Annotated in this window: 47 protein-coding genes, 7 pseudogenes and 1 riboswitch; of the genes and pseudogenes, 24 read left to right on the top strand and 30 right to left on the bottom strand. The window is 57.9% G+C overall.

The window, feature by feature from the left end; genetic code table 11:
• Positions 1-166: 166 nt before the first annotated feature.
• Positions 167-760 (bottom strand): redoxin domain-containing protein, encoded by a 594-nt coding sequence (locus AF71_RS15550; protein WP_169681995.1) that lies wholly within the window; start codon positions 758-760, stop codon positions 167-169.
• A 33-nt stretch (positions 761-793) separates the two neighbouring features.
• Positions 794-2554 (bottom strand): MOSC and FAD-binding oxidoreductase domain-containing protein, encoded by a 1761-nt coding sequence (locus AF71_RS15545; RefSeq protein ID WP_169681994.1) that lies wholly within the window; start codon positions 2552-2554, stop codon positions 794-796.
• A gap of 1115 nt (positions 2555-3669) precedes the next feature.
• Here AF71_RS15545 and AF71_RS15540 point away from each other — a divergent pair.
• From AF71_RS15540 to AF71_RS15515, 6 genes are all read left to right on the top strand, one after another.
• Complete coding sequence (locus AF71_RS15540; RefSeq protein ID WP_112648199.1) at positions 3670-4002, top strand: hypothetical protein; 333 nt, start codon at positions 3670-3672, stop codon at positions 4000-4002.
• 628 nt (positions 4003-4630) lie between these two features.
• Positions 4631-6532 (top strand): potassium transporter Kup, encoded by a 1902-nt coding sequence (locus tag AF71_RS15535; protein WP_169681993.1) that lies wholly within the window; start codon positions 4631-4633, stop codon positions 6530-6532.
• Between the two features lie 85 nt (positions 6533-6617).
• On the top strand, positions 6618-7088 hold the full coding sequence (locus AF71_RS15530; RefSeq protein WP_169681992.1) for a hypothetical protein: 471 nt from the start codon (positions 6618-6620) through the stop codon (positions 7086-7088).
• Positions 7089-7282: 194 nt separating this feature from the next.
• Entirely contained in the window at positions 7283-7597 is a 315-nt protein-coding gene (locus AF71_RS15525; protein WP_018859114.1) for a metalloregulator ArsR/SmtB family transcription factor, read from the top strand.
• Complete coding sequence (locus AF71_RS15520) at positions 7594-7965, top strand: hypothetical protein (RefSeq protein WP_169681991.1); 372 nt, start codon at positions 7594-7596, stop codon at positions 7963-7965. Before AF71_RS15525 ends, AF71_RS15520 begins: the two co-directional genes overlap by 4 nt.
• A gap of 43 nt (positions 7966-8008) precedes the next feature.
• Positions 8009-8632, top strand: coding sequence for an ATP-dependent Clp protease proteolytic subunit (locus AF71_RS15515; protein WP_169681990.1), 624 nt, complete (start codon positions 8009-8011; stop codon positions 8630-8632).
• A 402-nt stretch (positions 8633-9034) separates the two neighbouring features.
• Here AF71_RS15515 and AF71_RS15510 read toward each other — a convergent pair whose 3' ends face one another.
• From AF71_RS15510 to AF71_RS15475, 8 genes are all read right to left on the bottom strand, one after another.
• Positions 9035-9265 carry a transcriptional regulator gene (locus AF71_RS15510; protein WP_169681989.1) on the bottom strand — a complete coding sequence of 77 codons (231 nt, stop codon included), beginning with the start codon at positions 9263-9265 and terminating at the stop codon, positions 9035-9037.
• Between the two features lie 90 nt (positions 9266-9355).
• Complete coding sequence (locus AF71_RS15505; RefSeq protein ID WP_169681988.1) at positions 9356-9991, bottom strand: dual specificity protein phosphatase; 636 nt, start codon at positions 9989-9991, stop codon at positions 9356-9358.
• Between the two features lie 77 nt (positions 9992-10068).
• Entirely contained in the window at positions 10069-10953 is an 885-nt protein-coding gene (locus AF71_RS15500; RefSeq protein ID WP_169681987.1) for an inositol monophosphatase, read from the bottom strand.
• 67 nt (positions 10954-11020) lie between these two features.
• Complete coding sequence (locus AF71_RS15495; RefSeq protein ID WP_246733682.1) at positions 11021-12130, bottom strand: ABC transporter substrate-binding protein; 1110 nt, start codon at positions 12128-12130, stop codon at positions 11021-11023.
• 41 nt (positions 12131-12171) lie between these two features.
• Entirely contained in the window at positions 12172-13236 is a 1065-nt protein-coding gene (locus AF71_RS15490; RefSeq protein ID WP_246733681.1) for an ABC transporter substrate-binding protein, read from the bottom strand.
• A gap of 87 nt (positions 13237-13323) precedes the next feature.
• A complete protein-coding gene (locus AF71_RS15485) occupies positions 13324-14451 on the bottom strand; it encodes an ABC transporter substrate-binding protein (RefSeq protein WP_169681984.1) in 1128 nt (375 codons plus the stop codon).
• 32 nt (positions 14452-14483) lie between these two features.
• Positions 14484-15617: an ABC transporter ATP-binding protein gene (locus AF71_RS15480; protein WP_169681983.1), complete on the bottom strand. Its 1134-nt coding sequence runs from the start codon at positions 15615-15617 to the stop codon at positions 14484-14486.
• The gene (locus AF71_RS15475; protein ID WP_169682073.1) at positions 15617-17449 is read right to left on the bottom strand and encodes an iron ABC transporter permease; all 1833 of its coding nucleotides are present in this window, start codon (positions 17447-17449) and stop codon (positions 15617-15619) included. The genes AF71_RS15480 and AF71_RS15475 overlap by 1 nt, the downstream gene beginning before the upstream one ends.
• A 552-nt stretch (positions 17450-18001) precedes the next feature.
• On the opposite strand from AF71_RS15475, the gene AF71_RS15470 reads away from it, so the two are divergent.
• Positions 18002-18988, top strand: a complete 987-nt coding sequence (locus tag AF71_RS15470) for a LacI family DNA-binding transcriptional regulator (protein ID WP_169681982.1) — start codon at positions 18002-18004, stop codon at positions 18986-18988.
• Here AF71_RS15470 and AF71_RS15465 read toward each other — a convergent pair.
• The 4 genes from AF71_RS15465 to AF71_RS15450 all read right to left on the bottom strand — a co-directional run bounded on the left by AF71_RS15465 (position 18985) and on the right by AF71_RS15450 (position 23869).
• Positions 18985-20628 carry a Na/Pi cotransporter family protein gene (locus tag AF71_RS15465; RefSeq protein WP_169682071.1) on the bottom strand — a complete coding sequence of 548 codons (1644 nt, stop codon included), beginning with the start codon at positions 20626-20628 and terminating at the stop codon, positions 18985-18987. The genes AF71_RS15470 and AF71_RS15465 overlap by 4 nt on opposite strands.
• Before the next feature lie 67 nt (positions 20629-20695).
• Entirely contained in the window at positions 20696-22384 is a 1689-nt protein-coding gene (locus AF71_RS15460) for a metallophosphoesterase (protein ID WP_169681980.1), read from the bottom strand.
• Positions 22381-22983: a dual specificity protein phosphatase gene (locus AF71_RS15455; protein WP_169681978.1), complete on the bottom strand. Its 603-nt coding sequence runs from the start codon at positions 22981-22983 to the stop codon at positions 22381-22383. The genes AF71_RS15460 and AF71_RS15455 overlap by 4 nt, the downstream gene beginning before the upstream one ends.
• Before the next feature lie 55 nt (positions 22984-23038).
• The gene (locus AF71_RS15450; RefSeq protein ID WP_169681977.1) at positions 23039-23869 is read right to left on the bottom strand and encodes an inositol monophosphatase; all 831 of its coding nucleotides are present in this window, start codon (positions 23867-23869) and stop codon (positions 23039-23041) included.
• Between the two features lie 252 nt (positions 23870-24121).
• On the opposite strand from AF71_RS15450, the gene AF71_RS15445 reads away from it, so the two are divergent.
• Complete coding sequence (locus AF71_RS15445) at positions 24122-24712, top strand: NUDIX hydrolase (protein WP_246733667.1); 591 nt, start codon at positions 24122-24124, stop codon at positions 24710-24712.
• An 81-nt stretch (positions 24713-24793) separates the two neighbouring features.
• Here the strand turns inward: AF71_RS15445 and nrdF are convergent, their stop codons facing one another.
• The 5 genes and pseudogenes from nrdF to AF71_RS15420 all read right to left on the bottom strand — a co-directional run.
• A complete protein-coding gene (gene nrdF / locus AF71_RS15440) occupies positions 24794-25783 on the bottom strand; it encodes a class 1b ribonucleoside-diphosphate reductase subunit beta (protein WP_169681976.1) in 990 nt (329 codons plus the stop codon).
• A 15-nt stretch (positions 25784-25798) separates the two neighbouring features.
• A complete protein-coding gene (gene nrdE / locus AF71_RS15435) occupies positions 25799-27967 on the bottom strand; it encodes a class 1b ribonucleoside-diphosphate reductase subunit alpha (protein ID WP_169681975.1) in 2169 nt (722 codons plus the stop codon).
• On the bottom strand, positions 27937-28350 hold the full coding sequence (gene nrdI, locus AF71_RS15430; protein WP_169681973.1) for a class Ib ribonucleoside-diphosphate reductase assembly flavoprotein NrdI: 414 nt from the start codon (positions 28348-28350) through the stop codon (positions 27937-27939). The genes nrdE and nrdI overlap by 31 nt, the downstream gene beginning before the upstream one ends.
• A 10-nt stretch (positions 28351-28360) precedes the next feature.
• The gene (gene nrdH / locus AF71_RS15425; protein WP_169681970.1) at positions 28361-28582 is read right to left on the bottom strand and encodes a glutaredoxin-like protein NrdH; all 222 of its coding nucleotides are present in this window, start codon (positions 28580-28582) and stop codon (positions 28361-28363) included.
• Between the two features lie 248 nt (positions 28583-28830).
• Positions 28831-29054, bottom strand: a riboswitch (cobalamin riboswitch).
• Positions 29055-29175: 121 nt separating this feature from the next.
• Positions 29176-29811: pseudogene (locus AF71_RS15420) on the bottom strand (5-methyltetrahydropteroyltriglutamate--homocysteine S-methyltransferase); the annotation flags it as partial.
• 313 nt (positions 29812-30124) lie between these two features.
• On the opposite strand from AF71_RS15420, the gene AF71_RS15410 reads away from it, so the two are divergent.
• The 5 genes from AF71_RS15410 to AF71_RS15390 all read left to right on the top strand — a co-directional run bounded on the left by AF71_RS15410 (position 30125) and on the right by AF71_RS15390 (position 38672).
• Positions 30125-31444 carry a DUF1214 domain-containing protein gene (locus AF71_RS15410; protein ID WP_169681968.1) on the top strand — a complete coding sequence of 440 codons (1320 nt, stop codon included), beginning with the start codon at positions 30125-30127 and terminating at the stop codon, positions 31442-31444.
• Between the two features lie 98 nt (positions 31445-31542).
• Positions 31543-32577, top strand: coding sequence for a DUF1254 domain-containing protein (locus AF71_RS15405; protein ID WP_169681966.1), 1035 nt, complete (start codon positions 31543-31545; stop codon positions 32575-32577).
• Between the two features lie 925 nt (positions 32578-33502).
• Positions 33503-35359 carry a mechanosensitive ion channel family protein gene (locus AF71_RS15400; RefSeq protein WP_169681964.1) on the top strand — a complete coding sequence of 619 codons (1857 nt, stop codon included), beginning with the start codon at positions 33503-33505 and terminating at the stop codon, positions 35357-35359.
• Positions 35360-36241: 882 nt separating this feature from the next.
• Positions 36242-37948 (top strand): adenylate/guanylate cyclase domain-containing protein, encoded by a 1707-nt coding sequence (locus tag AF71_RS15395; protein ID WP_018859106.1) that lies wholly within the window; start codon positions 36242-36244, stop codon positions 37946-37948.
• Positions 37949-38042: 94 nt separating this feature from the next.
• Positions 38043-38672 carry a hypothetical protein gene (locus AF71_RS15390; RefSeq protein WP_169682068.1) on the top strand — a complete coding sequence of 210 codons (630 nt, stop codon included), beginning with the start codon at positions 38043-38045 and terminating at the stop codon, positions 38670-38672.
• Here the strand turns inward: AF71_RS15390 and AF71_RS31715 are convergent.
• The 3 genes and pseudogenes from AF71_RS31715 to AF71_RS15375 all read right to left on the bottom strand — a co-directional run.
• Positions 38558-39074 (bottom strand): annotated as a pseudogene (locus AF71_RS31715) (hypothetical protein); the annotation flags it as partial. The gene AF71_RS15390 and the pseudogene AF71_RS31715 sit on opposite strands and share 115 nt — an antisense overlap.
• A gap of 318 nt (positions 39075-39392) precedes the next feature.
• A complete protein-coding gene (locus tag AF71_RS15380; RefSeq protein ID WP_018859103.1) occupies positions 39393-40016 on the bottom strand; it encodes a response regulator in 624 nt (207 codons plus the stop codon).
• Positions 40013-41914 (bottom strand): PAS domain S-box protein, encoded by a 1902-nt coding sequence (locus AF71_RS15375; protein WP_018859102.1) that lies wholly within the window; start codon positions 41912-41914, stop codon positions 40013-40015. The genes AF71_RS15380 and AF71_RS15375 overlap by 4 nt, the downstream gene beginning before the upstream one ends.
• Positions 41915-42324: 410 nt before the next feature.
• Here AF71_RS15375 and AF71_RS15370 point away from each other — a divergent pair, with 410 nt between their 5' ends.
• The 9 genes and pseudogenes from AF71_RS15370 to AF71_RS31710 all read left to right on the top strand — a co-directional run.
• Positions 42325-43299 carry an alpha/beta hydrolase gene (locus tag AF71_RS15370; RefSeq protein ID WP_169682067.1) on the top strand — a complete coding sequence of 325 codons (975 nt, stop codon included), beginning with the start codon at positions 42325-42327 and terminating at the stop codon, positions 43297-43299.
• 94 nt (positions 43300-43393) lie between these two features.
• Positions 43394-44023 carry a pyridoxamine 5'-phosphate oxidase family protein gene (locus AF71_RS15365; RefSeq protein WP_169681962.1) on the top strand — a complete coding sequence of 210 codons (630 nt, stop codon included), beginning with the start codon at positions 43394-43396 and terminating at the stop codon, positions 44021-44023.
• Positions 44023-44493 (top strand): nuclear transport factor 2 family protein, encoded by a 471-nt coding sequence (locus AF71_RS15360; protein ID WP_169681960.1) that lies wholly within the window; start codon positions 44023-44025, stop codon positions 44491-44493. Before AF71_RS15365 ends, AF71_RS15360 begins: the two co-directional genes overlap by 1 nt.
• Before the next feature lie 12 nt (positions 44494-44505).
• The gene (locus AF71_RS15355) at positions 44506-45357 is read left to right on the top strand and encodes an alpha/beta hydrolase (RefSeq protein ID WP_169681958.1); all 852 of its coding nucleotides are present in this window, start codon (positions 44506-44508) and stop codon (positions 45355-45357) included.
• Between the two features lie 89 nt (positions 45358-45446).
• On the top strand, positions 45447-46265 hold the full coding sequence (locus tag AF71_RS15350; protein WP_169681957.1) for a GNAT family N-acetyltransferase: 819 nt from the start codon (positions 45447-45449) through the stop codon (positions 46263-46265).
• Positions 46266-46773: 508 nt separating this feature from the next.
• Positions 46774-47346: pseudogene (locus tag AF71_RS15345) on the top strand (DUF2332 family protein).
• A gap of 180 nt (positions 47347-47526) precedes the next feature.
• On the top strand, positions 47527-48378 hold the full coding sequence (locus tag AF71_RS15340) for a type IV toxin-antitoxin system AbiEi family antitoxin domain-containing protein (protein WP_169681956.1): 852 nt from the start codon (positions 47527-47529) through the stop codon (positions 48376-48378).
• Positions 48365-49291 carry a nucleotidyl transferase AbiEii/AbiGii toxin family protein gene (locus AF71_RS15335; protein ID WP_169681954.1) on the top strand — a complete coding sequence of 309 codons (927 nt, stop codon included), beginning with the start codon at positions 48365-48367 and terminating at the stop codon, positions 49289-49291. Before AF71_RS15340 ends, AF71_RS15335 begins: the two co-directional genes overlap by 14 nt.
• A 35-nt stretch (positions 49292-49326) precedes the next feature.
• Positions 49327-49434: pseudogene (locus tag AF71_RS31710) on the top strand (hypothetical protein); the annotation flags it as partial.
• Positions 49435-49480: 46 nt separating this feature from the next.
• On the opposite strand, the pseudogene AF71_RS31705 reads toward AF71_RS31710, so the two are convergent.
• Positions 49481-49744 (bottom strand): annotated as a pseudogene (locus AF71_RS31705) (transposase); the annotation flags it as partial.
• 321 nt (positions 49745-50065) lie between these two features.
• Between AF71_RS31705 and AF71_RS15325 the strand changes: the two are divergent.
• Positions 50066-51070 (top strand): DUF2332 domain-containing protein, encoded by a 1005-nt coding sequence (locus AF71_RS15325; protein ID WP_246733663.1) that lies wholly within the window; start codon positions 50066-50068, stop codon positions 51068-51070.
• Between the two features lie 121 nt (positions 51071-51191).
• Here the strand turns inward: AF71_RS15325 and AF71_RS15320 are convergent, their stop codons facing one another.
• Positions 51192-52115 (bottom strand): LysR family transcriptional regulator, encoded by a 924-nt coding sequence (locus AF71_RS15320; RefSeq protein WP_169681949.1) that lies wholly within the window; start codon positions 52113-52115, stop codon positions 51192-51194.
• A gap of 177 nt (positions 52116-52292) precedes the next feature.
• On the opposite strand from AF71_RS15320, the gene AF71_RS15315 reads away from it, so the two are divergent.
• Positions 52293-53111 carry an alpha/beta hydrolase gene (locus AF71_RS15315; protein WP_169681947.1) on the top strand — a complete coding sequence of 273 codons (819 nt, stop codon included), beginning with the start codon at positions 52293-52295 and terminating at the stop codon, positions 53109-53111.
• A gap of 266 nt (positions 53112-53377) precedes the next feature.
• Here AF71_RS15315 and AF71_RS31700 read toward each other — a convergent pair.
• From AF71_RS31700 to AF71_RS15285, 6 genes and pseudogenes are all read right to left on the bottom strand, one after another.
• A pseudogene (locus AF71_RS31700) lies at positions 53378-53738 on the bottom strand (PIN domain-containing protein).
• Positions 53735-53987, bottom strand: a pseudogene (locus AF71_RS31695) (plasmid stabilization protein). Before AF71_RS31695 ends, AF71_RS31700 begins: the two co-directional pseudogenes overlap by 4 nt.
• Before the next feature lie 225 nt (positions 53988-54212).
• Positions 54213-55661, bottom strand: a complete 1449-nt coding sequence (locus tag AF71_RS15300; protein WP_169681945.1) for an EAL domain-containing protein — start codon at positions 55659-55661, stop codon at positions 54213-54215.
• A gap of 418 nt (positions 55662-56079) precedes the next feature.
• On the bottom strand, positions 56080-56832 hold the full coding sequence (gene kduD / locus AF71_RS15295; RefSeq protein ID WP_169681943.1) for a 2-dehydro-3-deoxy-D-gluconate 5-dehydrogenase KduD: 753 nt from the start codon (positions 56830-56832) through the stop codon (positions 56080-56082).
• A 7-nt stretch (positions 56833-56839) separates the two neighbouring features.
• Positions 56840-57178, bottom strand: a complete 339-nt coding sequence (locus tag AF71_RS15290; RefSeq protein ID WP_169681941.1) for a cupin domain-containing protein — start codon at positions 57176-57178, stop codon at positions 56840-56842.
• Positions 57179-57189: 11 nt separating this feature from the next.
• Positions 57190-57425: 5-deoxy-glucuronate isomerase (locus AF71_RS15285; protein WP_210258280.1), on the bottom strand; the 236-nt coding region annotated here is incomplete at its 5' end.

The following is a 57425-nucleotide window of genomic DNA, read 5'->3' as shown; positions in this document are numbered from 1 at the left end:
CAGCCGCGGTCAACTGCGGCTGAAGGTGTGATCGCCGCGATGCCCCGGCAGGCGAGCGGTGATCTCCTCGTCGGTCCAGCCGTTGTCACGAAGCACGACGACGCCTTCACCGTCGCCTTGCTAACCGCACTGGTTGCACTCTGTCGGGTCGCCGAAAACCGGTGAGCTAATCGTCGGCCAGAGTTTGTGCGATGGATCTGCCATAGGGAAAGAACATATCCTTACGCCCTTCCTGCCAAGCGGACCGCAACTCCGGTTGCGTGATGTCCCAGTCGGGCCAGGATTTCTTGCAGACCTCGCGCAGATCCTGGCGAAGTTCCTCAACTGTCGGGCGGCCAAAGAACCAATAGCCATTGTAGAGTTTGTAGACGACCAGACCGGGTTCGAGGACAATGACATGGGGGATCATCGGATTATGAACCGGGTCCGTGTATTCCGCGATTTCAAGATCCTGCTGGATCGTCCGTCTCGGATCCGACAGAAATGGCCAATGCGCCCCGACGCCGCTGCGGAACTCGTGTGTTTCGGCAATGGTGTCGGTGCTGATCGTCACCAGCCTGCAATACCCGACCTCCATTTCTCGATAGAGCTGCAGCAACCCCTCATGCTGACGTCGATCCTTGGGACAGAAGCTGCCTCGGCTGAGAACCAGCACCATGGGATAGATGGCCTGCAACTCCGAGAGTTTTCGACGCTTGCCGGTGTGATCGCTGAGTTCGTAGTCTGGAAAAACCGCTCCCGAAACGATGTCTGATCTCATGTCCAATTCCTTCGTTTGTGCGACCCCTGGCCGCTATAGGTCTATGACGAGGTCACCTGCCGGTTGCGAGCAGCAAAGCAGCAGATTGCCATCCGCAGCTCCATCGATCGGGTTCGGTTGATAGGTAACCAAGCCCGAGATCAATCCGGTCTCGCAGGTGTGGCAGACGCCGGTTCGGCAGGACCAGCGAGCCGGCACATCGCATGCCTCAGCCAAGTCGAGCAGGCTGTGCATGCTCGGGTTCCAACGCACGGCCAATCCGCTGCGAGCGAACGAGACCAATCCTCCGGAGCCGGGCTCGCCAGCCGGCTGATGCGGTGGCTGTCGCGGCGAAGTTGCGATTCCTGGCGTTATGGATGAACCGGAGCCAAACATCTCGGTGTGGATGCGATGGCGCGCAACTCCGACGCCAGCAAGTCCTTCCGTGAGGTCGCTCATGAACTTCGCAGGTCCGCAGAGGTAGAAATCGCTCTCGATCGGAAGGCCAAGCGTCTTGAGGATTGCCGTGTCCAGGTGGCCTGTCGAGTCATAGTCAGTGCCCTGTCGGTCGCCTGGCGCGGGCGCGCTGTAGCAGGTGTGGCCATGGGCATTCGGGAGCGATCGAAGGAGCTCGCGTACTTCCTGTGCAAATGGATGCTCCAGGCTGCTGCGCGTTCCATAGAGCCACCAGATCTCCCGCGAAGAATTCTCAGCCGCGAGAGCATGAAGCATGCCGAGAACTGGCGTCATCCCTATCCCCGCGCTCAGGAATGCCACAGGTCCGTCGCCGCGGATCAATGTGAAGCTGCCGCGCGGCGCGCTCACCTCCACGAGATCACCCTCGTTCAGTTCTTCGCTTACGAATCTGCCGGCAGCACCGTGCGGCTCCCGCTTGATGGTTACCCTGAAACACTGGCCGTCCGCGCGGCCTGACAGTGAATAGCTTCGAAGTAGGAGCGGAGCCGAGCGTGGCTGCAGCCGGAGCACGATGAATTGCCCTGGCAGGTAGTTCTCCAGCAACCTCCCGTCCAACGGCTGGAGTTCAAGCGAGGTGACGTGATTAACCACCGGCGTCTTGCGAGCAACGCGGAACTCGCGGAAGCCACCCCACGCCGGGCGCGTCTCGATCACGCCCGTCAGGCCAGCATTTCCCGTCACCTTCGCGCCCTCGGCCGATTGTGTGAGCAAAGCCTGGAACGAATGGCGCCAACCATCGCTCAACGCCGGATTGCGCAGCGCCCGTTCCAATCGGTCGCGGCGATGGCCAGGCTTGTAGAGCAGCGCGTTGATCTCCGAGACGCTCATGCCGCCCTCTCCGGATGCGGTCTTGATGATAGCGTCGTCCGCTTGGACATACCCCTCCTCAAGAACGCGAAAATAGAAGCCCGGTCTGTCATGCAACACCAACAGAGCCGCCATTTCGGGCACGTCCATGCGAATGCCGAGCCGATAACACGTGACACGGGGCTGCGTCACCTCGAACAGCGCCCCACCGATGCGATAGCGGTCACCGATGCAGACCTCGGCGTCGGCAAGCCCGTCCACCGTAAAGTTTTCTCCGAACTGCCCATAGACAAAGTCGCTTCGGCCCAAGTGCCTTTCCCAGTACCGGTAGGAGTCTATCTGGTAGACGAACACCGCGCGTTGCTTGCCACCATGTCCGGCCCGGTCCGCCTGCCGATCGCCGTCGATGTTCAATGTCCGCGCCATGCGTGGACCCTCGACCGAGCTCTTCCAAATCGCCGTCTTGACGATCCTGTTTTGCCATTCGACGTCGCGGGGCAACCCGACGTTGACGGAAAGAAGGCGAGCCATAAGACATACTCCCCATGCCAATGCCGCTTGGTCGAGGATCCAAGGCTTCTGATCCGCAAGCGGACATGTTGCCCGGTCCCGTGACAAGAAAACATCCGAACGGACACGCATTCCATTATACGAAGGTGTGGCCGATACCTTGGTTGAATGGCGGGTCGATGACGGGCCTGCTTTCATGGCGGGTCGGCGCCGCCCGGTCATCAATAGACGAATACCTGGGCAAGCGTATTTTCATAGGGCTAAAGCAATGTCCGATACTTGAAGCAGTATGCAAAAACGGACAAACTGGACCCATACGCTGCCAGACGCACCCTTCGGACTTGAGCTCAATCAAAATCGCGGGTGTGCTGCCGCGGCGGCTACCGACACCATGATCGCCGAACCCCCAATACATTACAATCATACGGAAGTATCGAAGCAGACCCCTCCGCTTGGGTGTCGAGTGCTCCCAAACCCATGTGGATCCCGCATCTAGTGCAGTTTAGGAATGTCGAGAGTGGACTGATCCCCGACAGCCGTTGGCTACCTGGGACAACGCGACCCGCAGCCGCTCGGTGTGTCTATTGGATACTTGCCTCCGACCACCTCGCGCGGGCGCGTTCCACGATTTCACCTTCGGAACGTGCCCCTTCCTGAAACAAGGCGATCACCATAGCAGCGACCTCGACCCTTGCCCTGCGGTCGCGCTCAATTCCGTTCTCGCGACAGATGCTCTTGAGAGCATGCTTGATGAATGAGAAGTCCAGGTAATATGGAGGAATATTGCGGGCGTCGAATGGCGCACCTCGCAGAAGGATGCTGCTCTGAACCGGAGCGCCTGCCCCGAGGTATTCTTTGTTCACAGCCGTCTTTCGCAAATCAGCCTCCGTGTCATTCGATAGAGCCGTTAACTGCTAGGATCGAATAAGCGTAGCAGATTTAGTCTTTGCTAATAAATCGCGTGACCGACGTTATCTACAGTTTTTTGGGAGGGGCCGGCTGATTGGCAGTGGGCGGTGCTTGGGGACGTCAAGCCCGCGGGTCTTCGGCAGCAAGCGGTCGTCTAAGCACAGCCTTGCTCAACGATACTGGGTTCTACTAACGTTGCGCGGTATGTATGCCAGGGAGAAATCATCATGCGCCTGACAATAGCAATCAGCCTCGTAGTCCTGGTGCCCTTGGCCGCGTTCGCCAAATCGCCATCCGATATCGCCGACCTCGTGGGCTCGCGAGCCGCTGGCGCCGAGAGCGAAATGCAGGCGCGGGGCTATGTTGACGTGGGCGGCAACAATACCTGGTGGAACGCCGACAAGAAGCAGTGCGTCAAGGTTCGCGTCTCTCAGGGGCGTTATGCATCGATATCGCAGATTAAGGCATCGTCATGCGGCCAGAAGGCCACAGGCGCCGTGAAATGCCCGCCCGATCTGTCCCAAGCCGACCTCTACAAATATCCCGGTTGCAGCCTGTAGCGCGTGGCGGACTCTAGGAGTCTGGAGTTCAGGTCATGCGCAAATGGGAGTGGGACTCTGAACAACGTTGGGACGCTGATTGCGGGACGCGATATACGATGGTTAACACTCCCTGCGAGCTCGCATCGACCGAGTGGCGATGCCGCGAACCGGAATGGCTTTGCAGCGCACGCGAATGAGAGCTGCGCACTGGTGCATTCCAAGGACCAGTGAAACCCGGAGGTCCTGCCCGATTTCGGTTGAGTGTAGCGTCGGAATTGAACCGGCGTCACGCGATCAACCCAACTTAAGTCCCTGAAAATCAAACATTCTGGCGTAGGTTCTGTGCAATATCGCGAACCTCTGTGGTAAGGTATCGCGCAATCCTGGCAGGCGCAGCGTCAGGAGAACGAGTTTATTGGTACCATGGCGACCGGGCTTTGACGTTCTCGCGCGTGCCGCGAGCTAACGCTCCGAGCATTTGGTAGGGCTTGGACCGCAAGACAAGCACGATTCTGCGCCGGTCGGAGAAAATGACGGATCAAACAGCGGTGTGGTTCACCCCTTCGAACCAATCGAACTGTCGGACGTTCAACGAGATCATTAGTCGTAACCTCGAAAAGATACTCACTCCCATCAGGACTGCCCGGTGACCTATCCGCAACTCCGATCCGAAGACCCGGAACTGGCGATTGAGACACGAAGCGGGTTACCCGCTTTGGTTTTGGCAGCGCTTGGTGTCGTTTACGGCGATATCGGGACCAGTCCGCTCTATGCGTTTCGCGAGGCTCTGCATGCGACAGCAGGATCGGGATCGCACCGGGAGAACGTGCTCGGCATTCTTTCGCTGATTGTATGGGCTCTGACGATCGTCGTCACGGTGAAGTACGTAACGTTCGTTCTGAGGGCCGACAATCGAGGCGAAGGCGGGACGCTCTCCTTAATGACGCTTGCACGCCAGAGTTTCGCTGGGAAGCCAGCATGGATCCTCGTTCTGGGCGTCGCAGGCGCTTCCCTGTTTCTCGGCGACGCGATCATAACGCCTGCAATCTCCGTGTTGTCCGCCGTCGAAGGAATCCAGGTCGTGGCCCCCGGGCTCTCCGGATGGATCGTGCCGATCACCGTCACCATCATTGCCGTGCTGTTCTTCGTACAGCGCTTCGGGACAGGCGGAGTTGCATCGGTGTTCGGCCCCATCATGGCAGTCTGGTTTCTGATTCTAGGAATAAGCGGCGGCATCCATATTCTCGACGACTTAGAAATCTTCAGCGCCATCAACCCGCTTCATGGCATTCTATATGCCTCGAGCAATGTCGGGCACGCGATCGCTGTCCTAGGAGCAGTGTTTCTTGCGGTCACAGGGGCGGAGGCGCTCTATGTGGACCTGGGCCATTTCGGCCGACGGCCGATCGTGACGGCATGGTTTTTTCTCGTCTTCCCCAGCCTGCTTCTGAACTACTTCGGACAGGGCGCGTTCGTGCTTGCAAACCCGGATATGACGAAACATCCCTTTTTTGACATGCATCCGGAATGGGCGCGGGTGCCGATCGTGTGTATGGCAACCGCGGCCACGGTCATTGCGAGCCAAGCAGTTATCTCGGGGGCATATTCCCTTGTTCGTCAGGCAATGCACCTCAATGTGCTACCGCGTCTCCAGATCCTGCACACCTCGGAAACACACTCCGGTCAGATCTTCATGCCGCAAGTGAACGCGTTCCTTTTCGTATTCGTCGTAGCACTCGTTCTGTATTTCAGGAGTTCGAGCGGACTTTCCGCCGCATACGGTATCGCGGTTACCGGCGAGATGCTCATCACCAGCGTGCTGCTCTTCGTCGTGATGAAGCACATCTGGAGATGGACGACCGCGACCACTGCAGCCGTCATCGTCCCGCTCTTTCTCATTGACGCCGGGTTCTTCGTCGCAAATATCGCCAAGTTTCCTGAGGGAGGATGGGTTCCGGTCACTGTGGCATGCACCATGGGCCTTATCATGCAGACGTGGATGGCGGGACGCCGACTGTTGGCCGCCCGCACGCGTGCCGATGAAGTTCCGCTCGAGGGTATCATCCACAGGCTTGCCAAGCGGCCGCCTCCCACTGTGCACGGAACGGCCGTCTTTCTGACGAGCGACGTCGAAGGCGCGCCCACGGCGTTGCTGCACAGCCTGAAGCACTACAAGGTCCTCCATGAGCACAATGTCATCCTCAGCGTCGTCACCGCGACGGAGCCGTTCGTGCCTGACGAAGAGAAGATCTTTCTCGAGAGTTTCAGTCCTCTGTTCAGCCGACTGGTGATTACGTTCGGATACATGGAGACGCCTAACATTCCGCGCGCCTTGGTGCTTGTGCGTAAGCTCGGACTGAAGTTCGATATCATGTCGACGTCGTTCTTCCTGTCACGCCGGACCATCCTTCCTTCGAAGAAGGGCGGAATGCCCTTCTGGCAGGATCGGCTGTTCATCGTTCTCGCGCAGAACGCAGGCAACGCCACCGATTACTTCGGCCTTCCCAGTGGCAGAGTAGTGGAACTCGGGCTTCAAACTGTCATCTGACTGTTTGTTGACTGCGACGATGTCGGCGCCTGCTGGCGGAACCGCGAAGACAGCCGTTGCGTTTTCGCTGCGGAGGACGTGCTCGATGTCAAAACATGGCGAGATTTCAAAAGACGAGGTATCTGAACTCGAGTTGGCGCAACAGGTTTCGTCCGAAGCTCACGAGGGGCAGATGGACAAGACCGGCAATCCGTACATCAGCCACTGCGAGCGAGTGGCTGATCGCGTCGAAAGTGCAAAAGAAAAGACAGTCGCTTTCCTTCACGATATCGTGGAGAAGTGCGACGGGTGGAACCTCGAACGTGTTCAACAATTGGGCTTCAGCAATGGCGTCATTGATGCGGTGAACGCTCTGACCCGCCGCAAAGACGAAACCGACGATCAGTTTGTTATTCGAGCAGTCGAAAACAAGATCGCCTGCCCTGTAAAGATCGCCGATCTCCAAGACAATTTGCAGCAGGCCAACGTGGTAGGATCAGATCCCGTGAAATACAAACGAGGCTTGGAGCTTGTCGCAATGATACAGGCGGATCCAAATTTGACAGGTTTGACGTGAAGGAGTGTCCCTTCCTCCTGTCCATCATAACGAATCCCCCCGGCTACACAGTTGTTCATTTGGCCCGCCGCTCAGGAATCTCATGCGTTTGAGTATCGTCACTCGGCATGGACCAGACAGGCAAGCCTGCCATAAAACTGCAAACTGCTCCAGGCAGGCTTGCGAATCGCATAAGTGTGTGCTTATGTGTAATCATGATCGAACATGATATTTTCCGTGCTCTGGCGGATCCGACCCGCCGCACGATTTTCGAAAAGCTCGCGAACGGCAGCATGAACGCCACTACGCTGCGCCAGGGCATGGATATCAGCCAGCCGGCGATGTCCCAACATCTCGCGGTCTTGCGAGCGGCAAGGCTGGTGCGTGAACAAAAGGAGGGCCGCTTCGTGAACTATGAAGTCGATCCGGACGGGCTGGCCCTTATCGCGCAATGGCTGGCGAAATACCGCGCCTACTGGCCGGCGCGCATCGACGCTCTCAAGCTCTTGCTGAAGGATATGGATCAATGAACGACGTGAAGGCCAAAGTGCAGGCGAAAGTGCCGGAAAGCGGTTTCGAGCAGAGATACGAACTGGACGCGTCGCCGGAGAAAGTCTGGCGGGCGATCAGCATCGCGGAATTCCGGGAGAAGTGGCTGCCGAGGGAGGCGCTTGCCGAGCCACAGTCGCTCTCTGAAACGCCGGGCAAGGAAATCCGCTACAAATTGCGCGACGATACCCCGCCCCATCTCGAAAGCACCGTCACCTTCACGATTGCCCCGAATGGATCGGGCGGAACCAGCCTGCGGATCCTCCACGAGCTGACCGGCGCGACCTTCGAGCGGCTGGCGAAAACGGTCGCCAACGGCAACAGCCCGCCCCTCATGCTCGCCGCCTGACGCGGCAAGCCTCCGAAAAATCTCGAATGATTGGAGTTCGCCGATGCGCGAAGCAATGCAACTCGTCCCTATGGTCGTCGAACAATCCAGCAGAGGAGAGCGGTCTTTCGACATCTATTCCCGTCTGCTTCGTGAGCGGATCATCTTCCTCAACGGGGAGGTGAACGACACGGTCTCGGCGCTTGTCTGCGCACAATTGCTGTTTCTCGAAGCCGAAAGCCCCAAAAGGCCAATCCATCTCTACATCAATTCACCAGGTGGCGTCGTAACCAGCGGTCTCGCGATGTACGATACGATGCGTTACATTCACGCCCCAGTGCATACGCTGTGTATGGGAACCGCCCGCTCGATGGGCTCGTTCTTGTTGATGTCCGGCCAGCCGGGCGAACGCACTGCGCTTCCCAATGCCAGTATCCATATTCATCAGCCGCTAGGCGGATTCCAAGGACAGGCATCGGACATGCTGATCCATGCCGAGGAAATGCAGAAGACAAAGCATCGCATGACAAGGCTCTATGCCGAGCATTGCGGCCGCACCTACGAAGAATTCGAGCAAGCGATGGATCGCGACCGCTTCATGACGGCGGAAGAGGCATTGGAATGGGGCCTTATCGACCGCATCCTGCAGGTTCGGGCAGTTGCCCCCGATCACATCGACGCGACTTGAAACAAGCCCGGCGCAATCCGGGGGCACCGCTACTTCGCGAACACACCTCATGCGCAGGTTTCGATCGAGCCTTTTGCATTCACAGGTCATGAGATTCCACGTGACATGGCGTCAGCCTGGCCCAGTGAGAGCCTGCTATCCCTCCGGGCTCTGCGCAACTTGGTGATCCACGTATTGCGCTCATCAAGGGCGATGACACGATAAGATTTGCGTCCTGCATTCTCGAACCAACACTCCTGTTGCAATTTGGTTGTGGGATAGGAATTTTGAAGCTGGCTCTTGGAGTGTCCTTGAGTTTTCGGGACGCTGTGGAGTGCCGGTGTGACACCTGGATGGCTGGCCGTGGCGATGTGTCCAATCCTGGCACTCGTTGTGTGGGGCGTATCGCTCCGGACTAAAGCATTATTTTTCCTTATGCCTTGACCGGACATGTCGAATGAACATCATCCGGAAATCGGCAAATCCGTCAAAACCGGCGGCTTGAGCAGCTCGAAAGACGGTGGTGTTTGCGACTGCACATTCCCGTGCCACCGATTGCAGCGTTCCAAAGGCGATAGCCTCTGGCCTGTCGAGAGCAAGCCTTGCCACCCGTTCCGACCGGTCCGGAAAGACGATCAGGCGCGTAGCAATCATCTGCCTGAATGCCTCGAGATCTTTTGGGGCACAGAGCCGACTTTGTGCCCTAACCATATGCTGACAACATTTTTGGTTGCGATCGTTGTTTCAATTCGATGCCTGCGACGACGCCGTTTCGATCATCTTGATCCAGCCGGCTGCGCGCTCCGCTGCCTCGGCAAGCACCGGCTTCGGCGCCTTGTAGTATTCTTCGACGGGAAGCTCACGGCGCAACCGAACGAAGGCGATCGCGTCCTTTAGCGTCGGAAATTGCGACGGCAATGTCAGGTGCAGAAATAGCGAGACGACCGCGACCGAACGTGACCGGCCGCCACGGCAGTTGATGAGGACACTGCCTTTCTCTCGTCGCGGATAGGACGGCTTGTCAGGCAACACCTGCTCGAGTGCAGCACGCAAGATATAATGAGCGGCGACCATTTGCGTATCCGGATTCCCAGCCCCGTCGATCAACCCGATCTTGTAGTAGCGGATTTCGCCCGGCCCGTAGATGCTTCCCTGATGATCCGAAACAAGGTTGGACTTCTCGACAAAATTGAAGTCTAGATTAACGGCGCAATTGACGACGGTCGTGATCCCCCTGCTTCTCAAAAGTTCAAGATCGCTCGCTCCTTCTTTCCCGGAAATGAAAAGGTCTACGCCATAGAGTGGGTGGGCTTCGTATATTAGACTGAGCTTTGGAAGGGTATCCGCGGCTGCTTCACTGGTGCGTTCTGTTAGGGTCATTTTTTCTCCATTTGACCGCTGGATGTTTGAACCTGCGCCTGGAAAACGGGCAACCCCGATCTCGCGCACGGTGTTAGCTAGGCAGCGGCCCGGGCAATTCTTGTTTCGCTGATTTGACGCGCAACGCGCTCCAATGTCGGATATATCGCACCCTGCCCGGTCGCGACGTATCCTGGACATAGGAACTCCGTCGAACCGGCCGGAACTTTCCCGAGGGTCAGGGGATAGTATCGGCCTCCCGCGTTCCTGAGAACCAGCGTTGCTGCCGCCACGTCCCAAGCGTTGACGCCGAACCCCGCCGCAGCATCGGCCCAGCCGGCGGCGACATGGGCGATACTGAGCGCCGCGCTGCCGGGACGGCGCAATGTCGAAAATGTCTCGACCAGTTCCCCCAGATTGGCGAGGGCTGCATCCCGACCGTCAATCCGGAAGTCTCGTGAAACCGGATAGCCGGTTATCAAGGTCGCATGTGTCTCATCCGGGATGGAGCGAGACTGCAAGATTTTGCCATTGAGATAGGACCGGCTCAGATCCGCGGAAAACATGAACTCTGTCACGGGATCGTAGATAGCGCCGGCCACAACGCGGCCCTCGATGACTGCAGCGACCGAGACGCACCAGAATGCGAGCCCTCTTGCAAAGTTGGAGGTTCCATCGATCGGATCGACATACCATTGAATGTGGCCCGAACCGGTTTGTCCGCCCTCCTCGCCCATAATTGCGGAATCCGGTTCGTGCTCCAGGATAAAATTCCGGATCGTGTTTTCCGCCTGCTTGTCATGGACAGTAACGACGTCGTGGAGATCGACCTTGTAGTCGACAGCAACGTTTGAACGGAATGCCTTGATGAGGGGATCGTGAACGGCAAGTGCCGCGCCCTTGGCAATCTCGGTGAGCTTTTTTGATCGGGCAATTGTCTTTTCGTCCAAATGCGGCGGATCGCCATGGGCACGGTTTTTCATCTTCTGTAATCCACTTGATGTGCGAGGCTAATGTCGGCTGGCGCCGGCAAGACGGCGCCAATTCCAGCTATTTCGTGTAATTCACCCGCCAGAAATCCTGCCATTCCTCGCGCCGGTCGAAATCGTCGAGCCCTGTGGAGGAATCGTAGGCCTGCAGCTTGGTCGAGATCCTCATCAACCCGGATGGCTCATCGTCGGGCATCTTGATTGCCGTGCTTGTCGGGAGCTTGCCGTCCTTCATCTGCGGCGCGATGCCTTCTTCTGTCAGGATGTAGTGGATGAAGAGCTTGGCGGCGTTCGGACTCTGCGTCTTCGCCGCAATCAGCCCAAGCTTGACGTAGTTCCAACCCACCCAAGGCTCGAGTGTGGTGCAAATGCCGAGCTTGTATCCCTTGTCCTGGTTGTCGCGAAACTTCGCCGAACTCAAAAGCCCGAAGAACGGGTCCTTCTGACCCGGCGCGCCAACTGCTTCCGAGACCTTGTCATCGCTATCCGTTGCAAGTGGCCCGTTTTGAGCGAAAGCCTTGATCCAGGCCGCAGCGGCACTCTTCTCGCCAGTTTCCAGCTCCTTGCCGAATTGAGCCTTGTATGCTGCGGCCACGGCCTCGCTGCCGTGGGCCTGTAGTTGATTGAACCAGTCGGTATAGTTGCCTTTCGTCAACGGATCGATGACCGCAACCTTGCCCTTCCACTTGGGCTCCGTCAGTTCCCAGATGTTGGTGACCGGGCACTTTTCATAGGTCTCGGTATTGTAGGCCCAGACATTGGCATTGGTCGATATCGCCAATGGATTCTGGAACTGTGGAGGTATCGTCGATGCCTTGTCGGCCGGGACAAAGTTTTCGACGAATTTCTCGGGCAGAAGCTGCGCGAGCGCTGCCGGCGCATCGGTGATCAGGACGACATCGCCTTGCACATTGTTGGCTTGGCTCTCGCGAATGATCATCTCCAGCTGGCTATTTGCCGAGACCTTCATTCCTGTTGCCTTGATGCCGTACTTCCTCGTGAAGTTTTCCGCCATCTCGACGATCTTGCCGGTGCTGTCATAGACGTTGATTGGCTTTTCGGCTTTTGCCGCTTGAACCAGAGCTTCAAGGTCGAATTCGTCGGCCGCTGCGACCGGAATTGCTGAGGCGGCCGCGAGGGCGGCAATCACCACACACTTCAGATTTGACATGCTTCTCATTGCTTTCCTCCCCCGTTGACTCTGACCGGCGTTTACTTGCGGTAATTCGTCCGCCAGAAGTCTTGCCAGCTCTCGCGCTTGTCGAGATCGGCCGCCGCCGTGGATGAATCGAATGCCATGAGCTCGTCGATATGCCGTGAAACACCAGACGGCTCGTCGAGCGGCAGGTTGATCTTCGAATTGCCAGAGATTTTCCCGTCGACAGTCTGTGGTGCAATTCCCTCCTCGGTCATCAGATAGTGGACGAAGAGCCTGGCCGCATTCGGGCTTTTGGTCTGGGTGGCGATCAGACCGAAACCCGGATAGAGAAAGCCGGAAAATGGCTTGATCCCGGCGCACAGTCCGAGCTTCAGACCCTTGGCCTCGTTGTCCCGGTACTTCGCTGTCGAGGTAATGACGAAGAACGGATCGGCTTGCCCTGGCGCGCCGGCAGCATCGGCGACCGTCGTCGAATCCGAAAGAAGCGGCCCGTTTTCGGCGAAAGCTTTCACCCAGGCGGCAGTGGCGGTCGCACCGCCGGTATCCAGCTTCTTGCCGTAGAGGTCTTCGTATGCCTTGGCCACTTCGGCGTCGTGATGCATCTCGATCTGATTGAACCAGTCAGCGTAGAGCGGCTTGTCGAAAAGGTCGAGCATGGCGAGCTTTCCCTTCCATTGCGGTTCGGTCAGCTGCCAGATGTTGGTGACAGGGCACTTAGCGTATTTTTCTGTATTGTAGGTCCAAACATGTGCGTCGGACACGACCGTCAGCGGATTGCGAAGCTTTTCAGGGATATCTGCCTCGATGTCCGGAGGCGTCCAGCTCGTCACAATTCCTTCGGGCAACAGTTCGCCCATTGCAGAAGCGACATCCGTTGCAACACTGACATCACCGACGACATTGCCCGCCTGGCGCTCGCGGATCACCAGTTCGACCTGTGTCGCCTCATTGACCTTCTTGCCGCTCGCCTGAACCCCATATTTCTTGGTAAAGGCTTGCGCGGTATCAACAATCTTGCCGGTCACGGCGTAGACGGTGATCGGCGGCTCTTGTCTGGCGGCCTCGATCATTGCGCCGAGATCGAACGCGTCGGCGGCTCGGGCCGCTTCGCTGGCCATGGAAGCGACGGAGATTGCTGCAACATAGGCAAGTCCGGCAGCCCTGACCTTCTTCAAGTTCGTCATGTATTTCCTCCCGTACCCGTTTTATTTTTGGTAGTTCATTCGCCAGAAGTCCTGCCACGTCTCACGAGCATCCCAGTCGTCAAGGCTCGTCGCCATGGAATAGGGCAGGAGCTGGTTCAACGCGGCGCCAATTCCCGAAGGCTCGTCCGCCGGCAGCTTGACATCCTTGTTCGTCGACATTTTTCCGTCGATCGCCTGTGGGGTGATGCCTTCTTCTGTCATGATGAAGTGGACGAAGAGCTTGGCCGCGTTCGGGCTGTCAGTACCCTTGGTAATCAGACCGACGCCCGGGTAAAGCCAGCCGAGCCATGGCTTCAGGTCCTTGCAGAGACCGAGTTTCATGCCCTTGTCGGCATTGTCGCGAAACTTGGCAGAGCTGATCAACCCCATGAAAGGCTGCGACTGACCTGGAGCGCCTACCGCATCGGCAGCGGCGGCATCGGCATCAGTCAGAAGCGGCGCGTTTGCGGCGAGCGCCTTGACCCAGGCCGCAGTGGCGCTTGTCTCATTTGTTTGCAGATCCTTTCCGTAGCGCGCCTTGTAGGCCGCCCTGACCTCTTCGTCCCCGTGCTTTGCCATCTGGTTGAACCAGTCGACATAGGAGGCTTTTCCGAGCGGATCCTGCATCGCCACCTTAGCCTTCCACTTCGGCTCGGTGAGCTCCCAAATATTACTGACTGGACAACTGTCGAAAAGCGCCGTGTTGTAGGACCAAACATTGGCGCTTGTGACCACGGTCAAGGGATCCTGGTATTCGACGGGAATCTTGGCGGCAAGGTCGGGCGGCAGCCAGCTTTCCGCAAAACCCTGCGGGATAAGCTGGGCGACGGCGGCAGGCGCGTCGCTGATGATCGATACGTCACCTTGAATGTTGTTGGCACGTGCTTCACGGATAATCATCTCAAGCTGGGCCGACGCCTTCACCTTCGAACCTTCCGCCTCAAGACCGTATTTCTTGGCGAAGTTCTTCGCCATCTCCACGATCTTGCCGGTGCTGTCGTAAACCGTTATCGGCTTTTCCTTCTTTGCGGCTGCAACGAGCCCGTCGAGGTCAAAACCATCGCCCGCGCCTGCAGCTCCCGCCGTTGTCGCAACGATTGATGCCGCGCAAAGCAACCTGCGAGCACTGTCTTTCATCATGCGCCTCATACTGCTCCTCCTTCAGTAAGAACGTTATTCAGTCAGTTCAAAACGCCAACGCGCAGCAATATGTCTGCCTCGACGAGACGATCTCCCTGCGCGTCGAAGACATGGAGCGCTTCTGGCGGGGCGTGGAAAAACACGCGCTCGCCTCCTTCGAGACGCGGCAATGCGTGGGTGGTCAAAAAGAGCGTGTGGTTGTCGCTTCTCAGTTCAAGGATCCAGCTGCCCCCCGTCGGCAGGACGCCGGTAACCGTCATTTCTGCGGAAAATTCACCTTGAGGCACGTCCTCGATCCTGGTGACGTAGCCCATTGCCTCCGGCCTGACGCCAACCGAACCGATGCCCCGCAAAGCTGAGTAGCGTGCAGAAAAATAGGCTTCGGCCTTGTCGGCAATATCGGAGGCACCGGGTTTGCCGAAGGTCAGGATATTGATCGGAGGACTTCCGACAAACTCGGCAACGAAGCGGTTGGCCGGCTTGTCATAGATGTCGTTCGGGGTTCCCATCTGCTGAAGGGTGCCCTCGTTCATCACGGCGATCGTTGTCGCGAGCGTCATCGCTTCCCATTGATCATGAGTGACGAAGACGATGGTTGTCTTGAACTCCTTGTGCAGCCGCTTGAGCTCTGCGCGCATCTCGAGACGAAGCCTCGCATCAAGGTTCGACAAAGGTTCGTCAAGAAGCAGAACACCCGGGTTGACCGCAAGCATGCGGGCGAGCGCCACGCGCTGCTGCTGCCCTCCAGAAAGTTGCGAGGGGTAGCGGTCGCGGTACTTGGCAATGTCGAGAGCCTGCATCACCTTCTCGACACGCGCCTCACGCTCTGCCTTCGGCAGCTTTCGCAAGCGCAGGCCGAAATCGGTGTTGCGCTCTATTGTCAGGTGGGGCCAGAGTGCGTAGCTCTGAAAGACGAGGCCCATCTCCCGCTTTTCCGGCGGAACGAATATCCCCTCGGCCACGGAGTCGATCACGCGCTCGCCAACCATGATCTCGCCGCCGGAGAGGTTTTCCAGCCCCGCGATCATTCGCAATGTCGTGGTCTTGCCGCAGCCAGAAGGGCCAAGGAGACACATGAATTCGCCATCACGGATTTCCAGATCGAGATTGGAAACAGCATTTGCCGAGTTCATGCCGTAGTTCTTTTGCGCACCGCGCAGGTTGATAGTGGGCATCAGCTTCCAAGTCCTTCTGCAAGATTTGTGCGCGTGAGTTTCTGAGCGAGCAGCGTGCCGAAATAGGCGATGCCGGCGATGATGAGGACCACCGCATTGGCGGCCTGCGTGTAGTGGTAATCGACCAGTCGGAGCGAGTAGGTCGTAAGGACGTCAGTGCTTGGCACAGCGAGAATGACAAAGAGGCTGAGGCCCTTGATGCCTGATATGAACGGCAGGAGGACACCTGTTACCAGCGACCCCTTCTGGATCGGGATAACGATCGAAACCATGCGTCGCAGCCAACCGGCGCCGGCGATCTGCGCGGCCTCTTCGGGGTCCTTTCCAAGCTGCGTCATCGCCGAAATGCCAGCACGCGAGGCATAGGGCATCTGGTCGGCAATGAGGGCGAGCACAAGAATGGTCACTGTTCCATAAAGCGCCGGCATCGGGCCCCGAGGCACTGCGAAGAGCGAGAGATAAGCGGCTGCAAATGCGATGCCGGGAACAAGGTATGGGAGGAAAGTGACCTGGCGAAGGTACACGGAGAGTGCACGCACCGGTGTGCGGATCACGACATAGCCAACGAAGAGGCCAAGAATTCCCGATGTCAGCGAGGCAAGCCCGACAATCATCATGGTATTCTTGGCCGCCGCCCAAAGGTCTGGGCTTAGCAGGATGCCGCTCTGCAACGCCACGGTGTCAAGGTTCGTGCCGATCCAGTAGTCCAGCGTGAAATTATCGAAGGTGAACTGCGCGGGGATCTTCATGACTGTAGAGAGCGCAAGGGTCAGGATCGGCAAGCCGACGCTCAGAACGAAGATCGCCGCAGCAAATGCGGTTGCCGGGATGCGCATGTTGCCGAGCCGGCTTTGCCGGTTCATCGACCCTTTCGATCCGATGGTGACGAACCGCCGGGCTTCCCTCACCAGGCGCGCATCGATCATGAGCGTGATGATGCCGATGACCATAATCGAGGCAGCCACAACGCCGGCGACACCTGTCTGGCGTGACGCGATGCTGCGAAAAAGCGACGTCGAGAGCACCTCGAACTTCACGGGCAGGCCGAGCACATAGGGGACGCCGAATTCGCCCAGGCATTTCGCGAAGATCAGAACCATCGACGAGAGAAGTGCCGGGCGCATCAGCGGGAGGATGACCTGGATTGCGACCTGATACCGGCGGGCGCCAAGGATGCGGGCCGAGTCTTCAAGTTGTGAATCGAACCGACGCAGGGCCGAACCAAAAAGCAGGATGACGAACGGGGTATAGTGAAGGGCCAGGATGATCGTGATCGGGAAGCGTCCATAGGCGACCCAGTCGGGTGGGGTCATACCCATCGCTTCGAACCAGCCGGGCGTGCCGCCGATGGTGCGATTTTTGAACAAGGTCGTCCAGGCAAGCGCGAATGTCCAGGCGGGAAGCATGTAAGGCACGATGAGCGCGGTCGCAAACCATCGGCGGCCGAACATATCCGTCCTGCTGATCAGCCAGGCAAGCATCGTCCCGATCACAAGAGACAGGGCGATCGCGCCAAGCGCAACTGTCAGCGTATTGAAAAGCGGGTACCAGAAGAGGTCGGAGGCAACCGGCGAGAAGAATGCCCGGTCGAGATAGTAAAGGGTTAGGTCTCCAACCTCCTTGCCGAGGCGGCGCTCGTGACCAAACTGCACCCTAACCGCGTCGAGCACGATCGATATGATCGGCACGACTATGAGGTAGGTAAAGAGCAGAGCCACAAAAATGCCGACGAGGGTCGTTGGCTCGCGCAAGGCAATCTTCAGACGGTACCGCCACCGCTGCCAGTTGGACGGTGCTGCGAGTGCGTTCTTATGAGACGCTTCTGCTTTCATGGCTTCACTGTAAAAACTCAACCGTTCCTCCCATCGCGTCATGTTCGCAGCCCAAGCTGGTCGGCCAGCACTTCGGGCGCAACAAGCCGTCCGCGGTAACACCACGGTCTCGCCCAGCAAGGGTTACGAAAATGTCCTCCGAAGGTGGACCGTCGCGATCCGCCTCCCACCAAGCAGGCCAGCTCCTTCCGGCGTGCTTGTCACAGGAGAATACAGAATAAATATTCCATATTCTCCTGCTTATAGAATGCATGATCCACGTAATCGGCATATTTGTCAACAGAAAATTGCACACGTGCGCAACGTCTATGTCGTTGTTTTTTCATGCTTCTTTTTTGCTGTATATGATATTTTTCGAACGGGCTTGCAGTCAATCGATTGAGCGATGGAATAAACGCTCCGTTTCGACCGCATGCATCTTCTCCGCACCAAAGCTGGAGCCGCCTGCGAATCCCGACTTTTTGCAGCGCGAACCGGTCGAGAAATTTTCCGGTTGGAAAAGTCGAAGCTTTGTGGCCTGTGATAACCGCGCTGATTTGTTGAAAGTGGCATATGGCAACAACGTTTGTAACAGCTGAAGATGTAGCCAAGCGGGCGGGTGTTTCCCGCTCCGCCGTGTCGCGGACGTTCACTCCAGGTGGGAGCGTCTCGAAGCTTGTCAGGCGAAAGGTTCTGAAAGCCGCGCGGGAACTCGGCTATCGGGTCAATCGCCTGGCCCAGGGCCTTAACAGCGATCGGTCAAATCTGATCGGTGTTGTCGGTGCCAATCTCGGCTCTCCATTCATTTCGAAGCAGCTCGATCTTCTGAGTATCGGGCTTTTGCGCCGCGGGCTGCAATGCTTGCTTCTAAATGCTGCCGATGCTCGCAAGGACATCGCGCCGCTGATTGAGCTGTTGTTTGAGTTCAGGGTGCAGGCGATCGTGGTCCTGTCCGGCGAGCCGCCCGCATCGATTGTTGATGAGTGCATTGCCAATGGTGTCCGACTGATTCTCATCAATCAGAGGCTCGATCGCACGGACACCAACATGGTTCTCAGCGACGATTCACATGGGGCGGACCTCGCGGCCATGCGTCTGGTTGAGGCGGGATGCAAGAAGGTTGCCGTTGTCTCCGGCAGCAGCCAGACACCGGCACAGACACGGCGAGCCCATGCCTTTAGCCAGCGAATGGGTATTGAAGGCATCGAGGTCGTGGCCTGGTCCGATGGCCCGACGAGTTACGAGAGCGGATATAGGGCCGGTTGCGAACTACTCACCGATACGGCGATCGACGGTGCTTTCTGTGTTACCGACTTGCTTGCTCTGGGCTTTCTCGATGCTGCTCGCCTTGAGATGGGCCGCAGGGTTCCCGAGGAGGTCTCGATTATCGGCTTTGATGACATTCCACAAGCCGGCTGGAAGGGATACCAGCTCACAACTGTCGCCCAGTCGCTCGAGGAACTGACAGACAAAGTGCTTGGCGCCCTGGACAATGATGAGGCGGAAACGAGGCTACAAGTCGTTTCCGTAACAATGGTAGAACGCACGACGGCACGCTAGACTCCCTGGCGAATGCGGCTTTCGATCAAAAGGCCGCTATCGTCGAGAATGGGATGCGCAACCGATGCCAGATGCGCATGTATCCGCTTGAGGTCGCGCAACAGATCGAGATGCAGCGAGCTTGTCTGCACGCTATCGAGCCGGCCTTCACGAAGTCGTTGCAAATGGCGTTCAGCAGATTGCTTCTCCAGACGACGCACCTCTTCCTTGACCTCGACAAGGCGCCGGGCAAGATCCGGATCGCGCGTGGAAAAGACAGCCTGTGCCATGCGAAGACTGTCGAGTGTCAGGGCGAATAAAGCCGTTATCTCGCGGTGTCCCTCTTCAGAAAACTGCAGACCGCGGTCGATCTTCTTGGCGATTTCAGGAGCGATCCCCTTTTCGATGATGTCGCCGATATGCTCCAGATTGATTGCATATTCCACGATATCCATCGACTGCCGATGCTCGGCCGTACTCAGGCCATCGTGACCAAGCTTTGCGATGTAGACCTTGATGTCATGCTGTATGCGGTCGACCTGTCCTTCAAGCTTGATGATGCCTGCGAGCTCTGCCTGGTCATTGCGCGTATTTGCGCTGGCTGCCTGCGACAGCATTCGCTCGACAAGGTCTCCGACCGCCATCGCTTCACGGCTTGCGCCCGCCATGGCGGCGACTGGATGCGAGAGGTTGCTGCGATCTAGAAAACTGGTCTGGCTGTCATCCATCTTCGGGTCGGGCAATAGGGAGCTCGTCGCCTTGAGGAGTACCCTCGACAAGGGCCAGGCTACAAGCGCAAGGGCGAGATTGAAGGCAAGGTGCGCATCGACTGCAAAATTCGGATGTGGAAGCGGCGACGCCTCCAACAGCAACGCACCGTAGCCTGCCAATGGCAGAGCAAGGCAGACACCCGCAGCGCGCACGATCAGATTGCCAACCGCGACCCGCCTTGCGCTTGGAGGCGCTTTCAGCGTTGCTAGCACGGGGGGAACGGCGCCGCCAAGATTGGCTCCAAGGATCAGCACGATGACTAGACCGGTGTCGACCTGACCGCTTGCCGAGAGCGACAGGATGAGCACGACGACCGCAAGGCTCGATGATGCCAGGATGGCAAGGAATGCTGAAAACAGCAAAGCGACGGGCCACGCGTTTCCAAGCATCCTGATGAAGACGCTCAGCGCCGGCGATTGGCGCAAGGGTTCCGTCGCTGCTGAAAGCAAATGAAGCGACAAGAGCATCAGGCCGACGCCGATCAAAGCAACGCCGGTCCCCTGCACCGCCGTCGAGCGCCGGCGCATCAGGACAGCACCGACAAGAAGAAGGAGCGGTGACAGCCACTCAAGACCAAGCGCCACGATCCAGGCTGTGGCAGCCGTGCCGATATTGGCTCCGAGCAGAACGATCTGGGCCATTGCCGGGACAATCAGGTCACGCTCGACGAATGATGCTACCATGAGCGCGGTTGCGGTCGAACTCTGAAGGGCAATTGTCGCAATGAAGCCGGCGACCAACGAGCGAAAGCCGCTGCGCGTTCCCCTTGCCAGGCCAACCCTAAGCTTCGCGCCGAAGGCACGTGTCATCCCGTCCTTGACCTGGCTGAGGCCAAAGAGCAGGAGCGCAACTGCGCCAAAGAGATTGACGCTGACAATCGCCGATTCCATTAGCATCACTCACTATTTCCGCGGCGGCCACTTAACGCCGCCCACCCGCTTCGGACTTTTGCCTCGCTCAAGCGGGCATTCTGTCCATGACGTCGTCAAACTTTATCGTAACCGATTTACCGGCATTCTGAGCGCGATCGAGGAAGGATCCCAATGCACCGAAGAAGATCGCCAGGAAGCCCTCTGTCGTTTTGTCATGGGCTTGCGGTTGCTGCCCGCAGCACGCCGCAACGATGCGATAGAGTGCGAGCCTCTCGGCCTCGACATGACCGAAGGCCAGGCAAGAGCCCTGCCTGAGGCAGTACCAATCAGCGATGAGCTCGGTCATCGGAACACTTTTGGCGAGTTCGATCGTTGCAGGATCGAGAGCGGGCAGAGCGTCTGTCACGCATTTGGCCGCTTCCCAAATGTTCATGACGGCAATTGAAGCCGCAACCTGGGCCGGCCATTCCTTCGCAAGATAGCGATGGATGACAAGCGCCTGTTTGTGCGCGCGCAAAAATTCACCGTAGCTGCTGGAGGCGAACGATCGATCGACCTCTTCCCCGCGAAATGCCACTTCCCTTGCATATCCATCCAGGATTGCCGGATTGACGGGAATGGAAGCCAGCTCGATGGCCGCGACCGATATCTCGTCGCTGGAGAGCGTCACGACCTTGAAGGCAGGCGGAAAGGCAACAAGCGACGGAACCGCGACATTCGTCAAGTTTCGATTGGCGCGTGTCCTCCGGGTCAGCCCCTCGACATGGAGATGGCCACTGAAATGAACTTCTATGCCGACTGTGAAAAACGCGTCCTGGACCGGCTGGCGAGGTGTGCGCCGCACGACATTCGTCTCGCCGAACAGGAACCGCTCGGCCTCTGCCGCACCGTCGAACGGATCCAGCGCCGGATAATGCGAAAAGGTAAGGAGCGTCTTGCCCAGCATCCGCGCGCGTTGCGCGACGTCGTTCATCCAGGAAAGGATGAAGGGCTTGGCGCGGAGCATTGCGTTCCAGCCACCGACAGTGCTGTCGGTAAATGCCGCCTCTACTCCACGCCCGAACGCGCCATTCAGCGGCTCAAACACATTGGCGTCAATCATCATGAGCCAAAGCCCGTCTTCTGGTTCGACAAGATAGGAGGCATCCATCAGCCGGTATTGATTCCGCCCGTCAGGCGATGCAGCGTCATAGAGACGGTCACACGAGGCGTCGGAGCCCCCGAAGGGACTTTCCCAGTGGAGGTACTCCGCTCGCCTGAAGTAGCCGAACTCGGCCATCGGACCGAGACCTTCAGGATATCCGGCGCAATACATGGCTCGGTTGATCACGGTACCCGGTCCAGCCTGCGTCTCGTCGCTGGATATCAGGATGGTATTGCCGTTGTCCTTCAAGAATTCCTTCGTGTGGTGGCGTCCGCAAGGCCCGAAGATGTCGTGATTACCAGGCAACGCGTAGAATGCCGTTCCATGAGCATCGCGGTACCGTCTCAAGATGCTGGCCAAAGCTTCGGTGGTGCTTTTCTGCCCGTCGTCGGTGTAGTCGCCAAGGAGAACGACGTGGCGGACACGCCGCTTGGCGACCTCGTCAAGTGCCGCTGTTAAGGCGCCAGCACTTTCATTGAAGACACGCGTCGATTGACGCGTGTCGGCCCAGCTGCGCAGGGACATCCCTTCACCGTCCGCAGTGTCTCCTGAAAGACAGAAATCGCTGTTCAGTTCATGGAAATGCGCGTCTGCGATCACCGCGATGTCGGAGAAACGGCGAACGCTCATCCGCCGGTCGCTCCTTGTTCGATGGTATCAATCCAGTTCGAGGCTCGCTTCGCTGCCGCCAAAAGCATTGGTTTGGGCGTCTCGAACCATTCTTCGGGGCGAAGTTCACGGCGCTCGCGAATGTGGGAAATGGCGTCCTCGATTGTTGGGAAAAGGTCGCGCTGTTGCCTATAAATGCAAAGCGCCACGAGCGCGACAGAACGGCTACGGCCGCTCCTGCAGTTGACCAATACGTTTCCGCCATCAGCGAAGGGGTACGTATGCCGCTTCGGCATGGTCTGGCGCAGGGCACCATCAAGGATGTAATAAGCCCCGAGCATCATCGTATCGGGACTTCCCTCCCCGTCGATCAGACCGACCTTGTAGTAGCGAATATCCCCATATCCTGAGGCCCTGACGTCTTCGCTCTCCGGTTCACCTCGCACGTAGTTTATGTCAAGATTGACGGCGCAATTGACAACGGTCGTAATGCCATGCCGACGAAGCAGACCGAGATCGCTCGCCCCGTCACTGCCGCCGATGTAAAGCGATGAGCCATGGGGGCCGAGGCCATCGGTGATCAGGCTGATTGCCGGGCGCGAATAGACTGGTCCATCCATCTCGAAATCCTTTGGTTGGTACGCTAACGCTTGTTCCGGCGCCTCGTGACTGTCATCAGCCGGAGGCAGCCAGCCTGTCAGCTGTTGGTGCAACGGCAATCGGAATACGGGCCGCATTGCTGACGCCGCTGGCCACCCCGGGCGCCGCCGCAAGCACAGGTCCACCAAATTCCAGGGTCCCAATTTCAAAAAACGGGCAGACGGCCCCGCCGGCTTCGCTGACGAGCAGCAATCCTGCCAGGCAGTCCCAGGCATTCATGTGGAGTTCGACATAACCGTCGGAACGGCCATCGGCGACATAGGCGAGAGCCATGGCACCTGACCCTGCCCGTCGCACATTGGCGCCAAGCGCAAGCAGCTCGCCCATCACACCAAGGTAGGTCTCATTCGGTACCCTGGTCGACCAGCCCATCTCGATGGAGGCGGCCTCGAACCTGTTGGTCCTGGCCGTATCAATTGATCGGTCGTTCAGCGTGGCGCCCTTGCCGCGTTCGGCGAAGTAAAGTTCGTCGAGCGCGGGATTGAAGATTGCGCCAAATTGTGTTTGCCCGGCCTCGACGTAGGCGATCGAAATGCAGAAATGTGGAATCCCGCGTGCAAAGTTCGCAGTACCATCGACCGGGTCGACCACCCAGATCCTGTCACCAATTACTCCGCCACCTTCCTCACCAAAAAAATGATCATCCGGAAAATGCTCGGTGATCACTGCGCGGATATGCGCCTCGGAAGCGGCGTCGGTCTCGGTCAGATAGTCTTGAGGACCCTTCATGGACGACGTTGCCGTCCGCTTTCGAAAGCCCTGCAGAACAAGCTCGCCGGCTGAGCGGATCACTGTCTTGCACAGCGCTACGCGTTCTTGAGCTTCACAGAATTCGGCTTCGCGCATGAGGCCCTCCAAATTGCACACGCGTTCATATTGCACACGCGTGCAAATACGTCAATAATGGTTTTGCAAGGCACCAAACGGATTCTCCGTCAAATATCTTGCAGGTTTGCTCACGCGTTCGCGGTGTTACACGGTGTCGATCCGGGCCACGAAATCGCGACGTGAGAGGTTCATTTGCACACTCGGCGAGCGTCTGATCGTCGCCTCCGACCCTATCTTAACCCGATAGGACTTATTAGGGTCTGACAAAACATGGAACTCGATTTGATGCCGAGAAAAAAGCAGAAGGTGGAAGCGCCGGGAAGCCGTCCGTCCCTCTTGGCGCAGTTGGCGCGGGAACCGGAAAAATTGTTTTCTGCGGCCTTCCGGCAACAATATGGTGCAGTCTGCTTCCGCTACATCGATGACACCGGCAACATTGAAGTCCTCCTGATTTCCTCCCGGGATTCCGGTCGATGGATTGTGCCCAAGGGCTGGCCGATGAAAAGGAAGAAGCCATATGAGACAGCTGAAATCGAGGCCTGGGAGGAGGCCGGCGTCAATGGCGTCGTGCACAAGACACCCGTAGGCCGCTATACCTACCTCAAGTTCCTCGACGATGGCGAGATCGCGCCGATCATCGTCGACCTGTTCCAAATTGAGGTGACGGACCAGAAGAACGTGTTCAAGGAAAAAGGGCAGCGGCAAATGGCCTGGCTTGCTCCGGACGAAGCTGCCCGGCGGGTTCGTGAACTGGAACTCAAATCACTGCTGGTGGACTTTACGCCGAGAGGCAAGCGCAGGAAGCAAGAACCCCCATTGGTGCCTGACGAAAAGCCATCGCGACAATGTGGAAACGAATGAGGGTCTTGAGCGGAGTCGAACGCACGACGCCGCAAGGACTGGCTGCTCCTGCAGGAAAGCTTCTATGCGCAACGACCTAATTTAGAAATCCCAATCTTCGTCCTCGGTCGCAACCGTCTTGCCGATAACATACGACGAACCGGATCCTGAGAAAAAGTCGTGGTTCTCGTCGGCGTTCGGCGATAGCGCCGACAGGATGGCCGGATTGACCTTGCACGCCTCTGCTGGAAACAAGGCCTCGTAGCCGAGGTTCATCAGCGCCTTGTTGGCATTGTAGTGCAGGAACTTCTTTACGTCTTCTGTGAGGCCCACGCCGTCATAGAGCGCCTCGGTATATTTCGCCTCGTTGTCATAGAGTTCCAGCAACAGGTCGAAGGAGAAGTCCTTGATTTCCTGGCGCCGCGCCTCCGGCAATCGCTCGATAGCTCGCTGGAACTTGTAGCCGATATAATAGCCATGCACCGCTTCATCCCGGATGATCAGCCGGATCATGTCGGCGGTGTTGGTGAGCTTGGCACGGCTCGACCAGTACATCGGCAGATAGAAGCCGGAATAGAAGAGGAAGCCTTCGAGGAAAACCGACGCGATCTTCTTTTTCAAGGGATCGGCGGATCCGTACTGCTCCATGATCAGCGCCGACTTCCGCTGAAGGAACTCGTTTTCTTCCGACCAACGATACGCGTCATCGACATCAGGCGTCGAGCAGAGCGTCGAGAAGATCGACGAATAGGAGCGCGCGTGGACCGCCTCCATGAAGGAGATGTTGGAAACCACGGCCTCCTCATGGGGCGTTGTTGCATCCGCCATCAGTTCGACCGAGCCGACGCCGTTCTGGATCGTGTCGAGCAGCGTCAGTCCGGTGAAGACGCGGATCGCGAGCTGCTGTTCTTCCGGTTTCAGCGTCGCCCAGGAGGGGATGTCGTTCGACAGCGGCACTTTTTCCGGCAGCCAGAAATTGCCGGTGAGCCGGTTCCAGACCTCGAGGTCCTTATCGTCCTCGATGCGGTTCCAGTTGATGGCACGCACGGCGGCGGCAGTCTTCGGGGCTTTGGTCCTTACTTGGATGTTCATCTCGTTCACCTGATATCAAAGGGCACAGGAGACGCAGCCCTGCACTTCCGTGCCGGTCAGCGCCATCTGGCGAAGGCGGATGTAGTAGATGGTCTTGATGCCCTTCTTCCAGGCGCGGATCTGCGCCCGGTTGATATCACGGGTCGTCGCAGTATCACGGAAGAACAGCGTCAACGACAGGCCCTGGTCGACGTGCTGGGTGGCCGCGGCGTAGGTGTCGATGATCTTTTCCGGCCCGATCTCGTAAGCATCCTGGTAGTAGTCGAGATTGTCGTTGGTCAAGAAGGCGGCTGGATAATAGACGCGGCCGATTTTGCCTTCCTTGCGGATTTCGATCTTCGAAACGATCGGGTGGATCGAGGAGGTCGAGTGGTTTATGTAGGAAATCGAGCCCGTTGGCGGCACTGCCTGCAGGTTCTGGTTATAGAGACCGCCTTCCACGACGGCCTGCTTCAGTTCCAACCAGTCGTCTTGCGTCGGAACGTGGACCCCTGCCGTCTCGAAAAGCTCTGCTACACGCGCTGTCGCGGGCTTCCACTCAGCTTCGGTGTACTTGTTGAAATATTCGCCCGAAGCGTACTTCGAATTCTCGAAACCCTTAAAGCTCTGACCCCGCTCGACGGCCAGCCGGTTCGAGGCACGGATGGCATGATAGGTGACTGTGTAAAAGTACATGTTGGTGAAGTCGACGCCCTCTTCGGAGCCATAGTAGATACGTTCGCGGGCGAGATAGCCGTGAAGGTTCATCTGCCCGAGACCAATCGCGTGACTGTCGGCGTTACCCTTAGCCACGGCTGGAACGGACGTGATGTTGCTCATGTCGGAAACGGCAGTCAGCGCCCGGATCGAGGTTTCGATCGTCTTGCCGAAATCGGATGAATCCATCGCTGCAGCGATATTCAGCGAGCCGAGATTGCAGGAGATGTCCTTGCCCATGTGCTTGTAGGATAGATCGTCATTGTAGTCGCTCGCCTCGCTCACCTGCAGGATTTCCGAGCAGAGGTTGCTCATGGTGATGCGTCCGGCAATTGGGTTCGTCTTGTTCACCGTGTCTTCAAACACGATGTAGGGATAGCCGCTTTCGAACTGGATCTCGGCAATAACCTGAAAGAAGTCACGCGCTTTGATCTTCTTTTTCTTGATGCGGCTGTCGGCCACCATCTCCCGGTACTTTTCCGTCACCGAGATCTCGCTGAAGGCGACGCCGTAGACACGCTCCAAATCGTAGGGCGAGAACAGGTACATATCCTCGTTGTTCTTTGCCAGTTCGAATGTGATGTCGGGGACAACAACACCGAGGGACAGCGTCTTGATGCGGATCTTCTCGTCGGCATTCTCGCGCTTGGTGTCGAGGAAGCGCATGATGTCGGGGTGGTGGGCGTTGAGGTAGACGGCGCCTGCCCCCTGTCGCGCGCCGAGCTGGTTGGCGTAGGAGAAGCTGTCCTCAAGGAGCTTCATGACCGGGATTACGCCTGACGACTGGTTCTCGATCTGCTTGATCGGCGCTCCCGCCTCGCGCAGGTTCGTCAACGACAGAGCGACACCGCCGCCGCGCTTGGAGAGCTGCAAAGCGGAATTGATGCCGCGTGCGATGCTCTCCATATTGTCCTCGATGCGTAGCAGGAAGCAGGAGACAAGCTCACCGCGCTGCTTCTTTCCGGCATTGAGGAAGGTCGGGGTCGCCGGCTGGAAGCGGCCCGAGATGATCTCATCAACCATGTCGCGGGCCAGCGCTTCGCTGCCCTGCGCCAGCGTCAGTGCCACCATGCAGATACGGTCTTCGTAGCGCTCGAGATAACGCTTCCCGTCGAAGGTCTTCAGCGTGTAACTGGTGTAGTACTTGAACGCGCCGAGGAAGGTCGGGAAGCGGAACTTCTTATCGTAGGCGTGATCGAACAGGTCGCGGACGAAATTGAACGAATACTGGTCCAGAACCTCCTGCTCATAATAGCCTTCGGTGACGAGGTAATCGAGCTTCTCCCTGAGATTATGGAAGAACACTGTATTCTGGTTTACGTGCTGCAGGAAATACTGCTTGGCCGCTTGCCGATCCTTGTCGAGCTGAATCCTTCCGTCCTCGTCATAGAGGTTCAGCATCGCGTTGAGCGCGTGGTAGTCGAGCGTTGCGTCCGCCACCTTCGTATCCGCCACCTTCACAGGGCGTTCGAGAACTGCCGTGTCCAAAATCGTTCCAATCCATGTTTGACATTGGCGACATCCTCCACGGTGCCCAGAAGCTCGAACCTGTAGAGGTAGGGCACCTGACATTTCCTTGCGATGATGTCGCCGGCAAGCCCGTAGGTCTCGCCGAAGTTGCTGTTGCCCGCGGCAATCACGCCACGGAGGTTCGAGCGGTTCGCCGCATCGTTGAGGAAACGGATCACCTGCTTGGGGACGGCGCCCTTGCCGCCGTCGCCGCAATAGGTCGGGACGATCAGGACGAAGGGACGTTCCGCCGTAAGCGTGAGCTCGGCGCCGATCGGAATCCGCGATGCGGGCAGCCTGAGTTTTTCGACAAAGCGGCGGGTGTTCTCGGATCTGCTGGAGAAATAGACGAGCTCACCCATCGGCCGATCCTCAGGCCAGAGCGTTGATCATATCAGGTCGGAAGCCAGCCCAGTGCAGGTCACCGGCAACGACGACGGGAACCTGACGGTAGCCGAGACCCTGCACGAGCTCGTAGGCCGCGGTGTCGGTCGAGACGTCGATCACGTCATAGTTGATCCCTTGCCGATCGAGCGCGCGTGTGGTCGCCGTGCACTGAACGCAGGCGGGCTTGCTGTAGACGGTGATGGTCATGGTAATCCTCATGTCAGATAGGCGGGCGATAGCGATCGGACATCCTCCGACGTCCGGCCAAAAGTGAGCGATGATGAAGGCAGCCGCTTGCGGTCGCCGGACGCTCAGGCGCCCGTCATTCGCGCGGACGGATTTCGAAACTCAAGATCATAAGACTTCACCCCGAAGTGGCTCATGCGGCGGTCAGGGGAAGCGGCACGCACGGCAACATCCCGCACGCAATCGCGACCTTCCGGACACCCCGCCCGTGGACGTTTGCGTTGCAAGGCAGGTCTCCTGGCTTGCGGATCATCACATTCGATCTGCCTTCCCAATGCCCTCAAGGCGTTCAGTGGACCTATCGATCGAATGCTCGCCGCTCACAGTTGCGGGGGCAGCTCCGGCATTGCTCGACCCATCATGGGCCTCACGCACCGTATTCCCGTCTTAGCTTCCGACGCGAATCGGAAGAACCTCGAACACAAGATATAGTATACGAGGCGAAAATCGCGTCAACGGATACCATCAGACAGACGCAGAAACGCTGGGGACAAATAATGAAGGCAACGAAGCCGGACCTTCGCCCGGCTTCGGGGTTCGGTGGCACGGTAGGGCTAGCCCTCTACCGCGGCTACTTCGCGCAGGCTGCGCGCGGCTTTCACCATATTGACGAGTGCGGGTTTGACCTCTTCCCATTGCGGGTTTTCAAGCCGCAGTCCGGGTTGACCCAAAGTTGGCGGTCGCTCAAATGTGTGCGCGCCAGACTGATCAACGCTCGCATCTCCTCGGCATGAGGAACCCGCGGCTTGTCATAGACACCTGGTCCGATTTCGTTCGGATAACCTTCTCCGACGAATGCATCGAGCAGTTCCATTTTCGACCTTGACGTCTCGATCGAGATCCCATCCGCGTCCATCGCGGCGATCGAATCCATGATGTCGTTGAACTCGGAATAGCACATGTGCGTATGGATCTGCATGTCGTCCGCCACGTCGCTGGAGCAAATTCGGAAGCACTCGACAGCCCAATCGAGATAATGCTGCCAGGCACCCTTCCTGAGGGGAAGGCCTTCGCGTAACGCCGCTTGGTCGATCTGGACCATCGCCGGCGCCCGCTTGTTCGAGATCCTTCACCTCATCATGGATGGCGAGCGCGATCTGTCGGCAGACGGTCTCGCGAGGCAGGTCGTCGCGAACGAGGACCAGTTGAAGAATGGTAACCGGTCCCGTCAGCATCCCCTTCATGGGCTGCGTTCAAGCCAGGCAAGCAGGCTTCCCCTCACTTCGGTCGTGATCTCGAATTGTACGGGACGTCCGGTCTTTCGCTGGACGACCATGGCGCGGGTTCGAATTTCTTGAACGAGAGCCCCGATTTTGATCTTAGCGCGACGCCCGCCTCGTGCCCTCTACCTCAACCCACGCGCCCTCCCGTGCAGCGGTTCGTTCATCGATCCAAATCGGCCGTCGGCATTGCAGAACACTTCAATATTTACCGTAACGTACTTCCTCTCGTGCCTCGAAAAGCGAGGATGTTGTCAGCGCCGCTAACAAGGTCAAGGTCATCATGTCGCTACGCTCTGTTACTTTCCTCCTCCTCGCTTTTTTGATGGTGGCAGGTGGGACCTCGGCGCAGACCGCTCAGGTCAGCGATGAAGAGATCAGCCAGGCCTATATCTACCTGCTTGGCCGGCTGCTGATCACACGCCAACAACAGCTCGACTTCCAGGAAGGTTTTAAGTGGAACGAGTTGGTTCACAGGAAGCCCGGCGCGGTGGACTGGCCCAATCCGAACCTGGACGTCGCCTATTCCGAGGCCTGGGTTGCAGTCGACGAGACCAGTTGCACAATCGTCTCGGTCCCTGAAATCAAAGACCGGTACTTTACCGTCCAATTCCTGAACGGGTGGGGCGAGACGCTTGCCAATATCAACGAACGCGTCTTCCCCAACAAGGCGTCGGGCGATTTCGCCGTTTGTCTGCGAGGCGCAAAAGTGGAGCTGCCTCAGGAGGCCATCCGCATCGATCTTCCTGTTCCGCATGCTCGGATCCTTGCCCGCGTGGCCCTCGGCAACGACCCCGATCGCGCTGTCGTCCTGCAGCATGAGTTCAAGTTGCGGGCGACCGGCGCGCCGAAGCTGCCGGATATCCCGAAGACCCCGATCTTCGAGCTGGAAAAGCTTCCAGGCGTGGAGGCGTTCGATGCGGCGATCCCGGCCCTCGACAGCGAGCCGGACCTTAGTCCGGGGCTGGAGAGACTTCAGACGGACGCGAGACAGATCGCAGCCGCCGTGAAGGACAATGCTGAGGAGCGCAAACGCGTGGACGCCGTCATCAAACAGCACGCCTTTTCGGAACTCGCCAAGGCTGGTGCCACGATCGGCCATGGCGTCGTTCACAACGGATGGGCGCGTCCGGGCGTCGTCGGCGAATACGGCCTGGATTATGTGGCACGGACGCTGGTGAACAACGGCGGCATCTGGGCGAACGTGAAACCCGAGGTTCTCTACTATCGCGGCGGGAAGGACGAGAGTGGTGACGACCTTTCCGGGGACCACGTCTACAAGGTGACATTCCCCAAGGACGCGCTGCCCTCGCGCTTCGCCAAGTACTTCTGGTCTGTCATCGCTGTCGACAATGTCCACTTCCGCGTCCTGCCAAATCCATCGAACCGTTACCTGCTGAACGAGCAGACGCATCCCCAGTTCGGCACTGACGGCTCGCTCACGCTCTATTTCGCAACGAGCAAGCCCGCTGACGCTCCTGACGGAAACTGGCTACCGATCCCAAAGGGGCAGAAGTTCCGACTGACGTTCCGCTTCTACGGTCCGCTCGATGGTGTCTCAAACGGCACGTACTGGCCACCAGCCCTGGTCAAGCTGAATTGAACCGAGCGACGCCCTTCCATGACGGTATGGCGTTCGCCGCGATGTCCACTGCCGCGAACCGCTTCTTGGGTTCTGGCAGATATCTAAGGAGAAGTACTATGCGGCTTTTTCACCTTGCCTCTGTGGCAACTCTTTGCTTCGGCGCAGGAATGCAGGCAGCGCGCGCTGCAGACATGCCCGTTACCGTCGACAATTTTACGCGCGCCGAAACCGATCTCTATTTCAACAACGCACTCAAGGATGCGGGTGGCACGACTGGCAAGTTCGGTCATCATCGCGAACCGATGTCGATCGACCATCAGACCGTTGTCCGCCCCAACCGTGATACACTTTATTCGGTCGCCCTTATCGACCTTGAGGCAGGCCCGGTCACCGTCACTCTCCCTGACGCTGGCACACGCTTCCGGTCGCTGCAGATCATCAACGAAGACCACTATCTGGTAGGCGACGAAGAGTACGACGCTGGCAGCTACACCTATACCCGCGATCAAGCTGGAACACGTTACATTCTTGTCGGATTGCGCACCTTGGTCGACCCCAACAGCCCGGATGATATCCAGCAGGTGCACAGCCTGCAGGATGCTACGAAGGTTAGCCAGACCACGGCCGGGAAGTTCGAGGCCCCTCAATGGGACACGGCGAGTCAAAAGAAGGTGCGAGACGCCCTACTGGTGCTTGGCTCAACCATACCGGACTTCAAAGGTGCGTTCGGCGCGAAAGATAAGGTTGATCCGATCCGCCACCTGATCGGCACCGCCGCAGGATGGGGTGGTAACCCTGAACACGATGCCACCTACCTGAATGTCACCCCGCCCAAAAACGACGGAAAGACGATCTATAGGCTGTCCGTCAGGGACGTGCCGGTCGACGGGTTCTGGTCGATCAGCGTCTACAATTCCAAAGGCTACTTCGAGAAGAACAAGCTGAACGCCTATACGCTGAACAACATTACGGCTGCCAAGGCTGCCGATGGTTCCATCAACGTGCAGTTCGGCGACTGCGATAAGACGAAGGTCGAAAACTGTATTCCGACAATGGCAGGTTGGAATTACACCGTGCGCCTATACCGGCCTCGCGCTCAAGTGCTCGATGGAAGTTGGACATTTCCGCAGGCTATGCCATCAGCACAATGACGCTTCTGGCGCAACTGCGACCCTTGTTGTCACTGCGTCACGTCCGCTTTGCAGCGACAGCGACCGATGGCTCGATGACCGTTATGAAGGCGCAAAGCTGCCATTCCCCGATGCGAGCTTCTATGTCGGCTCTGGGGCCGATCGTCCGGTGCGAGGAAATGCAACACGACAAGCGGACAAATTGATGAACGATCCGCGGCCTGCGGCACAGCTCGCCTTGGCGGTACCAGCTCGTGTAACGCGCGCCTTCCTTCGCGATCCGGTCGATGTTTGGTGTTGCATGCCTATGCGCCGCACCGCCTCCCGTATAGGCAGGTCGGTCTAAAACCGACAAACGATGCACCTGACAATCGATATACTTGCTGAGCGAGAGCAGCCCGCTTTTGGAGAAACGACTAGCTCGCCCGCAAGGTTGTGAAGTCTACACCTGCTTCGACCAACTATCACGAAGTAGCCCGAGCCACGACGGCTAGGCTCAAAACCTGTAAGTTGCAGAGCTTGAACGGCACTTCCATTTAAGGCGCCTAGAATCTGTCCGCAATCGTGCGCCGGTTCAGGGTCTGGTGTGCGTGGGTCGTTCCGCCTCTGGCAATGTTCGCCTTCATGATCTCACCATGCCGTGGTCCGTGGTTTCGGCTTTAGTCGCGAGCCTTTAGAAGCGTCGCGCACACCTCACCGAGGCACACGCTCAGGCGCGCCAATCCCGCACCAGATCCTCTTTGCGAACAACAACTCATGGCTCACCAACACAATTAGTGCGACACTGCAGTAGACATAGCAAGCCAGCGCTGACCATCCGATGCCGGTGCTGAGCCGCGGCCTAGATCGGTATTCTTTATGTAGTCATCGATGGCAGCGCCGCCAAATACTCTGCAGGACCAATGACAGGTTGGCGAAGTGGAAGCACAACAGAGGAACAGGCAGTGTGAGCGAAGAGACCGTAGCCGATTTGGACGTCAATTCCGCGATATTGTCCATTGAGAAGGGTGCCGACGGTTTTGCGGCGGGGCTGAGGGCGCGGTTCTCCGCCTTGTCGGATCTGCCCGGCGAGTTGGCAAACTTGCGGAGCTCCATGGTGGGTGCATCGACCTCGCCGGTCTTGCTTTCCCTTGCAATCGTCCTGGTAGTAGTGTTGACGGCGGGCACCTTCCTCGTGCTAGCGCTGCAAGTGAACAAATGGACTGCCACGAGTGCCGGTTGGCGTAGATTTGGATTGAGTGCTGCGGCCATGGGCGTTGCTCTCACGGTGGGTCTTGTCGCAGCTCGAATGCTTGCGCCGCCGGCCCTGCCTTTGCGAACCCTTCGGCTATGGGTGGTTGCGACTGTCGTTGTCTTCGTCGTTTTATATCTGACGAGACTTATATTGACAGCATCGCGACGGCCGGAGGTCCGCGGCCGGTCCTTTCATGTGCTGGCTCTGTCCCGTGACCTGTCGATCGCTATAGGTTGGGCTATAGTCGGGGTTGCCCTTGTCACCACATTGCAGATTTGGGATGCAGGGCCGGGCCTCAGGGATCTGACGCGGACGGTTTTGATGGCCATCCCGGCCTACCTTTTGCTTGCAGGTATGGTGTGGCGACACAAACGCACGATGGCCGCTGCCGTTGCCGGTCCGCACCCGCGAAGCCGTTGGCGCAGTCGTCTTTCGCGATGTTGGCCGGCGATCGTCATCGGATTTCTCGTCATCACGTTTGTCAGCAGCCAGACCGCTCTGACATTGGGGGCGCCGCTCCCCGGATCAGCGGTGATTGTAACTGTCCTCATGCTGCTTCTAACACCGCATCTCGATGCGATGCTCGGAAGCTGGGCGCAGCGTAAGTTGGAGGCCCCGGACATTTCCATCCCTGCTGCGGCTGGGCGGCAGACACTCCGCTTTGCCATCCTGATTGCTGCATTTTCCATGTTGGGTGTGCTATGGGCGACGCCATTGGCTCTCGGACTTGGCTTCGAATTGCGAAGCGTCGCGCGCGACGCGCTCGGGATGGCGTTGATTGCGCTTGTCGCGGCGTTTCTCTGGAATGTGGTCGGGACGGTGACAGAGCGTGCCGTGCTCGTAGCGGGTCCTACGCTCGGCGGTGGAGAGCCAGGAGTACCTCGTTCGAGACTGGGCACGATCGTCCCGCTGATCAGCGCCATCGGAAAATCGAGTATTCTAGCACTGGCGCTGCTCTCGATCCTGGTGTCACAAGGCGTCAACGTCTGGCCGCTCATCACCGGCCTGAGCGTCTTTGGGCTTGCGATCGGTTTCGGTTCGCAGACGCTTGTCAAGGACGTCGTATCCGGACTTTTCTTCCTGATCGACGATGCCTTCCGTTTCGGCGAATACATCGAGACGTCGGGTGCCAAGGGAACCGTGGAGAAGATTTCTATACGGTCCGTATCGCTGCGCAACTCGCGTGGTGCAATTGCGACGGTGCCCTATGGCCAGATCGGCAAGATCCAGAATTTCAGTCGCGATTGGGCGATCGAAAAGCTGAGCTTTCGTGTTGCGTTCGACACCGACGTCGAATTGGTCCGAAGGCTCTTCAAAAAGATCGGGCAGGACATTGCCGCCGACCCGGAGCTTGCCCCAGACCTCATCGAGACTTTCAAGAGCAAAGGAATCGGCGACGTTGAGGACGGGACGCTGATCATCAAGGCGTCGTTTACGGCAAAACCCGGCAAGCAGTCGATGATCCGGCGCGCGGCCTTGGTGGCGGTCCAAACCGCGTTCAGGGAGAACGGTATTAAAGCCGTGCCGAAACCAATGACGACAAATGCCGGTCCAGCGGACTCTGGTTAGCCAACCGGCTGCTCTCCTTCTTTCTCGGGGACGCTGCCGGTCGGGCACCCTGCAGCCTCGAGTGTGTATTGCAGCAAGCTGACACAACGACGACCACTGGTTTTGGCGCAAACCTACCGCCTGGCTGATCCGCCGAGATGTCCGCTTATGTGAGCCTGCTAGGGTGCAGGCTATGTCCGGGATGCGGGCGCAAAGCTGTTATAGCCCGAGACATTTGGTCTTGAACGGAATCGAACCGTCGGTCCTTAACTTGATTTGATCACGCATCCGATTCGTATGCCAGTGCGCGGTATAAGATCCTCATGGGCAAATCGGCATGGCGCTCGGTGACCACAGGTAGCATCATTGCGCGAATTCTACCGCCGAACACCAAGGATATCGATCGAACACCGTTTGGGCTTCGGATCCGCCGGTGACGCCGAAGATGATGCGACGCCAAACGCCCGCGCAATTCGGTAGCGGCGATCGCAATTGCATCATCGTGACCGCTGCCAGCGCTTGGCGGCTTGGCGCTCTCCGGTATTGCTATAGTGCGTCCAGTAGCCGACATCGTGGTCTGGATGTCCGGCCACATCTGCAATGTATTCAGCATGCGATAGCGGTTATTGCCCGAGCGCAGGAGCCTGCCCGATTTCGGTTGAGCGGAGCGTCCGAATTCAACCGGCGCCGAAGCCCCCCGCTTGCCGGCGATCACAGACGTCCAAGAACCGTCCGCTTTCCGTGGATCGTCATTTCCGTGTCGTCCGCGTCGGCGCCATCTGTAGAAAGAAGGATGACGGCTCGATGGAGATGGAGATCGCCAGGGCGCTACCTCTTAGCACTTGTTGACTCACCCGCGGTTGAACAATAACTTGCTAACTCAGTCGTTAGGCTTGTCCTCTTATGACGGATCAATCTCTTCAGCGTCGCCTTGCTGCCATCGTCGTTGCCGACGTGGTGGGATATTCACGCCTGATGGAGGCTGATGAAGTCGCCACGCTGGCGAACCTCAGGGAACTCCGTTCTGGCGTTATCGAGCCGGCTGTGATGCGCCACAACGGTCGCATCTTCAAGGTCGTGGGAGACGGATTCTTAATCGAATTCAGTAGCGCGGTAGGCGCGGTCGCAGCAGCGTTGGAAATGCAACGGGCCACCACTGCTGTTGAGGCTCCCGGAGACCGGCGCCTGCTTTTGCGTGTAGGCGTCAATCTGGGAGATGTCATTGACGACGGTTCAGACGTCCTCGGCGACGGCGTCAATGTCGCGGCGCGACTCGAGACGCAGGCCGCACCGGGAGGTATCTGCATTTCAGCAAACGTTCACGGCGAGATCGTCGGCAAGATCCGCGACCAATTCTTTGATGGAGGCGAACGCTACCTAAAGAACCTCACTCGCCCGGTCCACGTGTGGCATTGGCCAGATGTGCCGCAGAGCATATTGCCGCTGCCCGAATGTCCCTCGATCGCTGTATTGCCGTTCACGAATATGAGTGGGGACGAAGCGGACGCGCCTTTCGTCGACGGCTTGACCGAAGACCTGATCATCGACCTTTCCCGTACGGCTGGCCTGTTCGTCATCGCGCGCAATTCCGTGAACGGCTACAAGGGCAGGCCGGTTGACGTACGGCTGGTCGCCCAGGAACTCGGCGTCCGCTACATCCTCGAGGGGAGCGCCAGACGCGCGAGGGGCCGTGTCCGCATCAAGGCCCAATTGATCGATGCGCTTGGCGGCCAGCACTTGTGGGCCGACCGGTTTGACAGGACGGTGGAAGATGTTTTCGAGTTACAGGATGAAGTTAACGCCAAGATTGTTGAAGCCCTCGTCGGCCGGCTGACCATCCCGAAGCAGCGCAATCGGCCGAAGAACCTTGAGGCCTACGATCTGTGTGTGCGCGCCCGCCGTCTGACGGAAGAGTCGCCGCAAACTGAGCGTGAGGCCTATATGCTGCTCCAACGCGCGGTTGAGCTCGAGCCATCATATGCCGAGGCGCTCGGTCTGCTCGCCTACAACCGTTGGCTTGCCTGGACTCATTTCGGCGAGCCTGAAGATCCTAACCGTCGGATGGCGGTGACGTTCGCGCAGAAGGCGGTCGACCTGGATCCCAACGATGCCGGCTGCCGTTACGTTCTGGGAACCATTTTGGCTTATGAGCGGCGATGGGAGGAATCGGAGGCCGCCTTCGCCAAGGCCCTGGAGCTGGACCCCAACCACGCCGACACCTGGGCCGCCATGTCAGACATGTCCGTGCTGGACGGCAGGGTTGCCGACGGACTAGCGCAGATCGAAAAAGCTTTGCGACTCAATCCCTACCCAACCTGCTGGTATCTTTGTCATCTTGGGCAGGCGCAATACGCCGCGCGTGACTATGAGGCGGCAACCGCTACACTCCGCAGGGAAGACACGTATCGTACCAACTCACGCAAATTCCTGGCTGCTGCGCTTGCGCAGTTGGGCCACAGTGAGGAGGCAAGGCGAGAAGCAGAATTGTTCCTGATCGCCCACCCTCATTTCACGATCGGTCATTGGCTCAGCTCCCAGCCGCTGCGCGATGCATCCGTACGAGACCACTTTGTCGACGGGTTCCGAAAGGCCGGCCTGCCGGAGATGTGACAGCGGGTGGGGACAATCGCGACGCGTTCGAGAACGTTGGAAATCATCCCAAGTTCCGTTGACGCGCGCCCCTTTCGACACCATCTGCTGCGAGATGCAAAAGACGAAGACGAAAAACAAGGAAAGCGACGATCCCGAGCTGATCAGGGAGTGGCCGCTTCCCGTGGAGGCGACCCTGGGATCTGGTGTCAGGGTGAAAGGGATCCTACAGGAAATCCGCTCCCGGCTACCATCCCCAGTCCGGAAATCGCTGGACATGCAGGCAGGCGGGCTCATTCTTGTCATGCCAGAGACTTCGAAGACAGCATTCAGAGCGACGGCATCGGCCGTTTCCAAGGCGCTCGACGACATCGCGGACCTTCCGATCATTCCCAGGGAGATTGAGGATATCCTGACCATCACGGCATCAGAGCGGAAGCGCTGGCTCGAAGACGGCCGCCTGCCCAGCGCTGGAACACGAACGGTCAGGCTGCAAGGGCGCGCAAGAAAGATCACCTTTCACGTATTCGACCCCCATGTTGTCGAAGATCTTCTCGACCGTAGCGCTGTGGACGAATGGCGCGAGGACGACGCTGCGGCTAAAGCGGAAAATCGCAGACGGGCCGCGTATCAGGCGAAGCTGACGCGCTCGCTGAAGAAAAAAGAAAAAACCGAACGACCCGATGAAGCCGCAACCGGGTTAATCGGATGGGACGAGTTCGGGATCGACGGCCTCCTTCGGTAGTGCCACCGCATGAAGATGTCGCGAGGGTGAACCGCAGGCATCGGCTTGTCGCGTGGATCCGGCCCGCCACCATGGGCGAACTCGTCACCCCTGCCCGTCGGCAGCTTGAACATGTCGCGATCCGCCTGACCGGACAGGTCTCCCGACAAATCGAAAAGCTGCTGCGCGACGAGATGCACGACATCCCCTTCCCGCCGGATCTTGCCGTTGATTGCCACCATCGAAGATCCCAGCACTACGCGCCGGCGCTTCTCGAAGCTGCCAGTACGACGACCTTCGCCCGGCCGCCCTCGTCCTCGATGGTCAAGAACATGACACCTTTCGCGAATCCGGCTTCTGGCGGACAAGGACCAGCCCGGCCGTCATCAGCCATCTCCCATCGCGGCCTTTCATGGCGCGCGCGCGATTACAGCGCCCCTCGCAGTGTGCGTCTGTCGCCTTCCGCCTTCGGACCACATTCTAGAATATCCCACACGTTCCTCGGGTCGAACTCGAACGGCAGCAAAGGGGCCGGCCGACTTCAGACCGTCTAGTTCTGGATAGCGACGCAGGGAAAGCGAACATGCTGCACTTCAGGAAAAAGCGTGAGCCCAAGAATTCACGGGGCCGGTGGCGGACTGGCAGCTTACGGCGTCCTCGACGAGATCATTCAATCGCCACCAGTTGAGGAAAGACCGCGGCCCCTTCAGTCTATCCCACGTTCTTTCCTAGAGCTTAATTTCAGCCCTCCAGAATTCTCGCGATCCTAACCAGATCTGCAACTGAGGATGCGTGCATTTTCCGCATCATGTGGCCGCGATGAAGCTTCACGGTGGCCTCGGCAAGTTGAACCTCAGCGGCGATCTGCTTGTTCAGCTTCCCGGCAACAACCAAAGTCATAATCTGCCGCTCTCGATCGGTGAGTTTGGAATACCTCAGGCGCACTGCTGCCGTTTGATTTGCCTCTTCCCGTCGGGCGCTATCACTCGCCAAAGCGCGGTTCACGGCTTCGAGCAGGTCCTGTTCGCGTACTGGCTTGGTAAGGACATCGATTGCTCCGGCCTTCATGGCGCGGACAGCCATCGCCACGTCGACATGAGCACTTATCAGCACGACAGACCTGGGGTGTCGGCTTTTCGCGAGCGCCTCTTGAAACTCCAGTCCGCTTTGACCCGGCAGGCGAATATCCAGAACAATGCAGCCAGCCCGATCCGGATCATCCGCAGCAAGAAACTCTGTCACCGAACCATGGGTTTCGGCGGTCAATTCGACAGATTCAAAAAGCCCTCTCAGAGCTTCGCGGACACTTTCGTCATCATCGATGATGATGACGGTCGGCCGGCCTCTTTTGCGATCATCCATCATACGGCGCCTGTATCCTCCGCCCTTGGCAAGGTGAATGAGAACACTGATCCTCCCCCATTTTCCGCCTCTGAAGCCCAGATCCGGCCACCATGCGCTTCGACGATGGAGCGGCAAATCGACAAGCCCATTCCGATACCATCGGCCTTCGTGCTGTAGAATGCTTCGAAAATCCGATCCAACTCACCGACCGGTACCCCACGGCCTGTATCCGAGATACTCACGATTACACGCTGTTTCTGAACCGCACATCTGATGGCGATGCGCTTTGCCCTTGGCGAAGCTGTCATCGCTTCAGCGCTGTTCATGACCAGGTTGAGAACAACCTGTTGCAGTTGCGTCCGGTCTCCTACGACTTCGATAGGCAATTCCCCCATATCGAGGCCGACCTCTATCTCACGCCTTTGCAGTTCGCCCGTCAAAAGACTCAACACCTCATGCAGGGCACCTTGTAAATCCGTCTGCTCCATTCGCGCTGGTGATTTCTGAGCCATTGCGCGGATACTCGTGATAATATCGCCCGCGCGATGTCCGTCCCGAACAACCCTTTCGGCGGCCATCCGCGCCTGCTCCAGATCAGTGTGGCCCGGTTGCAGCCAGCGCAGACATGTGCCAGCACTCGTGACGATTGCCATCAGTGGCTGGTTGACTTCATGGGCAATCGAAACGGCAAGCTCCCCTGTGGCCGTCATCCGCGTCACGTGCGCGAGGTCACTCTGGCTCTGCCGCAGGGACTCTTCAGCCCGCTTGCGATCCTCGATATCAACGACGACGCCGTACCATCTCACAACATTTCCGTCTGCATCCAACAGCGGGCTTTGTCGCAAGTTGAACCATCGATATTCGCCATCGGCGCGTCTGATACGAGCATCGACCGGGCGACTTATTTTCGAAGCAACAATCTCGTCCCATGCCGCACGCATCGGCTCGACGTCATCAGGATGAAACATGCGATAGAAGCCGAAGCCGACAATTTCATCAAAAGGCATACCGACATAATCGATCAAGTTGCGATTGAAATATTCAAGCCGTCCATCCGGGGTGCAGGACCAGGCCATCGCGGGTATGGTGTTGATGATAAGATTCAGCTTATGCTCACTTTCCCTAAGAGCAGCTTCGCTGTCCCGGAGAGCAATCTCCGCACGTTGTAGGTCTTCGATATCGATATTGCAGCCGAACCAACGCACGATTCCGTTGGCATCAACCAGCTTGCGGCCCGCGAAATAGAACCAGCGGTAGTTGCCGTCGGCTCCGCGGATGCGTCCCTTCAGAACGGTGTGGTCGGAATGCTCAAGGTCTCTCTTCCAAATGTCCACCATGCTTGGGATATCGTCAGGATGATATAAGTCCAAAAAACCCCATTCGAGGATTTGATCAGCGGGGCGACCTGCGTAGTCCAACCAGCTTTTATTGACAAAATCCGCGCTGCCATCCGGTCTTGCAGACCATACGAGAACCGGAAGCGAATTGATGATCAGGCTGAGGTTCTCTTCGCTGGCCGCAAGTGCAGTCTTGGTTTCCTTCAATGCGTTTTCGGCCTGCTTGCGGTCTTCGATATCCAGGACGACGCCATACCATCTTGTGACATTTCCTTCGGCGTCGAGCCGAGGTTTCTGCCGAAGCGTGCACCAGCGATATTGGCCATCTGCGCGCTTGAGCCTCCCCACGACCTCTCTGGCAGTCTTCGAGGCCATGATAGCATGCCATTCAGAAGCGAGATGTGCCGTGTCGTCAGGGTGAAACAACTTGTAGAAGCCCTCTCCGGAAATTTCCTCAAGCGGCGCACCGATAAATTCGAGAAAATGCTGGTTGGCAAAATCCAGCATGCCTTCCGAGGTTGCTGACCACACCATGGCGGGGATCAGGTCGATAATGGGATCGGTTTCCGGCTCTCGTTCCACAACCCTCTCCGTTCAGAGTTCGGGACGACTTCCTGTCAGGAAATGTAGAAGGATGGTCAATCGTCCGCCGGAAATAGTTACGGGATTTCTGCGGGTTGCGTAAGGACAAATCAATAGACGAAGGTCTAGGACGGCAATGCCATTGTCTAGTTGCGAGTGACCTAGATCGCAATTGAGCGCAGTCGAAAACCAGCCTACTCCTATCCATCGAGGCGCTTAATTAACGACGACGACGGCCGGTCCGCCCGCGCGTTCATACCCAAGATTTACGTGCATCGAATTCCACACAACTGACACGTCCGGCTGTCGCCTCCGGTACGTTGTTTATCGCGGGCAATTGCTCGGCAAGTACGGCCAAAGCAACCCTCATTCAGAATTTTCGTTTCATCTCGACTTATGAGGAGACTATCATGCGTAGCTTGATTATGTGCCTGATGCTGGCGACCGCCAGCATGACTGCCGCAACAGTTGTGTCCGCGTTTCCCGCGCAGGCCACGACAGATGTTCGCGAGGCTCTGGTTCCCATCCACTACCGAACTGCAAAGATCGATGGCCTCGATATCTTCTACCGGGAAGCCGGTCCGGCCGACGCTCCGGTCGTGCTGCTGCTTCATGGCTTTCCCACATCGTCTCATATGTTCCGGAATCTGATTCCGCTTCTTGCAGACCGGTACCATGTCGTCGCGCCGGATTATCCGGGCTACGGGCAAAGCGCCACTCCCGATCGCAGTACGTATGCCTATACGTTTGCCGCGACCGTTGACATCGTCGACAAGCTGATGGTTCGTCTGGAAGCCAAGAGCTACGCGATGTACGTCATGGATTATGGTGCGCCCGTCGGCTATCGCCTGGCGCTGAAGCATCCGGAACGGGTCAGCGGCCTGATCATCCAGAACGGCAATGCCTATGATGAAGGACTGAAGGAATTCTGGGATCCCATCAAGACCTACTGGTCCGATGGATCAGCAAAGAGCCGCGAAGCGCTCTCCGGCTTGCTCACGCTCGAAACCACCAAGTTCCAGTACACCGACGGCATGGAAGACGTGTCGCGCATTAGCCCGGACAACTGGGTTCACGACCAAGCCCTTCTGGATCGCCCTGGGAACAAGGACATCCAGCTCGATATGCTGTACGATTACCGAACCAACGTGCCGCTGTATCCTGACTTCCAACGTTTCTTTCGTGAGCGCAAGCCACCCACGCTCATCGTCTGGGGCAAGAACGATTTTATCTTTCCCGAGGCAGGCGCTCATCCTTACCTCAAGGATCTACCGGATGCAGAAATCCATATCCTGAACTCAGGTCATTTTTTGCTCGAAGAAAAGTTGGATGTCGCTGCTCCCCTTATCAACGACTTCCTGGATCGCAACGTCGCCAAGAAGTGACTAGCCATGGTCGCCGGCGGCGTGACCGAAGCTCCGCCAAATCGAGGTCGCACCGCTGAATAGCGGATACTATATTTCGAATTTGGAGGCACCCATGCCTTACCATTTTTTGGAAGTTGCAATCACTCCGAATGTGCGGCAGGCCCAAGCTGAAATGGGTGCTGATCAGATATGGTTAGGCGAGCACCATTGCGCGTCTGATAGTTTCACCGAGAGTGAACTTGCCTTCATCGCCGCACGAGACAGCTTCTATATCGCCTCTGTGTCGGAAACCGACTGGCCCTATGTCCAGCATCGCGGTGGACCGCAGGGCTTTCTCAAAGCCGTCGACAACAAGACGCTGGCTTTCGCCGACTACCGGGGTAACCGCCAATATATCAGCACCGGCAACTTTGTCGCAAACGACCGGGCCTGTCTCTTTTTAGTCGATTATCCGCGACGCGCCCGTCTCAAGATCTATATGCATGTCGAGACGCTGGCACTCGATGCCGACCCGGCACTGACCGACCTTGTTTTCGATGCTGGCTACCGGGCGAAGGCCGAGCGGATTTTACGGCTACGCCTGGAGGCTTTCGACTGGAATTGCCCTCAGCACATCACCCCCCGCTACACCGAAGGCGAGGTGGAGAAAGCGGTGACACCGTTGCGCGAGCGTTTGGGTCAACTGGAATCGGAAAATACAGAGCTGCGTGCCCGGCTCGCCGCCGCCTTGGGAGAAAAATAATGGACGCCACAAGTCCACCTTTGCCTCCGTTTTCAACGGCTTCAGCAACAGAAAAGGTTCGACTTGCCGAGGATGGCTGGAATAGTAGCAACCCCGAAAAGGTAGCGCTGGCCTATAGCAAGGACAGCCAGTGGCGCAACCGCTCGGAATTTGTAACCGGCCGCGAAGCGATCGTTGGCTTTCTAACCCGGAAATGGCAACGCGAGCTCGAATATCGACTGATCAAGGAGCTTTGGGCCTTTACCGGCAATCGCATCGCGGTTCGCTTTGCCTATGAATGGCATGACGACAGCGGTAGTTGGTTTCGGTCATACGGGAACGAAAATTGGGAGTTCGGAGCCGATGGGCTCATGCAAAAACGCTTCGCTTGCATCAACGATTTGCCGATCCTTGCCGCGGATCGACGCTTCCACTGGCCGCTTGGCCGGCGACCGGATGAACACCCCTGCCTCAGCGATTTTAGCTTTTAAAGCGAGGACAAGATGAAGCGTTCGACCTACCACCGCATCAATATCGACGGTTGCGAGATGTTCTATCGGCAAGCCGGGGAGCCAACAAAACCGATCCTGCTGTTGCTGCACGGTTTTCCGTCTTCAAGCCACATGTTTCGTGATCTCATGCCACTGCTCGCCGATCGGTTCCACTTGATCGCGCCGGATATACCGGGGTTCGGTCAGTCACAGGCGCCCTCGCGTGAAAATTTCGCCTACACCTTCGACAATCTTGCCCACTGCGTAAAAAGGTTCATTGAGGTTTTGGGCTTCGAGCGATTTACGCTCTACGCTTTCGATATCGGTGCACCGATCGGCTTCCGCATCGCGATGGAGTATCCCGAGCGGGTGACCGCGATTATCTCCCAAAATGGCAATGCCTACGAAGAAGGGTTGAGCGACGTCTGGAACCCGATAAAGCGATACTGGTCCGAGCCGACGGAGGCCAATCGGGACGCACTACGGGAAATCATGAGACCTCCCGCCATTCGTTGGCAATACGAACACGGCGTTTCCGACTTATCAACGGTGTCTCCCGACGGGTATTCGCTCGATGCCTTCTTCATGGCGCGCCCGGACGCTGAAGAAATCCAGCTCGACATTGCACTCGATTACGCGAGCAATGTCGCTCTATATCCGATGTTCCAACGCTATTTACGCCAGAACCAGCCGAAGTTTTTGGCTATCTGGGGCGACAAGGATCCATTCTTTCTACCTGCCGGCGCAGAAGCCTTCAAACGGGACCTGCCGAATGCCGAGATTCGCTTCGTCGATACAGGGCATTTTGCACTAGAGACGCATGCCTTTGAAGTCGCCGCTGCGATCGTGAATTTCCTCACCTAGCTGCCGTTGCAGTAGCCGGCGTTCGTCCCCAGCCTGGCCGAACCGCGGCGCCTCCTCGCTGTCTTATCGAAATTTTCAAGGACACTGCCATGGATCGTCTAATAAACTCGCGCCAACTTGTGCCCGAAGAAGATATCATTGAGGTGAGAGCATTTGTTGACCTGTTCATGATCGCACCGCAGACGGTCGTGGACGAGGCTGAGTTTTGTTGCATGCAGCTGGGTGCAGGTTGCGCAATATCGCTGCCCTCAGCGCCCGCAATTGGTCTCAACCGCATTCTTGGTCTTGCCGCGCTCGATGACGTCGAAAAGGCCTACGAATGGATGACCAAAAAGACAGGCCGCCGCTATTTGCAAATGAACACCGACGTCGTTCCTCTTCAGGTACTCGATTGGATAAGGACACGAGGCCTGTTTCCTGAGGGGAACGGATGGGCAAAGCTGCGACGAGCAGCTCCAGCCGCTCCGCTCGCCCACGCTGGAGAAGTCACCACCCGAGAGGTAAATATAGACGAAGCCGAAATTTTCGGTTCGATGATGTGTGCCGGATTTAACTTTCCAGTAAAGCTGATACCGCTCTGGTCTGCAATCGTCGGGAAAGAAGGTTGGACTTGCTTTTTCGCTGAGCTAGGCGGCAAGCCGATAGCGACAGGTGCGATGTACGCGTCAGGCAACTTTGCATGGCTCGGCGGCGGCGCGACAGTTCCCGAATTTCGTAATCGCGGCGCGCAGAAGGCTCTTATTGCTGCGCGTCTAAATCATGGCGCCCGTCAGGGCGTCCAGACATTCGTCGTCGAAACCGCCCAGCCGTCGGCCCAAGAGCCGAACATCTCTCACGCGAATCTCATCGCAACCGGATTTGAACAGATTTACTCGAGAGTGAACTACCGATTTACGGATGCTTCATAAGATGCGTCAAGCACCATGGCTCTGAGCCTCGAGTTGCTGCTTTCTTTCAAGTTGTCGTGCTTGGCGGACGAGCGCTTCGAATTCGGAAAGAACGTTGTCCTCTTCTAAATCCAATTATGCACCCACACCGTCCTCGATGACCGAGCGTTACGCGTGTTGAACGGTTGTCGCGCACTTATCCTCGGCGACACCATCCGAGCGGTCGCCGTTGCCGTAACTTCGGTCTCCGACCGCGATCGCCGTCTGAGTGTCCGCAGGATTAGAAGCAGTTGCCACTACAGCCTGCAAAAATTCGCCTGCCGCCGACTGGAGTCGTCCCGCCAACTGCGCAGCAAGTCTGGCGATCACATCAGGTAGGAAACCTCCTTTTCGAAGAACCTGGAGTTTTTGCATCGGCGATCTTTTAGCCGGCGGGCCTTTGCCTTGCGCATCCGAAGTCCATATTTGCCTGCAATTAGATCCTAAGACCGTGTACTGTGCCAAACGTCGAAATCGAGGATCAGCGGACATGGACGAGGAGGGCTTGGCTGAGATCTCAGCTCGGTATGTTCGCTTCGCCGACGCAGAAGCCCTCGGCCGTTCGCCGCTCTACGAGGCGTTAGCTCGTGCGGTTGCGGCAGACCGGGAGACCCTCNGCTTCCTATCGACNCTNCCGGACATGAAAAGGCAACCGAACCTTCTGCTTGCGGCGGTGCGTCACCTGTTCGGCACGCCGACGGGCTGGACCGAGTTCCGACGGGTGCTCCTGGCCCATCCCGACGCTGTTCGTTCGCTGATGCTCGAGCGTTCGACACAAACCAACGAACCAGGAAGGTGCGCTTCGCTACTCCCCGTCCTGGCGCGATTGCCACAGCCGCTGGCGCTCCTCGAAGTCGGGACCTCCGCAGGGCTCTGCCTCATGCCCGATCTCTATGGCTACGACTACGGACCCCATTGCCGACGGCCGCACCACATGTCGTCTGGCGGGCGGGGTTGGACCTGAGTCCGATCGATGCGTCAGATCCTGCGCAAGTCGCATGGCTTGAGACGCTGGTCTGGCCAGAGCAGACGGAACGGCTTGCCAATCTGCAGGCCGCCGTGAAAATCGCCGCCACGGTCAAGCCACGGATCGTGAGAGTGACGGACGGCTCAAGGCCAAGCAGGCTCAAATTCCCATAAAGTTGGGAGGTTTGGAGAAGGTTATAAATGTCGCCTTTTGGTTTATAAATCAGGGAAAATCTAAACTTGACTGATGGTTTGGATATTGCCTATAATATAAACCATGAGTAAAGATTTTTCGGGAAAGCTAAACCATCTGCAGCGTGAGTTACCCGAGGGGCTTGTCGTGGACTCGGCGTGGCTGAAGGCACGGGGCTACTCCGCACAGCTGTGCCGCAAGTACGTCACGAATGGCTGGCTGGAGCGATTGACGCACGGCGTCTATCGCAAGCCCGGCGGCAAACTCCTGTGGGAGCACGTCGTCATTTCGCTGCAAACCCTGCTCATGAAGCCCCTCCTGGTCGGTGGTGGGACGGCACTCACGCTTCACGGCTTCTCCCATTATCTCAGACGGGACGAGCAAGAGGTCCATCTATACGGCCCGGAAGACTCGCCCACCTGGCTCAACAAGCTGCCGCTGCAGATCGCATTCGTCTCTCACAATAGTGGCGCGCTGTTTCGCAATGAACCGATCCATTTTGGACTGACAAGTCTTGGCTGGAATCTGAAAGACAGCAGCCAAACCGGCGACGAAAGCCCGCAGGGCCGGTCATTCCGCGTCATGCCGTGGGGGCAGTGGGACTGGCCACTGACGCTATCAACCCCCGAGCGGGCCGTCCTTGAAATGCTGGACGGACTGCCAAGCCACGAGAGTTTTGATCGGGCCGACAAAATCATGGAAGGGCTCACAACCCTCAGCCCCCGGAGACTGCAAAAGCTGCTGCTTGACTGCAAGAGCATCAAGGTGAAGCGCCTGTTCTTCTTCTTCGCGGACCGCCATAACCATCCGTGGCGAAAGCACCTCAATAAGGAGGCCATCAATCTGGGAACCGGCAAGCGGATGCTCGTGCCGGGCGGACGCCTGGATCCGACCTATCTAATCACCGTTCCGGAGGAATTGTATGCCGGTCAATGAACGGTACCGCCAGCAGGTCGCTCTGCTGGTACAGACGATCCCTGCTGTTGCCGAGGAAAAGGACTTTGCCCTCAAGGGCGGCACCGCCATCAATCTGTTTGTCCGCGATATGCCGCGCCTCTCGGTCGATATCGACCTTACATTCCTGCCGGTCATGCCGCGCGATGAATCGCTGGCCGCCATCGAATCCGCGCTCCTGCGGATCAAGAAACGGGTCGAAGATTCGGTTGCAAGCCTGCGCGTCTTTGAAAGCCGCCAGAACGACGGCAGCCTGACGCGCCTTGTCGTTCAGGACAGGAACCGTACGCAGATCAAGATCGAAGTCACGCCCGTTCTGCGCGGCTGCGTCTTTGCGCCCGGGATGAGGACTGTGTCAGCAGCAGTCGAAGAGGAGTTCGGTTTTGCGGAAATCCAGGTCGTTTCGTTCGCTGACTTATACGCCGGCAAGATAATGGCGGCTCTCGACCGGCAGCATCCGCGCGATCTTTTCGATATCAGGGATTTGCTGGTCAATGAAGGGATCAGCGACGAACTGCGCCAAGGCTTTATTGTCTATCTCATCAGCCATGGGAGACCCATCGCCGAAGTGATCACGTCTGGCCAGAAGGACATCACGGCTGAATACGAGAAGAATTTTGAAGGCATGGCCGTGAATGATGTTCCGCTCGCCGACCTTCTCGATGCGCGCGCGCAACTCGTTGAAACCCTAATCGGCGCAATGCCGATGCCGCACCGCGAGTTTTTGGTCGGATTCAAAAAGGGCGCGCCAGACTGGGACAAACTCGGACTGGCCGGGGCGGCAGACTTGCCGGCGGTGAGATTCAAGCAACAAAATCTTGATAAGCTCAATGGTAGTACAAGAGCGAGACTGACCGAACGACTGGCAACAGTATTGGGAATCGGCGAGTACTAAGCCACGCGTGATGAAGAAGACGAAAAGAAGGCGAAGTGTTTTTAAAGATCAACCGCGTCAAAAACCTGGGTGTCTTCTCGGACTACGCCTGGGACGCCGGGCTACCCGCGTTCGAGCGCTTCAATGTCGTGTTCGGCGAAAATGGCTCAGGCAAGACTACGCTTTCAAGATTGTTCGACGACTGCAACGGTAGCCAAGCGCCTTCATCGTCCATGCCAGGCAACGGCCATGGCTCAGATAGTGCTCGACGGCAATCCGCTTCTGCTCATCCGGATACCGTTGTTTGGTGCGTAGATAGCCCGCCGGCAAGTCGTGACCACGTTCGTACTCGCGACACCAATGCTTGAGTGCATTCTTCGCCGGGCAGCCCAACTGACGGATCGTGGCCTTCACGTGTTTACCAAGCTTGATGTAGAGCTGCACGGCCGTCATACGGTCTTCGTACGAATACATGAACTATCTCCTGTTGGTCCAAGAATTCGTCCGCACCTCCTAAGTGTCAAAGTAAAATTCCCCACTGCCGCCGCCGCAATGCCGCCGCGTGTCGGGGGGTGGGTGAGTCAGCCGACAGCGCAGCCTGTCCCAGTGGAACTGGCTTTATAGCGGTTCCACCTTTAGCGCGAACACTTCCTTGCGGCTTTAGGCACACGAGAAGAGCCTTGGTCATTCGACCGCCGCGTATCGGTAGTCCATGTTTGACTGCCATTAGATCCGAAGGTCATGTACTGTGCCCGACGTCGAAATCGAGGATCAGCTGATATGGACGAGGAGGGCTTGGCTGAGATCTCAGCTCGGTATGTTCGCTTCGCCGACGCAGAAGCCCTCGGCCGTTCGCCGCTCTACGAGGCGTTAGCTCGTGCGGTTGCGGCAGACCGGGAGACCCTCAGCTTCCTATCGACCCTGCCGGACATGAAAAGGCAACCGAACCTTCTGCTTGCGGCGGTGCGTCACCTGTTCGGCACGCCGACGGGCTGGACCGAGTTCCGACAGGTGCTCCTGGCCCATCCCGACGCTGTCCGTTCGCTGATGCTCCGGCGTTCGACACAAACCAACGAACCAGGAAGGTGCGCTTCGCTGCTCCCCGTCCTGGCGCGATTGCCGCAGCCGCTGGCGCTCCTCGAAGTCGGGACCTCCGCAGGGCTCTGCCTCATGCCCGACCTCTATGGCTACGACTACGGCCACAAGGCGATCCGCGCACCCGTGATGGCCTTGGAGCCGCCCGTGTTCCGTTGCTCCGCCAGCGAGATGACCCCATTGCCGACGGCCGCACCACATGTCGTCTGGCGGGCGGGGTTGGACCTGAGTCCGATCGATGCGTCAGATCCTGCGCAAGTCGCATGGCTTGAGACGCTGGTCTGGCCAGAGCAGACGGAACGGCTTGCCAATCTGCAGGCCGCCGTGAAAATCGCCGCCACGGTCAAGCCACGGATCGTGAAGGGTGACCTGCGTGGGAGCGAGTTCGTTCGGCTCTGCAGCGAAGCTCCAAAGGACGCCACCCTTGTCGTCTTTCACACGGCCGTTCTCGACTACATCTCCGACCTCGCAGACAGAGAGGCTTTCGCCGAACAGGCGATGCGTCTCGCTCCGTATTGGGTATCGAACGAGTTCCCCCGCGCATTCCCGTCCATCGCCACGCGAGCAGGAACAAGCTGGCCACCCGGGCGCTTCCTCCTATCTGTGAACCGCTCTCCTGTAGCCTGGACCGACCCGCATGGAGCTTCGCTCACATGGATCGCAGACGAGCTCAAGGGCCCGGCCGATGCAGAGCATTTGCGCTAAAGCTTGCTCAGGGCGGGCCCTCCCGAATGGCCGGAACGTTCGGCCTCGCCTTTGATTGCAGACATTAGCCAAAAATTCGCGAGCACGCCAAGAAGAAGAAATCGCATGAGCTTGATCTCTGCTATGGAACTTCGGCATAGCGGATGATGCTCTGATTTTGTACGTTGGCGACTAATTCATCAGAACGAGACAAAAATCGGCGGAGCAAAGGTGAGGAATTTGAATCGTTGTATCCTAAGGTGAGATCAATTGTCGGAGGCACACCCTCTAGCGCTCTAGCGACGACATTTGGCGTCAGCATATTTTGCGCATAAAGCGGAATAAGCGTTATTCCACCGGTAGACACGACGAGCGACATTGCTGAAGGTAGGCCGTCACCCTCGTACTCTGCCTTGAGGGTGATCCCGACGTTCGACGCGTAGTCTTGGATCACGGATTGCAATACGGGAGAAATTCTGGCCGAACTGACGTAAGTTTCGCGGGCAAGGTCCTGCGGCCGGATCTTTTTGCGCGACGTCAAGCGATGGTCCGCCGGCAGTACGGCGATCAGTGGCTCCTTGGCTAAAAACTTGAAGGACACACCAACACTCTGCGTCTCGGGGCGAAGGAAAGCGACGTCCAGCTTGCCACGCATCAGTGCCAGAGCAAGGTCCGGGGAAGACTGACTGGACAGTATGATTTCAACCTCCGGCGCTTCCTCACGAATAATGCGCAATGCATGCGGTAGCCACACGACCTCTTGTCCTGCGAGAAAACCGATAACGAACGACTGCTTTTCCGGCCGTTCTGCCCGCCGAGCCCCTTCCGCAGCCGCCTCGACTTGCAATAACGCCAGCCGTGCGTGATCAAGAAACACTTTACCGGCGGCGGTAAGCGTCACGCCGCGCGGCTGCCGTTCCAGCAGTTTTACACCGACTTCGGTTTCCAGATCGCGAATTTGCCTGCTGAGTGAGGGCTGGGAAGTGTGTAGCCTTCGCTCGGCTGCGGTCAATAAGCTTCCCTCCTCGGCAACAGCAACAAAATAGCGCAAATGCCTCAGTTCCATCGGGTCCTCGCTATACCTTCAAGGCATAGCTCGAACGTACAAGGTATTTGTCTTTGATAGAAGGAGATTTAATTAACGTCGCAATTTTGGGATATAATCGAACGCGCCTCACCGGAGGTATTTCGCAATCAACTGTGTCCAAAAAGGAATGTTTAACAGGGCAGATGGAGCGACTCGATGCCTACAATCACTACCACGGACGGCGTAAACATCTTCTACAAGGACTGGGGCTCAGGCCAGCCAATCGTTTTCAGCCACGGCTGGCCGCTGTCGGCGGATGACTGGGACGCCCAGATGGCCTTCTTCCTTCGCCACGGCTACAGGGTGATCGCCCACGACCGGCGCGGCCACGGCCGGTCCGACCAGCCCGGCACCGGCAACGACATGGACCACTGGGTTGCCGACCTCGCGGCCCTGACCGAGCACCTCAACCTGCGTGAGGCGATCCACATCGGCCACTCCACAGGTGGCGGTGAGGTGGCTCGCTATGTCGCCCGCCACCCGGAACGCGTCGCGAAGGCGATACTGGTCGCCTCCCTGACCCCGAACATGTACCGGAGCGAGGAAAACCCGTCCGGTCAGCCGCCGGAGTGGTTCGAAGCGATCCGCGCGGGCGTGCTGGGCAATCGGTCGCAGTTCTTCCGGTTCGTCCCTGAGAACCCGTTCTACGGTTACAACCTCGACGGAGCCGAGCCTTCGGAGGCGATCATTGCGAACTGGTGGCGCCAGGGAATGGCCGGTGGTGCCCTGGCTCACTACGCGACTGTCGACTCTTGGCTGGAAGATTATACCGAAGACCTCAAGAAGATCACCGTGCCGGTGTTGGTGATGCATGGTGAGGCCGATCAAGTCGTCCCCTTTGCAAGTTCCGTGCCGCGTGCGGTCGACCTGCTCAAAAACGGGTCGCTGAAGACCTATCCTGGCTACCCCCATGGCATGCTGACCACACATGCAGATGTCCTCAACCCCGACCTGCTCGCGTTCATCAGGTCTTGACGACATCGACCGGACCGCGGCCTTCACCCAACGTCGGCCGGACGATCTGTCACCCGGCAGTGCCGGGTGACACCTGCCGCCATCGACATGCCCGCATGGCTGGCGTTGCTGTCGTCTTTGAGTTTTATGGCGCTCAGCTCGATGGCGGCTTTTGGGACACTGACCATAGTGTCTGAACGGCTGAGATCGGGGCGCAAAGCTGTTATTGCCCGAGGCATCTTGGTCTTAAAGGGAATAGAACGGGTTCCCCCGAGGCTACGGCATCTCTATCGAAGCCATGGATTAATAACTTTCAATCCAACGGCTTCGAAGGTGCTTGTATCGCGTGTTGTAACCGAAAGGCCGTTGGCCGCTGCTGTGGCTGCAATATATCGATCCGCCTTAGCGATAGCCTTTCCGGATACTCGAGCCCGCACCATCAGTTCCGAGTAAATTGCGACGTTGCGAGATCGAAGGGGAGGATACGCGCGGAAAAATGCGGGAGCACTTCACCTTCGAGAGGATCGTGAAGAATGGTTTGCCGTTTGCCCGGGGGCTGCGATACCGAAACGAAGTTCAGCGAACCACGGTCTGGTCAGGAACTGGCTTCCAAGGCTCCGATATCACATTGGTGTCAAGCAGGATCATTCGAAAGTCATCGGTTCTGCAGGTGTCTCATCGCGATTCTGCTGCAGAGCTTCGACGTCCAAATTGGAGAGGTGCGTCGCGCCCAATGCCCGCTAATAGCGAGCCCAGCTTAATGCGTTCAGAAGGGCGAACCGCCGCCTCGATAATGTCACGAATTTCGGCCTCGGTGCTGCGTCCGTGATGAGCCGCGCGTACGCGTGGGCCGCGATGTGTTTCATCAGAAATATTGTGAATAGTAACTGCCGGCATCGATATCACCTAACCATGATTGATGACACTGATATCAACAAACATAAAATGACGTTTCTATCCAAGCATAATTTGTGTCGCTGCCCGTGACCTGCGCGGCGCCGCCGTTTTTGATGACTGCGTCACTGGCCGCGGTCGGCGCGCGCCGCCGGCACTCAAATACGCAGATTTGGTTTTCCAGCCTGCGAGATATCTACTGCCGAAGTGCGCCCGGCCGCATGTGACTTATCTCCTCACCGTTTTTTGCCCGGCATTGCGCTTTTCATAGAATGTAATGAATTCTTCGAACGGGAGGGCTTTCGAGTATAACCAACCTTGCCCGAACTGAACGCCGGACTGACGCAGGATCGTTTCCTGTTCAGCTGTTTCGATACCTTCCGCGACCATCTTGAGTTTCAGGCTATGGGCCATCTCGATGATATGAGGTGTAACCAGGCTTGTCGCGGCATTCCGACCGATAGCGTCGACGAAGGACTTGTCAATTTTGAGTACCGTGATGGGCAAGCTCTCGAGCAATGACAGACTGGAGTATCCCGTCCCGAAATCATCGATCGCGATCACATGGCCGGCGTCGCGCGCTTTCGCCAGGGTGGTCCGGGCAATGTCGGCGTGAATGAAGCCGCGCTCCGTCACCTCCAGCCAGACCTGCGACGCTTGCACGTCAGCCGCATGAATCTCGTCGGTGATCAATGTCAGGAACTGACCGCTTTCCAGGTCCTGCGGCGATATGTTGATCGCAACATGCATGTCGCGATGCTCGGCGAGCGCCGTTTTCATGTTCAAGATGACGTTTTGGATCATGATCGCCGTGACTTGACCGATCATTCCGTTCTGTTCTGCGAAAGGAACGAAGAGGTCTGGTCTGACCCACGTGCCATCGGGCTTTTGCCACCGTACCAAGGCTTCAGCACCGATGCATCGACCACTCGATAGTTCGATGATTGGTTGATAATGCGCGAGAAGCTCTTTCTTGTGAAGACCCGTCGCAAGCTCGCCTGCGAGTGACAATCGCTGGCGCGATACCCAAACGATCAGAGCGATCAGAGCAAGTGATATTCCGACGCCGATCGGGACCATCTTCCAGAGTTCGCTGTCGGTACGCCAGTCGGCGACGCTCCGGTTGGAAATTGCAAACGCGGCAAAATCCTTGCCTCGACGGGAGGCAAAGACTTCACTTTCGTTAAAGCCGCTGGTTTCTTCTTTGACCAGCCGCGAGACAAGTTCCGGGTCGGCATCGCCAGAAAGAGCGATCGGTTGTCCGTCCAGGGATGCAATACCCAGCAGCATGGGTGTGTCGTGAAGGACATCGACCAGTCGTGCCCGCTTCAGCAGTGCGTGATAGTCACCGTGGCTGACAACAACCATGCCATTTGAGGGCGTCGAGATGCCTCCTCCATTCAGACGCAAGGAATATCCGTCCGACAGTGGGATGCTCTTTTCAGTGAGCCGCATCTCATTGCGAACAAGTCCCCAGGTGTTGCAGATCACGCGCCCACTGCTCGTTATGGCGATTTCCTCCACCGAGAGGGCATCCGTCGTCAACTGCTGCAAGCGGGCGATGTCATCAGGCGAGCAGGTCTGTCGCTGCTCAGAGGCGAGCAGGTCCAACGCTGCACGAGCCCGGGAAATATTCAGGTCACCGCGCTGCAGCGTCCAGTCGGCGTAATCGGCCAAGTGTTGGCGCTCCAGTGCGAATGCGCGTTCCCGAGAAATATAAAAGGCCGCCAATAGCGGTAATGCTCCGGCGCAAATTGCCAGCCCGAACGCAATCGCTAAAATTCCATTTCGCCGCAAGTTGGCTTCCTCGGAAACTTCGGATCACTGCAATTGGGCGAAGTTAACACGCTTTCGAGTTGTCGGAGCTATAGAATTACTCTCGCAACTGAATTGGTCTCCGACGATCAAACCGCAGCCGTTTCCACCAGCTTCAACCTTACGGTCAACGGGCGCGCTGGCTTCGACGGCATCGGCGCCACTATACCGAGCGATCGGAAGGAACTCCGCGATCCCTAATTTTCGAACACCTTTTAAGGTCCGTGTCGACGCGCTCGTAGCGCTCCGATCAGTGAGTTGCACGAAGGACGTCGTGCGGTCATCTCGCCAGCCATCCGCCATCGACAGGCAAGACGATGCCGTGGACATAGTCGGACGCCTGTGATGCCAGGAACACGGCTGCGCCACCGAGTTGCGCGGGATCGCCCCAATGGCCGGCCGGAATGCGGGCAAGAATGCCGGCGCTGCGCTCACGATCCTCGCGAAGCGCGGTCGTGTTGTTGGTCACGAAATAGCCCGGAGCAATGGCATTGACATTGATGCCTTTGCCCGCCCATTCGCAGGCCAAGAGACGCGTCAGTCCGGCAAGCCCGCTCTTCGAGGCCGTGTAGGAGGGAATGCGGATGCCGCCCTGGAATGACAATAGCGAGGCGATATTGATGATCTTGCCCCTGCCACTCGCGAGCATATGCCGGGCGGCAGCCTGCGACAGAAAGAAGACGCTCTTCAGGTTGATGTCCATGACCGCATCCCAATCGGCCTCCGTGAAGTCGATGGCATCGGCACGGCGGATGATGCCGGCATTGTTGACCAGGATGTCGAGCTTGCCAAAGGTCGCTACCGTTTCGTCGACGATTGCCTTTGTCGGTTCGATCGATCCAAGATCGGCCTTGATGGCGTGAAAGCCAGCACCGATCTCGCGAACTGCAGCCTCGGTTTCGTCCATCGATGAGCGGCCAACGGCAACGATCGAGGCGCCGGCCGCCGCCAGCGCCACGGCGATTGCCTGGCCAAGGCCGGTATTCGCACCGGTGACGACCGCCACCTGCCCGGAAAGATCGAACATGGTCATAGCAGGCTCACTTCAGAAACTCGGCGCGATGTGGCGTAAACGTATCGATCAGGCGGCCCTTCTCGAGAGCCTTGACCCCATGCACCAGATCGGGGGGAACGATGAAGCTGCCTCCCTGGTGCAGGGTTTCCGTCCTGCCGTCGATCGTCACCTCGAAACTGCCCTCAGCCACATAGCTTGCCTGGATGTGGTGATGGGAATGAAGCGCACCGACGGCGTCCTTCTCGAAAACGACCTCGACCATCATCATCTCAGGCAGGTGGGCCATGATGCGACGGGTCACGCCCGGTTCCGGACTGGTCCACTCGGCATCCTTGGCCGGCACGAAAAGATCACTCGCTGCCATATTCCCCCTCCTCACCTAAGATCTTCGATGGCGACAAGGTCGACGTCGGTATAGTCGACATTGTCACCGGCCATGGCCCAGATGAATGTGTAGCTTGATGTGCCGACACCGGAATGGATGGACCAACCCGGCGACAGGATCGCCTCCTCGTTCTTGACGATCAGGTGGCGCGTTTCGTTCGGCTCTCCCATCAGATGCACGACGCGGGCCTTTTCCGGCAGATCGAAATAGAGATAGGCCTCCATCC

Origin of the sequence: Rhizobium sp. 57MFTsu3.2, from assembly GCF_012932765.1 — a bacterium.
Taxonomy (GTDB): Bacteria; Pseudomonadota; Alphaproteobacteria; order Rhizobiales; family Rhizobiaceae; genus Rhizobium; species Rhizobium altiplani.
The sequence above is the reverse complement of the archived record's forward strand: the minus strand, read 5'-3'. Positions and strand labels throughout refer to the sequence as shown.

Excerpts from the sequence above, each read along its gene's own strand:
- AF71_RS15550 (WP_169681995.1), bottom strand. The coding sequence starts at position 760 with ATGAGATCAGACATCGTTTCGGGAGCGGTTTTTCCAGACTACGAACTC.
- AF71_RS15545 (WP_169681994.1), bottom strand. The coding sequence starts at position 2,554 with ATGGCTCGCCTTCTTTCCGTCAACGTCGGGTTGCCCCGCGACGTCGAA.
- AF71_RS15540 (WP_112648199.1), top strand. The coding sequence starts at position 3,670 with ATGCGCCTGACAATAGCAATCAGCCTCGTAGTCCTGGTGCCCTTGGCC.
- AF71_RS15530 (WP_169681992.1), top strand. The coding sequence starts at position 6,618 with ATGTCAAAACATGGCGAGATTTCAAAAGACGAGGTATCTGAACTCGAG.
- AF71_RS15525 (WP_018859114.1), top strand. The coding sequence starts at position 7,283 with ATGATCGAACATGATATTTTCCGTGCTCTGGCGGATCCGACCCGCCGC.
- AF71_RS15520 (WP_169681991.1), top strand. The coding sequence starts at position 7,594 with ATGAACGACGTGAAGGCCAAAGTGCAGGCGAAAGTGCCGGAAAGCGGT.
- AF71_RS15515 (WP_169681990.1), top strand. The coding sequence starts at position 8,009 with ATGCGCGAAGCAATGCAACTCGTCCCTATGGTCGTCGAACAATCCAGC.
- AF71_RS15510 (WP_169681989.1), bottom strand. The coding sequence starts at position 9,265 with ATGATTGCTACGCGCCTGATCGTCTTTCCGGACCGGTCGGAACGGGTG.
- AF71_RS15505 (WP_169681988.1), bottom strand. The coding sequence starts at position 9,991 with ATGACCCTAACAGAACGCACCAGTGAAGCAGCCGCGGATACCCTTCCA.
- AF71_RS15500 (WP_169681987.1), bottom strand. The coding sequence starts at position 10,953 with ATGAAAAACCGTGCCCATGGCGATCCGCCGCATTTGGACGAAAAGACA.
- AF71_RS15495 (WP_246733682.1), bottom strand. The coding sequence starts at position 12,130 with ATGTCAAATCTGAAGTGTGTGGTGATTGCCGCCCTCGCGGCCGCCTCA.
- AF71_RS15490 (WP_246733681.1), bottom strand. The coding sequence starts at position 13,236 with ATGGCCAGCGAAGCGGCCCGAGCCGCCGACGCGTTCGATCTCGGCGCA.
- AF71_RS15485 (WP_169681984.1), bottom strand. The coding sequence starts at position 14,451 with ATGAGGCGCATGATGAAAGACAGTGCTCGCAGGTTGCTTTGCGCGGCA.
- AF71_RS15480 (WP_169681983.1), bottom strand. The coding sequence starts at position 15,617 with ATGCCCACTATCAACCTGCGCGGTGCGCAAAAGAACTACGGCATGAAC.
- AF71_RS15475 (WP_169682073.1), bottom strand. The coding sequence starts at position 17,449 with ATGAAAGCAGAAGCGTCTCATAAGAACGCACTCGCAGCACCGTCCAAC.
- AF71_RS15470 (WP_169681982.1), top strand. The coding sequence starts at position 18,002 with ATGGCAACAACGTTTGTAACAGCTGAAGATGTAGCCAAGCGGGCGGGT.
- AF71_RS15465 (WP_169682071.1), bottom strand. The coding sequence starts at position 20,628 with ATGGAATCGGCGATTGTCAGCGTCAATCTCTTTGGCGCAGTTGCGCTC.
- AF71_RS15460 (WP_169681980.1), bottom strand. The coding sequence starts at position 22,384 with ATGAGCGTTCGCCGTTTCTCCGACATCGCGGTGATCGCAGACGCGCAT.
- AF71_RS15455 (WP_169681978.1), bottom strand. The coding sequence starts at position 22,983 with ATGGATGGACCAGTCTATTCGCGCCCGGCAATCAGCCTGATCACCGAT.
- AF71_RS15450 (WP_169681977.1), bottom strand. The coding sequence starts at position 23,869 with ATGCGCGAAGCCGAATTCTGTGAAGCTCAAGAACGCGTAGCGCTGTGC.
- AF71_RS15445 (WP_246733667.1), top strand. The coding sequence starts at position 24,122 with ATGGAACTCGATTTGATGCCGAGAAAAAAGCAGAAGGTGGAAGCGCCG.
- nrdF (WP_169681976.1), bottom strand. The coding sequence starts at position 25,783 with ATGAACATCCAAGTAAGGACCAAAGCCCCGAAGACTGCCGCCGCCGTG.
- nrdI (WP_169681973.1), bottom strand. The coding sequence starts at position 28,350 with ATGGGTGAGCTCGTCTATTTCTCCAGCAGATCCGAGAACACCCGCCGC.
- nrdH (WP_169681970.1), bottom strand. The coding sequence starts at position 28,582 with ATGACCATCACCGTCTACAGCAAGCCCGCCTGCGTTCAGTGCACGGCG.
- AF71_RS15410 (WP_169681968.1), top strand. The coding sequence starts at position 30,125 with ATGTCGCTACGCTCTGTTACTTTCCTCCTCCTCGCTTTTTTGATGGTG.
- AF71_RS15405 (WP_169681966.1), top strand. The coding sequence starts at position 31,543 with ATGCGGCTTTTTCACCTTGCCTCTGTGGCAACTCTTTGCTTCGGCGCA.
- AF71_RS15395 (WP_018859106.1), top strand. The coding sequence starts at position 36,242 with ATGACGGATCAATCTCTTCAGCGTCGCCTTGCTGCCATCGTCGTTGCC.
- AF71_RS15390 (WP_169682068.1), top strand. The coding sequence starts at position 38,043 with ATGCAAAAGACGAAGACGAAAAACAAGGAAAGCGACGATCCCGAGCTG.
- AF71_RS15380 (WP_018859103.1), bottom strand. The coding sequence starts at position 40,016 with ATGATGGATGATCGCAAAAGAGGCCGGCCGACCGTCATCATCATCGAT.
- AF71_RS15370 (WP_169682067.1), top strand. The coding sequence starts at position 42,325 with ATGCGTAGCTTGATTATGTGCCTGATGCTGGCGACCGCCAGCATGACT.
- AF71_RS15365 (WP_169681962.1), top strand. The coding sequence starts at position 43,394 with ATGCCTTACCATTTTTTGGAAGTTGCAATCACTCCGAATGTGCGGCAG.
- AF71_RS15360 (WP_169681960.1), top strand. The coding sequence starts at position 44,023 with ATGGACGCCACAAGTCCACCTTTGCCTCCGTTTTCAACGGCTTCAGCA.
- AF71_RS15355 (WP_169681958.1), top strand. The coding sequence starts at position 44,506 with ATGAAGCGTTCGACCTACCACCGCATCAATATCGACGGTTGCGAGATG.
- AF71_RS15350 (WP_169681957.1), top strand. The coding sequence starts at position 45,447 with ATGGATCGTCTAATAAACTCGCGCCAACTTGTGCCCGAAGAAGATATC.
- AF71_RS15340 (WP_169681956.1), top strand. The coding sequence starts at position 47,527 with ATGAGTAAAGATTTTTCGGGAAAGCTAAACCATCTGCAGCGTGAGTTA.
- AF71_RS15335 (WP_169681954.1), top strand. The coding sequence starts at position 48,365 with ATGCCGGTCAATGAACGGTACCGCCAGCAGGTCGCTCTGCTGGTACAG.
- AF71_RS15320 (WP_169681949.1), bottom strand. The coding sequence starts at position 52,115 with ATGGAACTGAGGCATTTGCGCTATTTTGTTGCTGTTGCCGAGGAGGGA.
- AF71_RS15315 (WP_169681947.1), top strand. The coding sequence starts at position 52,293 with ATGCCTACAATCACTACCACGGACGGCGTAAACATCTTCTACAAGGAC.
- kduD (WP_169681943.1), bottom strand. The coding sequence starts at position 56,832 with ATGACCATGTTCGATCTTTCCGGGCAGGTGGCGGTCGTCACCGGTGCG.
- AF71_RS15290 (WP_169681941.1), bottom strand. The coding sequence starts at position 57,178 with ATGGCAGCGAGTGATCTTTTCGTGCCGGCCAAGGATGCCGAGTGGACC.